At 74.8% G+C, this 56,396-nt stretch carries 56 protein-coding genes (1 of these 56 running past the window's edge); 23 read left to right on the top strand and 33 right to left on the bottom strand.

Annotated elements, in window-relative coordinates; all coding sequences use genetic code 11:
* The 4 genes from BMW62_RS20635 to BMW62_RS20620 all read right to left on the bottom strand — a co-directional run.
* On the bottom strand, positions 1-612 hold the 5' portion of the coding sequence (locus BMW62_RS20635; protein WP_091935154.1) for an ABC transporter ATP-binding protein. It extends 114 nt beyond the left edge of the window; only the first 612 of its 726 coding nucleotides appear in the window; its start codon is at positions 610-612; its stop codon lies beyond the left edge, outside the window.
* Positions 609-1,199 (bottom strand): PadR family transcriptional regulator, encoded by a 591-nt coding sequence (locus BMW62_RS20630; protein ID WP_091935152.1) that lies wholly within the window; start codon positions 1,197-1,199, stop codon positions 609-611. The genes BMW62_RS20635 and BMW62_RS20630 overlap by 4 nt, the downstream gene beginning before the upstream one ends.
* Before the next feature lie 156 nt (positions 1,200-1,355).
* Entirely contained in the window at positions 1,356-2,195 is an 840-nt protein-coding gene (locus tag BMW62_RS20625; protein WP_091935149.1) for an aldo/keto reductase, read from the bottom strand.
* Positions 2,196-2,268: 73 nt separating this feature from the next.
* The gene (locus BMW62_RS20620; RefSeq protein ID WP_091935146.1) at positions 2,269-3,507 is read right to left on the bottom strand and encodes an MFS transporter; all 1,239 of its coding nucleotides are present in this window, start codon (positions 3,505-3,507) and stop codon (positions 2,269-2,271) included.
* Positions 3,508-3,655: 148 nt separating this feature from the next.
* Between BMW62_RS20620 and moaA the strand changes: the two genes are divergently transcribed.
* Genes moaA through BMW62_RS20595 form a run of 5 tightly spaced genes read left to right on the top strand, consistent with a single transcriptional unit; the run spans position 3,656 to position 6,572 of the window.
* The gene (gene moaA / locus BMW62_RS20615) at positions 3,656-4,711 is read left to right on the top strand and encodes a GTP 3',8-cyclase MoaA (protein WP_091935143.1); all 1,056 of its coding nucleotides are present in this window, start codon (positions 3,656-3,658) and stop codon (positions 4,709-4,711) included.
* Position 4,712: 1 nt separating this feature from the next.
* Complete coding sequence (locus tag BMW62_RS20610) at positions 4,713-4,958, top strand: MoaD/ThiS family protein (protein WP_091935140.1); 246 nt, start codon at positions 4,713-4,715, stop codon at positions 4,956-4,958.
* Positions 4,959-5,001: 43 nt separating this feature from the next.
* Positions 5,002-5,196, top strand: coding sequence for a hypothetical protein (locus tag BMW62_RS20605; protein WP_091935137.1), 195 nt, complete (start codon positions 5,002-5,004; stop codon positions 5,194-5,196).
* 48 nt (positions 5,197-5,244) lie between these two features.
* Complete coding sequence (locus BMW62_RS20600) at positions 5,245-5,736, top strand: histidine kinase (RefSeq protein ID WP_091935135.1); 492 nt, start codon at positions 5,245-5,247, stop codon at positions 5,734-5,736.
* Entirely contained in the window at positions 5,733-6,572 is an 840-nt protein-coding gene (locus BMW62_RS20595; protein WP_091935132.1) for an SMP-30/gluconolactonase/LRE family protein, read from the top strand. The genes BMW62_RS20600 and BMW62_RS20595 overlap by 4 nt, the downstream gene beginning before the upstream one ends.
* A 9-nt stretch (positions 6,573-6,581) precedes the next feature.
* On the opposite strand, the gene BMW62_RS20590 is transcribed toward BMW62_RS20595, so the two are convergent.
* From BMW62_RS20590 to BMW62_RS20565, 6 genes are all read right to left on the bottom strand, one after another.
* Positions 6,582-6,992: a molybdenum cofactor biosynthesis protein MoaE gene (locus BMW62_RS20590; RefSeq protein ID WP_091935129.1), complete on the bottom strand. Its 411-nt coding sequence runs from the start codon at positions 6,990-6,992 to the stop codon at positions 6,582-6,584.
* Positions 6,989-7,567, bottom strand: coding sequence for a nucleotidyltransferase family protein (locus tag BMW62_RS20585; protein WP_091935127.1), 579 nt, complete (start codon positions 7,565-7,567; stop codon positions 6,989-6,991). The genes BMW62_RS20590 and BMW62_RS20585 overlap by 4 nt, the downstream gene beginning before the upstream one ends.
* A gap of 28 nt (positions 7,568-7,595) precedes the next feature.
* Complete coding sequence (locus BMW62_RS20580; RefSeq protein WP_170852496.1) at positions 7,596-8,642, bottom strand: ABC transporter ATP-binding protein; 1,047 nt, start codon at positions 8,640-8,642, stop codon at positions 7,596-7,598.
* Entirely contained in the window at positions 8,639-9,445 is an 807-nt protein-coding gene (locus BMW62_RS20575; protein ID WP_091935124.1) for an ABC transporter permease, read from the bottom strand. The genes BMW62_RS20580 and BMW62_RS20575 overlap by 4 nt, the downstream gene beginning before the upstream one ends.
* A complete protein-coding gene (gene modA / locus BMW62_RS20570) occupies positions 9,442-10,212 on the bottom strand; it encodes a molybdate ABC transporter substrate-binding protein (protein ID WP_244524192.1) in 771 nt (256 codons plus the stop codon). The genes BMW62_RS20575 and modA overlap by 4 nt, the downstream gene beginning before the upstream one ends.
* 101 nt (positions 10,213-10,313) lie before the next feature.
* Positions 10,314-10,706 carry a TOBE domain-containing protein gene (locus BMW62_RS20565; protein WP_091935118.1) on the bottom strand — a complete coding sequence of 131 codons (393 nt, stop codon included), beginning with the start codon at positions 10,704-10,706 and terminating at the stop codon, positions 10,314-10,316.
* Between the two features lie 89 nt (positions 10,707-10,795).
* Here BMW62_RS20565 and BMW62_RS20560 point away from each other — a divergent pair, with 89 nt between their 5' ends.
* The 5 genes from BMW62_RS20560 to BMW62_RS20540 all read left to right on the top strand — a co-directional run bounded on the left by BMW62_RS20560 (position 10,796) and on the right by BMW62_RS20540 (position 17,556).
* Positions 10,796-12,013: a DUF2786 domain-containing protein gene (locus BMW62_RS20560; protein WP_170852495.1), complete on the top strand. Its 1,218-nt coding sequence runs from the start codon at positions 10,796-10,798 to the stop codon at positions 12,011-12,013.
* 128 nt (positions 12,014-12,141) lie between these two features.
* Complete coding sequence (locus tag BMW62_RS20555; RefSeq protein WP_091935113.1) at positions 12,142-13,854, top strand: RecQ family ATP-dependent DNA helicase; 1,713 nt, start codon at positions 12,142-12,144, stop codon at positions 13,852-13,854.
* A gap of 117 nt (positions 13,855-13,971) precedes the next feature.
* A complete protein-coding gene (locus tag BMW62_RS20550; protein ID WP_091935110.1) occupies positions 13,972-15,627 on the top strand; it encodes a carbamoyltransferase family protein in 1,656 nt (551 codons plus the stop codon).
* 145 nt (positions 15,628-15,772) lie between these two features.
* Positions 15,773-16,216 carry a DUF4383 domain-containing protein gene (locus BMW62_RS20545; protein ID WP_091935107.1) on the top strand — a complete coding sequence of 148 codons (444 nt, stop codon included), beginning with the start codon at positions 15,773-15,775 and terminating at the stop codon, positions 16,214-16,216.
* Positions 16,217-16,344: 128 nt separating this feature from the next.
* Entirely contained in the window at positions 16,345-17,556 is a 1,212-nt protein-coding gene (locus tag BMW62_RS20540) for an acyl-CoA dehydrogenase family protein (protein WP_091935104.1), read from the top strand.
* Between the two features lie 128 nt (positions 17,557-17,684).
* On the opposite strand, the gene BMW62_RS20535 is transcribed toward BMW62_RS20540, so the two are convergent.
* Positions 17,685-17,885, bottom strand: a complete 201-nt coding sequence (locus tag BMW62_RS20535; RefSeq protein ID WP_091935101.1) for a hypothetical protein — start codon at positions 17,883-17,885, stop codon at positions 17,685-17,687.
* A gap of 165 nt (positions 17,886-18,050) precedes the next feature.
* Here BMW62_RS20535 and BMW62_RS20530 point away from each other — a divergent pair, with 165 nt between their 5' ends.
* Positions 18,051-18,584: a SigE family RNA polymerase sigma factor gene (locus tag BMW62_RS20530; RefSeq protein ID WP_091935098.1), complete on the top strand. Its 534-nt coding sequence runs from the start codon at positions 18,051-18,053 to the stop codon at positions 18,582-18,584.
* A gap of 1 nt (position 18,585) precedes the next feature.
* The gene (locus BMW62_RS20525) at positions 18,586-20,004 is read left to right on the top strand and encodes a hypothetical protein (RefSeq protein WP_091935095.1); all 1,419 of its coding nucleotides are present in this window, start codon (positions 18,586-18,588) and stop codon (positions 20,002-20,004) included.
* 89 nt (positions 20,005-20,093) lie between these two features.
* Here the strand turns inward: BMW62_RS20525 and BMW62_RS20520 are convergent, their stop codons facing one another.
* The gene (locus BMW62_RS20520; RefSeq protein WP_091935092.1) at positions 20,094-20,309 is read right to left on the bottom strand and encodes a hypothetical protein; all 216 of its coding nucleotides are present in this window, start codon (positions 20,307-20,309) and stop codon (positions 20,094-20,096) included.
* A 132-nt stretch (positions 20,310-20,441) separates the two neighbouring features.
* On the opposite strand from BMW62_RS20520, the gene BMW62_RS20515 reads away from it, so the two are divergent.
* Complete coding sequence (locus tag BMW62_RS20515) at positions 20,442-21,392, top strand: acyl-ACP desaturase (RefSeq protein ID WP_091935089.1); 951 nt, start codon at positions 20,442-20,444, stop codon at positions 21,390-21,392.
* Positions 21,393-21,402: 10 nt separating this feature from the next.
* On the opposite strand, the gene BMW62_RS23560 is transcribed toward BMW62_RS20515, so the two are convergent.
* Together BMW62_RS23560 and BMW62_RS20505 are read right to left on the bottom strand one after the other, a co-directional pair.
* Positions 21,403-21,921, bottom strand: a complete 519-nt coding sequence (locus tag BMW62_RS23560) for a GNAT family N-acetyltransferase (RefSeq protein ID WP_091935086.1) — start codon at positions 21,919-21,921, stop codon at positions 21,403-21,405.
* A 44-nt stretch (positions 21,922-21,965) separates the two neighbouring features.
* Positions 21,966-23,504, bottom strand: coding sequence for an LCP family protein (locus tag BMW62_RS20505; protein ID WP_091935083.1), 1,539 nt, complete (start codon positions 23,502-23,504; stop codon positions 21,966-21,968).
* Positions 23,505-23,666: 162 nt separating this feature from the next.
* Between BMW62_RS20505 and BMW62_RS20500 the strand changes: the two genes are divergently transcribed.
* Positions 23,667-24,455, top strand: coding sequence for an exodeoxyribonuclease III (locus BMW62_RS20500; RefSeq protein ID WP_091935080.1), 789 nt, complete (start codon positions 23,667-23,669; stop codon positions 24,453-24,455).
* Positions 24,456-24,814: 359 nt separating this feature from the next.
* On the top strand, positions 24,815-25,510 hold the full coding sequence (locus BMW62_RS20495; RefSeq protein WP_091935077.1) for an NADPH-dependent F420 reductase: 696 nt from the start codon (positions 24,815-24,817) through the stop codon (positions 25,508-25,510).
* A 14-nt stretch (positions 25,511-25,524) separates the two neighbouring features.
* On the opposite strand, the gene BMW62_RS20490 is transcribed toward BMW62_RS20495, so the two are convergent.
* The 4 genes from BMW62_RS20490 to BMW62_RS20475 form a co-directional block, all read right to left on the bottom strand.
* Positions 25,525-25,977: a nuclear transport factor 2 family protein gene (locus BMW62_RS20490; RefSeq protein ID WP_244524191.1), complete on the bottom strand. Its 453-nt coding sequence runs from the start codon at positions 25,975-25,977 to the stop codon at positions 25,525-25,527.
* 140 nt (positions 25,978-26,117) lie between these two features.
* Positions 26,118-27,107 carry a threonine ammonia-lyase gene (locus tag BMW62_RS20485; RefSeq protein ID WP_170852494.1) on the bottom strand — a complete coding sequence of 330 codons (990 nt, stop codon included), beginning with the start codon at positions 27,105-27,107 and terminating at the stop codon, positions 26,118-26,120.
* A 134-nt stretch (positions 27,108-27,241) separates the two neighbouring features.
* Complete coding sequence (locus BMW62_RS20480; protein ID WP_091935072.1) at positions 27,242-28,459, bottom strand: MFS transporter; 1,218 nt, start codon at positions 28,457-28,459, stop codon at positions 27,242-27,244.
* Positions 28,456-29,076, bottom strand: coding sequence for a cysteine hydrolase family protein (locus BMW62_RS20475; RefSeq protein WP_091935069.1), 621 nt, complete (start codon positions 29,074-29,076; stop codon positions 28,456-28,458). Before BMW62_RS20475 ends, BMW62_RS20480 begins: the two co-directional genes overlap by 4 nt.
* A 203-nt stretch (positions 29,077-29,279) precedes the next feature.
* Here BMW62_RS20475 and BMW62_RS20470 point away from each other — a divergent pair, with 203 nt between their 5' ends.
* The gene (locus BMW62_RS20470; RefSeq protein WP_211435215.1) at positions 29,280-29,831 is read left to right on the top strand and encodes an arsinothricin resistance N-acetyltransferase ArsN1 family A; all 552 of its coding nucleotides are present in this window, start codon (positions 29,280-29,282) and stop codon (positions 29,829-29,831) included.
* Here the strand turns inward: BMW62_RS20470 and BMW62_RS20465 are convergent.
* The gene (locus BMW62_RS20465; protein ID WP_091935066.1) at positions 29,824-30,954 is read right to left on the bottom strand and encodes a GlxA family transcriptional regulator; all 1,131 of its coding nucleotides are present in this window, start codon (positions 30,952-30,954) and stop codon (positions 29,824-29,826) included. The genes BMW62_RS20470 and BMW62_RS20465 overlap by 8 nt on opposite strands.
* On the opposite strand from BMW62_RS20465, the gene BMW62_RS23555 reads away from it, so the two are divergent.
* Positions 30,922-31,671, top strand: a complete 750-nt coding sequence (locus tag BMW62_RS23555; protein ID WP_280138686.1) for a TetR/AcrR family transcriptional regulator — start codon at positions 30,922-30,924, stop codon at positions 31,669-31,671. The genes BMW62_RS20465 and BMW62_RS23555 overlap by 33 nt on opposite strands.
* Positions 31,672-31,744: 73 nt before the next feature.
* Here the strand turns inward: BMW62_RS23555 and BMW62_RS20445 are convergent, their stop codons facing one another.
* Positions 31,745-32,248, bottom strand: a complete 504-nt coding sequence (locus BMW62_RS20445) for an acyl-CoA thioesterase (protein WP_091935060.1) — start codon at positions 32,246-32,248, stop codon at positions 31,745-31,747.
* Positions 32,249-32,478: 230 nt separating this feature from the next.
* Here BMW62_RS20445 and yaaA point away from each other — a divergent pair, with 230 nt between their 5' ends.
* Both yaaA and BMW62_RS20435 read left to right on the top strand, forming a co-directional pair.
* A complete protein-coding gene (gene yaaA / locus BMW62_RS20440) occupies positions 32,479-33,225 on the top strand; it encodes a peroxide stress protein YaaA (protein ID WP_091935057.1) in 747 nt (248 codons plus the stop codon).
* A 141-nt stretch (positions 33,226-33,366) separates the two neighbouring features.
* Entirely contained in the window at positions 33,367-35,967 is a 2,601-nt protein-coding gene (locus BMW62_RS20435; protein ID WP_091935053.1) for a SpoIIE family protein phosphatase, read from the top strand.
* Between the two features lie 12 nt (positions 35,968-35,979).
* Here BMW62_RS20435 and BMW62_RS20430 read toward each other — a convergent pair whose 3' ends face one another.
* Positions 35,980-37,707 carry a DEAD/DEAH box helicase gene (locus BMW62_RS20430; protein ID WP_091935160.1) on the bottom strand — a complete coding sequence of 576 codons (1,728 nt, stop codon included), beginning with the start codon at positions 37,705-37,707 and terminating at the stop codon, positions 35,980-35,982.
* Positions 37,708-37,770: 63 nt separating this feature from the next.
* Between BMW62_RS20430 and BMW62_RS20425 the strand changes: the two genes are divergently transcribed.
* Entirely contained in the window at positions 37,771-39,189 is a 1,419-nt protein-coding gene (locus BMW62_RS20425; RefSeq protein WP_091935050.1) for an amidase, read from the top strand.
* 195 nt (positions 39,190-39,384) lie between these two features.
* On the opposite strand, the gene BMW62_RS20420 is transcribed toward BMW62_RS20425, so the two are convergent.
* From BMW62_RS20420 to BMW62_RS20405, 4 genes are all read right to left on the bottom strand, one after another.
* Positions 39,385-40,743 carry a glucose-6-phosphate dehydrogenase gene (locus BMW62_RS20420; protein WP_091935047.1) on the bottom strand — a complete coding sequence of 453 codons (1,359 nt, stop codon included), beginning with the start codon at positions 40,741-40,743 and terminating at the stop codon, positions 39,385-39,387.
* Complete coding sequence (locus tag BMW62_RS20415; RefSeq protein ID WP_091935045.1) at positions 40,740-42,581, bottom strand: glycoside hydrolase family 15 protein; 1,842 nt, start codon at positions 42,579-42,581, stop codon at positions 40,740-40,742. Before BMW62_RS20415 ends, BMW62_RS20420 begins: the two co-directional genes overlap by 4 nt.
* 155 nt (positions 42,582-42,736) lie before the next feature.
* Positions 42,737-47,755 (bottom strand): NAD-glutamate dehydrogenase, encoded by a 5,019-nt coding sequence (locus BMW62_RS20410; RefSeq protein WP_091935042.1) that lies wholly within the window; start codon positions 47,753-47,755, stop codon positions 42,737-42,739.
* Between the two features lie 71 nt (positions 47,756-47,826).
* Positions 47,827-48,198: a phage holin family protein gene (locus tag BMW62_RS20405; RefSeq protein WP_091935039.1), complete on the bottom strand. Its 372-nt coding sequence runs from the start codon at positions 48,196-48,198 to the stop codon at positions 47,827-47,829.
* A gap of 114 nt (positions 48,199-48,312) precedes the next feature.
* Here BMW62_RS20405 and BMW62_RS20400 point away from each other — a divergent pair, with 114 nt between their 5' ends.
* From BMW62_RS20400 to BMW62_RS20390, 3 genes are all read left to right on the top strand, one after another.
* A complete protein-coding gene (locus BMW62_RS20400; protein ID WP_091935036.1) occupies positions 48,313-48,756 on the top strand; it encodes a hypothetical protein in 444 nt (147 codons plus the stop codon).
* A gap of 74 nt (positions 48,757-48,830) precedes the next feature.
* On the top strand, positions 48,831-50,024 hold the full coding sequence (locus tag BMW62_RS20395) for an ATP-binding protein (protein WP_091935033.1): 1,194 nt from the start codon (positions 48,831-48,833) through the stop codon (positions 50,022-50,024).
* A 129-nt stretch (positions 50,025-50,153) separates the two neighbouring features.
* Positions 50,154-50,609, top strand: coding sequence for an ATP-binding protein (locus tag BMW62_RS20390; protein ID WP_091935031.1), 456 nt, complete (start codon positions 50,154-50,156; stop codon positions 50,607-50,609).
* Positions 50,610-50,862: 253 nt separating this feature from the next.
* Here the strand turns inward: BMW62_RS20390 and BMW62_RS20385 are convergent, their stop codons facing one another.
* From BMW62_RS20385 to BMW62_RS20350, 8 genes are all read right to left on the bottom strand, one after another.
* Positions 50,863-51,357 (bottom strand): hypothetical protein, encoded by a 495-nt coding sequence (locus BMW62_RS20385; protein ID WP_091935028.1) that lies wholly within the window; start codon positions 51,355-51,357, stop codon positions 50,863-50,865.
* Positions 51,354-51,716: a response regulator gene (locus BMW62_RS20380; RefSeq protein WP_091935025.1), complete on the bottom strand. Its 363-nt coding sequence runs from the start codon at positions 51,714-51,716 to the stop codon at positions 51,354-51,356. The genes BMW62_RS20385 and BMW62_RS20380 overlap by 4 nt, the downstream gene beginning before the upstream one ends.
* Positions 51,717-52,256, bottom strand: a complete 540-nt coding sequence (locus tag BMW62_RS20375) for a chemotaxis protein CheX (protein ID WP_091935022.1) — start codon at positions 52,254-52,256, stop codon at positions 51,717-51,719.
* Positions 52,253-52,636, bottom strand: a complete 384-nt coding sequence (locus tag BMW62_RS20370; RefSeq protein ID WP_091935019.1) for a response regulator — start codon at positions 52,634-52,636, stop codon at positions 52,253-52,255. Before BMW62_RS20370 ends, BMW62_RS20375 begins: the two co-directional genes overlap by 4 nt.
* A 1-nt stretch (position 52,637) precedes the next feature.
* Positions 52,638-53,462 carry a CheR family methyltransferase gene (locus tag BMW62_RS20365; RefSeq protein WP_091935016.1) on the bottom strand — a complete coding sequence of 275 codons (825 nt, stop codon included), beginning with the start codon at positions 53,460-53,462 and terminating at the stop codon, positions 52,638-52,640.
* The gene (locus tag BMW62_RS20360) at positions 53,459-54,571 is read right to left on the bottom strand and encodes a protein-glutamate methylesterase/protein-glutamine glutaminase (protein WP_091935011.1); all 1,113 of its coding nucleotides are present in this window, start codon (positions 54,569-54,571) and stop codon (positions 53,459-53,461) included. The genes BMW62_RS20365 and BMW62_RS20360 overlap by 4 nt, the downstream gene beginning before the upstream one ends.
* Complete coding sequence (locus tag BMW62_RS20355) at positions 54,568-54,759, bottom strand: hypothetical protein (protein ID WP_091935008.1); 192 nt, start codon at positions 54,757-54,759, stop codon at positions 54,568-54,570. The genes BMW62_RS20360 and BMW62_RS20355 overlap by 4 nt, the downstream gene beginning before the upstream one ends.
* Positions 54,760-55,055: 296 nt before the next feature.
* Complete coding sequence (locus tag BMW62_RS20350; RefSeq protein ID WP_091935005.1) at positions 55,056-55,958, bottom strand: hypothetical protein; 903 nt, start codon at positions 55,956-55,958, stop codon at positions 55,056-55,058.
* Positions 55,959-56,396 lie beyond the last annotated feature (438 nt).

Genomic DNA, 56,396 nt, shown 5'->3' with positions numbered 1-56,396 from the left:
CTCGTGGGTGACCAGCACGCCCGCCGCCCCGGCCTCGCAGCGGGCCCGCAGCACCCGCAGCACCTCCTCGCCGGTCGTGGAATCCAGCGCGCCGGTGGGTTCGTCGGCGAGCAGCAGCCGGCGCGGCCCGACCAGCGCCCGGGCGATGGCCACCCGCTGCTGCTGCCCGCCGGACATCTCGTCGGGGAAGCGCCCGGCCAGAGCGCCGACGCCGACCTCGTCCAGGGCGGCCCGCGCCGTTCGCCGGGCCACGCCCCCGCGGACGCCGTCGAGCTCCAGCGGCAGCGCCACGTTCTCCACCGCGGTCAGCGAGGGCAGCAGGTTGAGGTCCTGGAAGACGTAGCCCACGCTGCGCCGCCGGACGGCCGCCACCTGGGCGGGGGAGAGGCCGGCGAGATCCCGGCCCTCGACGCACACCCGGCCGGCGGTCGGCGAGTCCAGCCCGCCGGCCAGCTGCAGGAGCGTGGACTTGCCGGAGCCCGAGGGGCCCATGACGGCGACGAGCTCACCGGGCGTGACGGACAGGTCCACCCCGCGCAGCGCCTGGACGACGACGTCGCCCTGGCGGTGCTCGCGGGTCACGCCCGACAGCTCGAGCAGCGGCGCGCTCATCGCCGACTCCGCTCGACCGTCGCGGCGCCGGCCGCCTCCGCCGCCGGCCCGGGGGCGGGGCGACGGGTCGCGGCGCGGGCCACGCGGGCCTCGCAGTGGTCCAGCCAGCGGCTCTCCGCCTCGGCGCGGAAGACGAGCGAGTCGAGCACCAGCGACCAGGCGAGGTCCTCGGCGCCGTCGCCCGCCCGGGCCTTGAGCCGGGTGAGCTGCTGGAGGCCGGTCATGGTCGCGGTCCGCTGGGTCTGGACGACGGCGAGCACGTCGACCCCCGGCGTGGTGACCGCGAGCGCCAGCTTGATCGCCAGCTCGTCCCGCGGCGCCCCCTTCGGGCTGACCGGCGAGCCGAACCAGCCGCTCACCTCCGTCCGGCCGGCGTCGGTGAGGCGGTAGGCGATCCGGCCGTCGGCGTCCGGGGTGCCGTCCTGGACGACCAGGCCGTCCCGCTCGAGCCGGTCGAGGGTCGAGTAGACCTGCCCGACGTTCAGCGGCCAGGTCGCCCCGGTCGCGGCGTCGAACTCGGCGCGCAGCTGGTACCCGTGGCTGGGCCCGCGCTGGAGGAGGGCCAGCAGACCGTGTCGGATGGACATGGATACGGAGTATGCATACGCGGTATGGCCCAGGCAAGACCCCCCGGTTCCGTGCCGGCCCCCGCCGACGATCCATAGGAGCATCCTGATCACCAGGGGTCCTGCTCACGGTCGACGGTGAGCCAGGACCTCGTGCGGTGAGCCAGGACGGGCGGCTCAGCCCGGGATGTAGTTGAAGCTGTCCGGGTCGGGGCCGGTGCGCTCGCCGCGGTCCAGGCCGGTCAGCGTGGACATCTCCTCGCGGCCGAGCTCGAAGTCGAACAGCGCGAAGTTCTCCGCCATGCGCTCGCGGGATGAGGACTTCGGGAAGACGACGTCGCCGCGCTGCACGTGCCAGCGCAGCACCACCTGAGCCGGGGTGCGGCCGAGGCGCTCGGCGATCGCGGTGATGGCCGGGTCGTCCAGCACCTTGCCCTGGGCGATCGGCGACCAGGCCTCGGTCACGATCTCGTGCTCGGCGTCGAACGCGCGCACGTCGTCCTGCGCGAGGTAGGGGTGCACCTCGATCTGGTTGACGGCCGGGATGATCTCGGTCGCGTCGAACAGCCGCTGCAGGTGGTGCGGCTTGAAGTTCGAGACGCCGATCGCGCGGCAGCGGCCGTCGCGGTAGATCTCCTCCAGGGCCTTCCAGGTCTCGACGTAGTCGACATCGATGCCCGGCAGCGGCCAGTGGATGAGGAACAGGTCGAGCTGGTCGAAGCCGAGCTCGGCCAGCGTCCGGTCGAAGGCGCGCAGCGCGTCGTCGCGGCGGTGGAAGCCGTTGTCGAGCTTGCTGGTCACGAAGATCTCACCACGGTCGATGCCGGAGCGGGCGACGGCCTCGCCGACGCCCTTCTCGTTGCCGTACATCTCCGCGGTGTCGATGTGCCGGTAGCCGACCTCCAGCGCGGTCGCCACGGTGTCGGCGGTCCCCTCGGGCGGGACCTGGTACACGCCGAACCCCAGCTGCGGGATCTGGACGCCGTTGTTGAGTGCGAGAGAAGGCACGGTGGCCACAGGCTGATCCTTCCGGTTCGAGGGAGGGCCGCGAGCCGCACGATCGGTCGTGCGCGATCGGCCCGCACCCCGCCTACCCGGTGGTGCGGTCGTCAACCAACCCCGCGGGCGCCGGCCGGTCGGCGACCAGCGCCGCGCCGCCGAGCCCGAGCAGCGCCACGAAGGCGGCCGCGACCGCGGGCACGGCGAACGCCGTCTCGGCGCCCCATGCGTCCACCGCGGCCCCCGCGACCGCCGAGCCGACGGTGACGCCGAGGGTGAGTCCGGAGATGGTCCAGGCCAGCGACTCGGTGAGCAGGCCGGGCGCCGTGCGCGACTCCACCAGCGAGGTGCCCGAGACCAGCACCGGCGCGATCGTCAGCCCCGCGAGGAAGCCGACGCCGACCAGCACGGCCAGCGACCCGACGCCCCACAGCAGCTGCGCGGCCAGGCCGAAGGCGACCGCCGTCGCCACGAACCGCGTGGCCAGCGTGCCGGGCAGCCGCGCGAGCCCGTAGACCAGGCCGGCCAGCAGGCTGCCCGCGGCGAAGACGGCGAGGGCCACCCCGGAGAGCGCCGGTGCGCCCTCGGCCTCCGCGAAGCCGACCACCACGACGTCGATCGCGCCGAACACGGTGCCCACCGCCAGGTAGGTGACCGTGACGACCAGCAGGGTCGGCGTCAGCACCGCCCACCACCGGGCGGTGGAGGGCCCGGCGACGGGGTGCGGCGGCGGATCGGTGTCGCGCAGCGCGGCCAGCCAGAGCCCGCCGACCGCACCCAGCACGACCCCGGTGAGGAAGCCGACGGGCGGGGCCACGAGGGTGGCCAGGATCGTCACCAGCGGCGGGCCGACGACGAAGACCACCTCGTCGGCCACGGCCTCGAAGGCGAACGCGGTCTGCCGGCCGGCGCGGTCGAGCACCGCGGCCCACCGCGCGCGGACCAGCGAGCCGATGTTGGGGCTGCTGCCCCCGACCGCCGCCGCGAGCACGAACCAGCTCCAGCGGGGCGCCCCGCCGACCACCGCGGCGACGAACGCGACCCCCGAGAGCGCGAAGACGACCATCGCCAGGCGGAGCACCGGCCCCTGGCCGCGTCGGTCCATGGCCCGGGCCCACTGGGGCCCGGCGATGCCGTAGCTGAGGGCGAGGGCGCCGGAGACGGCGCCGGCGAGGCCGTAGCTGCCGGTCTCCTGCGAGACGAGCAGCACCGCCCCCAGGCCGAGCATGGGTGCGGGGAGCCGCCCCACCCACCCGGCCAGGGAGAAGGCCACGGAGCCGGGGACGGCGAACAGGCGGCTGTAGGGGCTGAAGACGGTGCGGGCCGACACGGTTCTCTCGCGCTTCCTGGCCACAGGCGAGTGCGGGACGTCCTCCGCCGGTCTCTCGGGTGGCGAGGGCACGGTAGCAACGCCTCCCCGGCGGTGCCCGCGCATTTCCAGCCCGCCACATGTCGCCGGTCGCGGCTACATTCGGGCCATGACCGGCGCCGACCTCCCCGATCCCGCGGTCCGTCGCGCCGTCGGCGCGGTGGCCGCCGGGTCGGGCGGCCTGGTCGACCGGTACGGCCGCACCGCCACCGACCTGCGGGTGTCGCTGACCGACCGGTGCAACCTGCGCTGCACGTACTGCATGCCGCCCGAGGGCCTGCAGTGGCTGCCCAAGGTCGAGCAGCTCACCGACGACGAGGTCGCCCGCCTGGTGCGCATCGGGGTGGAGCAGCTGGGCATCCGCGAGGTGCGCTTCACCGGGGGCGAGCCGCTGCTGCGCCCGGGCCTGGCAGGCATCGTCGCCGCCGCGACGGCGCTGCGCCCGCGGCCCGAGGTCAGCCTCACCACCAACGCCATCGGGCTGTCCCGGATGGCGCCCGCGCTGGCCGAGGCGGGGCTGGACCGCATCAACGTCAGCCTGGACACGCTGGACCGCGAGCGCTTCAAGCAGCTCACCCACCGCGACCGGCTGGACGACGTCCTCGCCGGGCTGGCCGCCGCACGCGACGCCGGGCTCACGCCGGTGAAGGTCAACGCCGTCCTGCTGCACGGGATCAACGACGTCGACGCGGTGCCGCTGCTCGATTACTGCCTGGAGCAGGGCTACGAGCTGCGCTTCATCGAGCAGATGCCGCTCGACGCCCACCACGCCTGGACTCGCGGGCGCATGGTCACCGCCGAGGACATCCTGGAGCGGCTGACGGGGACGCACGCGCTCACCCCGGACAGCGATGAGCGGGGTTCCGCGCCGGCCGAGCGCTGGCTGGTCGACGGCGGCCCGGCCACGGTCGGGGTGATCGCCTCGGTCACCCGGTCGTTCTGCGGCAGCTGCGACCGCACCCGGGTCACCGCCGACGGGCAGATCCGCAACTGCCTGTTCGCCCGCGAGGAGTCCGACCTGCGCACGGCGCTGCGCGAGGGCGCCACCGACGCCGAGCTGGCCGACCGCTGGCGGATCGCCACCCTGGGGAAGCTGCCCGGCCACGGCATCGACGACCCGAGCTTCCTGCAGCCGAGCCGTCCCATGTCGGCGATCGGGGGTTGAGATGCCCGCCGTGATCGTCCGCTACTTCGCCGGCGCCCGCGCCGCGGCCGGCGTCGACACCGAGCCCTGCGAGGCCGACACCCTCGACGAGCTCGTCGTGCGGGTCTCCGGCGCCCACGGCGAGCGGCTGGAGCGGGTGCTCACCGCCTGCTCGTTCCTGGTCGACGGTGCCCAGCCCCGCGACCGGGCGGCCCCGCTGCCCGCCGGCGCGGTCGTCGACGTCCTCCCGCCCTTCGCCGGAGGGTGAACCGCGCTTTGCCACGGGGTGTCCGGCCCACCAGGATGGAGTCATGAGCATCTTCGACAAGGCGAAGGCGAAGGCCGAGGAGCTGTACGGCCGGGCCGAGGAGCTGTACGGGGAGTCGCACGGCGACGCCGCGGCGAAGGTCGACGGGGAGGCCCACCGGCTGGAGGCCGAGGCCGAGGAGGCCGAGCTGGAGCACGACGAGCGGACCGACGACGACGGGCTCGCCGGGGCCCGCTGACCCCCGCGCCGACGGTTGACCGGCCCGCCGGGTGGGAATCCGTCCGACATGGTTCCGTCGGGCGTTGCCGACGTGGCGCCGTGGGGCGACTGGCTCTCCGCGGCGGAGGGGGCGCTGCGCTTCCTCCACGGGTACGTCGGCTGGGACCTGTGGGTGGTCACCCACGTCGAGCACGACCGGCAGATCATCGTGCGCGCCTTCCCCGAGTCGCTGGTGCGGCCGGGCACCGAGCTCCCGTGGGCGCAGAGCTTCTGCCGCCAGATGATCGAGGGCAACGCACCGCGGGTGGCCACCGTGACCGCCGCCGTGCCGGCCTACGCCTCCCGGTCCTACGGCTCCATCCGGGACATCGCCGCCTACGTGGGCGTCCCCCTGGTGACGCGGGACCTCGAGCTGTTCGGCACCCTCTGCGGCATCGCCTTCCGCGCCAAGCCGCGCAGCGCCAGCCGCGAGCTGCCGGTCGTCGAGCACACTGCGCGGATGCTGAACACCCTGCTGGCCACCGATCTGCCCGCGCCCACGCGGACGGACCTCCGGTGAAGGCCCGGCGGCTGACCGACGCGGTGACGCACCACGGAGAGGGGCCCGTGTGGTCGCCGGCGTGGGGCGGCCTGCGCTGCGTGGACATGCTCGCCGGCGACGTCCTCGCGGTGGGTGAGGACGGCGCGGTGGTGCGCCGGCACGTCGGTGCGGTCGCGGCCGCGCTCCGCCCGCGTCGCGGGGGCGGCGCCGTCATCGCCCTGGAGCGCGGGTTCGCGTTGGAGGACCCCGACGGCGCGGCCAGCGCGCTGGAGCCGGTGTGGACCGACCCCGGCGTGCGCATGAACGACGGGGACTGCGACCCCGACGGCCGCTTCTGGTGCGGCTCCATGGCCTACGACCAGACGCCGGGCGCCGCGGCGCTGTACCGGCTGGACCCCGACGGCGGCGTGCACGAGGTCTTCGGCGGCGTCACCGTCTCCAACGGGCTGGCGTGGAGCCCCGACGGATCGCTGGCCTACTACGCCGACACGGCCACCCACCGCATCGACGTCCTCGACTACGACCGGGACGCCGGGCTGACCGGGCGCCGCCCGTTCGTGCGCTTCCCCGACGACGGCAACCCCGACGGCCTGACCGTCGACGCCGAGGGCGGCATCTGGGTCGCCCTCTACGGCAGCGGCGAGGTGCACCGCTACGACGCCGACGGCCGGCGGGACGCCGTGGTCGAGCTGCCCACGCCCCAGGTGACCGCCTGCACGCTCGGCGGGCCCGGCCTGGACCGGCTGTTCGTCACCACGTCGGCCGAGGGCGGGCTGGACGACGGCGTGGCGGGGTCGCTGTTCACCGTGGACGTCGGCGTGCGCGGGCTGCCGGCCCGCGCGTTCGCCGGCTGACGGGGCCGCCTACGGGCAGGCGACCCACTCCTCCTCGCCGTCGCCGAAGACCTGCCGCTTCCAGATGGGCAGCCGCTTCTTCACCTCGTCGACGAGCTCGGCGCAGGCGGTGAAGGCCTGGCCGCGGTGGGAGGCGCTGACCGCGCAGGCGAGCGCGACGTCGCCGATGCCGAGCAGGCCGATGCGGTGGCTGACCGCCACGGCGTGCACCTCGGGGCGGGCGGCGAACTCCTCGGCCAGCTCGGTGAGGACGTCGGGCGCGCTCGGGTGGCCGACGTACTCGAGCTCGGTCACCGAGCGACCGCCGTCGTGGTCGCGGACGACCCCGGCGAAGGACACGACCGCGCCGGCGGCCGCGACGGAGACGGCGTCCTCGTGCTCGGCGACGGACAGCGGCGCGTCCACGACCCTGGCGATCACGGCGTCGACGCTACCCCCGGCGGCGGGACGTCGAGGTCCACCGGATCGGCGAGGCCGGTGCAGTCGACCTCGACGACGTCGTGCGCGGCCAGGTAGCGGCGGGCGCCCTCGTCGCCGGTGGCCGACTCCGCGACGCCGGCCCAGTGGTCGCGCCCCAGCAGCACGGGGTGGCCGCGGACGCCCTCGTACGTGGCGGTCGCCAGCACGTCCGGGGCCGCGTGGGCGGCGACGGCGGCGAGCGCCCCGGGGGTCAGGCCCGGCATGTCGACCAGGGTGACCAGCGCGGCGTCCACCGTCCCCGGGAAGGCGCGCAGCCCGTCCAGGCCGGTGCGCAGCGAGGAGGCCATGCCCGATTCCCAGTCCGCGTTGGCCAGCACCGTCGCCCCCGTGAGGTCCGCGGTGCGCCAGACGTCGACCGCCCGGGCGCCCAGCACGACGAGGACGACGTCGCAGGCCGCGCGCGCCGTCCGCACCGCACGCTCGACCAGCAGGCTGCCCTCGTACTCGACCAGCGCCTTGGGCATCCCGTAGCGGCGGCCGCCCCCGGCGGCCAGGACGACGGCGGCTGTGGTCATGCCGCCACTCTCCCAGGCGCGTTCCCGGTCAGCGGGCGTAGACGGCGACCTCGGAGGCCTTCACGCCCGCCCACACCTCCGCGCCGGGGGCGAGCCCCATCTCGGCGAACGAGGTGGCGGTGACGTCGGCGACCAGCGGCACCTCGCCGTCGAGCTCGCAGCGCACCGTGGCGCCGTGCGGGGTCGCTCCCACCACGCGCTCCCGCCACAGGTTGCGGGTGCTGCCGTCGGGCCGCGTGGCGTACAGGGCCACCGACTCGGGGCGGATCGCCGCGAACACCGGTCCGCGGGCGTCCTCGGCCACCGCCACGGCCGCCCCGCCGTCGAGCCGGACCAGACGGCCCTCACCGGTGCCCGGCAGCAGCGACAGCCCCACCAGCCGGGCCACGTAGTCGGTGCGGGGGCGGCGGGCCACCTCGGCGGGGGTGCCGACCTGCACGACCTGCCCCTCCTCCAGGACGACGACGCGGTCGGCCAGCGCCATCGCGTCCACCGGATCGTGGGTGACGAGCACGGTGCTGCCGCGGAAACCGGCCAGGTGCCGGCGCAGCTCGGCGCGCACGGTCAGCCGGGTGCGCGCGTCCAGGGCGGACAGCGGCTCGTCGAGCAGCAGCAGCGCCGGGTCGCCGACCAGCGCCCGGGCCAGCGCCGCCCGCTGCGCCTGACCTCCGGAGAGCTCGGCGGGTCGCCGGTCGCCCAGCCCGTCGAGCCCCACGCGGGTCAGCCATCCCGCCGCGGTCGCCCGCGCCTCCGCCCGGCGCATGCCCCGGGTGCGCAGGCCGAAGGCGACGTTGTCGGCCACGCTCAGGTGCGGGAAGAGCAGGGCGTCCTGGAACACCATGCCCAGCGCCCGCCGGTGGGCCGGGCGCGACGCGCCTTCGTCGTCCCAGACCTCGCCGTCGACCACCACCCGCCCGCGGTCGGGGCCCAGCAGGCCGGCCAGCACCCGCACGAACGTCGACTTGCCCGCCCCGTTGGGGCCGAGGAGAGCCAGCACCTCGGCGTCGGCCACCTCGACGTCGAGCCGCAGGTGGAGGTCGCCCCGGCGGGTGTCGACGCTCGCGGTCAGGCTCACGCGGCGCCCGTCCGGCCCAGCCAGCGGTCGCGGAGCAGCAGCAGGGTGGCCAGCGAGACGGCCAGGAGCACCACCGAGAGCACGATCGCCGCGTCGGGGTCGCGCTGCAGCGCCAGGTAGACCGCCAGGGGCATCGTCTGCGTGGTGCCCGGGAAGTTGCCGGCGAAGGTGATGGTGGCGCCGAACTCGCCCAGCGCCCGGGCCCAGCAGAGCACCGCGCCCGCGGCGACGCCCGGCGCGACCAGGGGCAGGGTGACGCGGCGGAACGTCGTCCAGCGGCCGGCGCCGAGCGTGGCGGCGACGTCCTCGAAGCGGGCGTCGGCCGCCCGCAGCGCACCCTCGACGCTGATCACCAGGAACGGCATCGCCACGAACGTCTCGGCGATGACGACGGCGGTGGTGGTGAACGGGATGGTGATCCCGAAGGCGTCGTCCAGCCAGGAGCCGACGATCCCCTGTCGCCCCAGCACGAGGAACAGCGCGACACCGCCCACGACCGGCGGCAGCACCAGGGGCACGGTGACCAGCGCCCGGAGCACCGAGCGGCCACGGGCACGGGAGCGGGCGAGCACCCAGGCCAGCGGGACGCCGAGCACGAGCGAGAGCGCGGTGGCGAGCGTGGCCGACACCAGCGACAACCGCAGCGCCTCCCCCACCGCCGGGTCGGCGAGCTGGGTGGCCAGCTGCGACCACGGGGTGCGCACCAGCAGGCCGAGCACCGGCAGCACCAGGAAGGCGGCGCCGAGGGCGGCGGGGACGAGCAGCGGCGCCGGTACCCGCGTGCCCTCGCGGGCGCGGCTCACGGCTGCTGGAACCCGGCGTCGGCCAGCGCGGCCCGCCCCTCGTCGGAGAGGACCAGGTCGACGAAGGCGCGGGCCGCCTCCGGGGCGGGTGCGTCCGCCAGCACGCAGATCGGGTAGTGGTTCACCGCCTGCGCCGCCTCGGGGACGGTGACGCCCTCGACGGCGCCCCCGGCGGTGGCGACGTCGGAGGCGTAGACGAGCGCGGCGTCGACCTCGCCCAGCTCCACCTTCGTCAAGGCGGCCCGCACGTCCTCCTCGAGGGTGTCGGGCCGGGCCGCGACACCGGCGGCGGTGAACACCTGCCCGGCCGCGACCCCGCACGGCACCTCCGCGGCGCAGACGGCCAGGGCGAGCTCCTCGCGGGCGAAGTCGGCCAGGCCGGTGATCCCCGCCGGGTTCCCCCTGGGCACGGCGATCTCCAGCACGTTGGTGGCGAAGACCTGCGGCTCGCCGTCGGCGAGGCCGGCGTCGGTCACGACCGACATCTGCGCCTCGTCGGCCGAGGCGAAGACGTCCGCGGGAGCGCCCTGCGTGAGCTGCGTGGCCAGCGCCGAGCTGCCGGCGAAGCTGAACCGCACGTCCAGGCGGGGGTGCTCGTCCTCCAGCCGCCCGCCGAGCTCGGTGAAGACGTCGGTGAGCGAGGCGGCGGCGAACACGGTGAGGGTGCCGGTGAGCCCGCCGTCCCCCGGCGCCCCGGGGCCGCCGCTCGAGGCGGAGCCGCCGCAGCCGGCGAGGGCGAGCACCGTCGCCACGAGCAGGGCACGCACGCGCACGGAACCTCCCGGGTCGACCGCTCCTGCGGGAGACCACACCAGACCACTCCGCATCTGCGCAAGTGCTGGACTCCGCGGGTCCCGCAATTGCGGAGTCAGGGCACGTCGACGCTGACCTGGGTCGCCTTCACCGTCGCGACCGCCCGGACGCCCACCACGAGCCCCAGCTCGTCGGCCGCCTCGCGGGACATGAGGGAGACGACGCGGAAGGGCCCGGCCTGGATCTCCACCTGCGCCATGACGCCGTCGCGGACGACGTTGGTGACGATGCCGGCCAGCCGGTTCCGGGCCGACGACGGCGTGGTCCCGGGCTCGGGGGCCTCGCGCAGCTGCGTGGCCAGCCGTGCCAGGTCGGCACCCTCGACGATCGCCGGGCCCCCGCCGTCCCGGTGCGCCGGCAGGCGGCCGCCGTCCACCCAGCGCCGGACCGTGTCGTCGCTGACGCCGAGCAGCGCCGCCGCCTCGGCGATGCGGTAGGTGGCGGCCACGGCAAGACCCTAGCCGCGCCTGTGGACGACCGGCGTCCTCCACAGGCCGCCCGCTCGGGGCGTCTGCTCCGGCGGGCAGCATGCCGGACGTGATCGACGACGCCTGGCTCGCGGACCTCCTCCAGCACCGGGCCCCGGTCCTCACCGACGCCGGGGCCGCCGCCGAGGTGGCGGCCACGCTCAGCGCGCAGGGGTTCGCCCTCGACCGTGGCGGCCTGCTCTCGCGGACGCTGCAGGACGCGCTGGACGGGACCTGGGAGCGGGGCTGGCAACCGGCCGACGTCGCCCACGCCGCCCGTCGGCAGGTCGGCGCGGGATCGGTGCCACTGCTCGTGGCGCTGCTCGCCGAGCACGCTCGTCGCACCGATGCGGTGTCGCGGGCACCGGAGGGCTGGGCGGCGCAGCTGCGCGAGCTCGGGGCGCTGGACCCCGGTCACGCTCCCGGCACGGCGGTCACCTCCTGGCACCGGGCCGAGCGGCGGGCGCCGGCCGAGGCGTGGCGCATCGTGCTGCAGCTGACCGGGATGCTGCGCACCACGGCGCGCATCGAGGTCCTCGTGCCCCCGCCGTCGCGGTGGGGCCCCGCGCGGAGCCGCGCCGAGGGGCCGGTCGCGGGCGGCGACGACCGGGCGTTGCGGCGCATCCGCGGCCTGCTGGCGAAGGCGGAGGCAACCGGGTTCCCCGAGGAGGCCGAGGCGCTGACGGCCAAGGCGCAGGAGCTCATGACCCGGCACGCGGTGGATGCGGCCCTGCTCGACGGCGGCGCACCGGCCGGCGTCGACGTCGACACCCGCCGGGTGCACCTCGCCGACCCGTACGCGAGGGCCAAGACGCAACTGCTGGGCGCCGTCGCGGAGGCCAACGACGTGCGGCTGGTCTGGTACCAGGGCCTGGGCATCGCCACCCTGGTCGGCATCCGGAGCGATCTGGACGCGGTGGAGCTGCTGTTCACCTCGCTGCTGCTCCAGGTCGCCCAGGCGCTCGCCGCCGCGGAACGGCAGGAGGGCCGCGGCTCGGCCTCGCGGTCGTTCCGCCGCGCGTTCCTGCTGGGCTACGCCCACCGCATCGGCGAGCGGCTGGCCTCGGCGCGCCGGCGGGTGACCGAGGAGGCGGCGGCGGAACGGGGCACGGACCTGCTCCCGGTGCTGCGGTCGCGGCAGGAGGCCGTGGAGGCCCGCACGCAGGAGCTCTTCCCGAAGGTCCGGTCCAGCCGCAGCCGGTCCTCCGTCGACGCGGGCGGCTGGTACGCCGGCCGGGCAGCCGCCGAGCGCGCCGACGTCGCCCCGCGGCGCTCACCTCTCCGCTGACGCACGTCACGCGCCGCGACCGCGTCGCCGCTTCCTCGCAGCCGCGTTCCCCGGAGCGGCCGCAGGGGGGAACGTGGCGTGGGCCAGCGCACCGTTTGCCGCGCACCCCCGCCGGGGAGAGGCAGCCGGTGCCTCCCTCCCCCGAGCGGGACAACCCCGCCGGCGCCAGCGCGTCCGTCCGCACCCGCCGCATCCGTGAGTTCGCCCGCGAGGCGCTCGGCTACGAGGATTTCCGCCCGGGGCAGGAACGGGCCATGCAAGCCGTCGTCGGCGGCCGCGACACCCTGGCCGTCCTCCCGTCGGGCGCCGGGAAGACCGCGATCTACCAGGTCGCTGGTCAGCTCCTCGACGGCCCGGTGCTCGTCGTCTCTCCGCTCATCGCCCTGCAGCGCGACCAGGTCGAGCGGCTCACCGGGCTGGCGGACCGCGCCGGCCGCGCCGCGCAGCTGAACTCCACGCTCTCCGCCGGCGACCAGCAGGAGGCCCTCGACGGTCTCGGTGACGGAACGGTCCGCTTCCTCTTCCTCGCCCCCGAGCAGCTGGCCAAGCCCGAGGTCGTCGACGTGATCGCGAAGGCCCGGCCCGCTCTGTTCGTCGTCGACGAGGCCCACTGCGTCTCCGCCTGGGGCCACGACTTCCGCCCCGACTACCTGCGCCTCGGCACCGTCATCGAGCAGCTGGGTCACCCCGCGGTGCTGGCGCTCACCGCCACGGCCGCCCCTCCGGTGCGCGCGGAGATCCTCGAACAGCTCGGCATGCGGGAGCCCGAGGTCGTCGTCGCCGGCTTCGACCGGCCGGAGATCCGCCTGGAGGTCGACCACCACGCCGACGCCCGGGGCAAGCAGGAGGGCGTCCTCGACCGGGTGCTCACCGAGATCGGCGAGGGGCGCGGCCCCGGCATCGTCTACAGCGCGACCCGCAAGGGCGCCGAGGAGATCGCCACCGCCCTCGCCGACAGGGGGCTGCGCACCCACGCGTACCACGCTGGGCTGAAGAAGTCCGACCGCGAGGAGACCCAGCGGGCCTGGATGGACGACGAGCTGGACGTCGTCGTCGCCACCACCGCGTTCGGCATGGGCATCGACAAGCCCGGTACCCGCTTCGTCGTCCATGCCGAGCCGGCCGACTCCGTGGACAGCTACTACCAGGAGATCGGCCGGGCCGGCCGCGACGGCGACCCGGCCCTCGCCGTCCTGGTCTACCGGCAGGAGGACCTGGGGCTGCGCCGGTTCTTCGCCGCCGGCGCCCCCGCCGAGGAGGAGCTGCAGCAGGTGGCGGGCCTGGTACAGGCCGCCGCCGCGGCGGGCATCGACGACGGCGTCGACGTCAAGGCGCTGCGGGAGGAGACCGGCCGGGCCGCCACCCCGCTGGTGCGCGACCTCAACCTGCTGGAGCAGGTCTCGGCGGTCGTCCTCGACGAGGACGGCGCCGCCCACCCGGCCGAGGGCGCCCCACCGCCCGGGGAGGCGGCCGAGCAGGCGCGGGAGCTCGCCGAGCACCACGAGAAGGTCGACCAGTCGCGCGTGGAGATGATGCGCGGCTACGCCGAGACCACCGAGTGCCGCCGCCAGTTCCTGCTCGGCTACTTCGGCGAGCAGCTCGACGAGCCGTGCGGCAACTGCGACAACTGCTCGGTCGGAACCACCCACGAGCACGTCGCCACCGAGCCCGAGGACACGCCCTTCCCCGCGGAGACGCCGGTCGAGCACACCGAGTGGGGCCCCGGCGTGGTCATGCGGGTCGAGGACGACCGGCTCACCGTGCTGTTCGACGAGGTCGGCTACAAGACCCTCGGCCTGGCCGCCGTCGTCGAGCACGACCTGCTCCACCCCCGCAGCTGAACGCACCGCCCGCCTCGACCTGCGGGACCGGCCCATCGCACCCATGATCATCAGCAGGACAGCGGGTCGACGCGCCTGGAGCAGACAGGGCACGGACCCGGGAGAAGGAGTGCACGCGTGAAGGTCCTCGGCATCAACGCGATCTACCACGACCCCGCTGCGGCGCTGGTCGTCGACGGCCGGATCGTGGCCGCCGCGGAGGAAGAGCGGTTCAGCCGCCGGAAGCACGGCAAGCGCCCCCTGCCGTGGAGCGCCTGGGAGCTGCCCGAGCTCTCGGCCGCCTGGTGCCTGGAGCACGCCGGCATCCGACCCGAGGAGCTCGACGCCGTCGCCTACTCCTTCGACCCCGCGCTCATGGGCACGCCCGAGGACTCCGGCCTGTTCGACGACGGCGACAGCATGCGCAAGAAGTACGCCGAGATGGCGCCGGACTTCCTCGCCCACGCCCTGCCCGGCCTGGACCCGGCGAAGGTCCGGTACGTGAAGCACCACGTCGCGCACGCCGCCTCCGCCGGGAAGGCCGCCCCGCAGCGGGACAACGCGGTACTGGTCCTGGACGGCCGCGGCGAGGCGCACAGCCACCTCGCCGGCCGCTACGTCGACGGGCAACTCGAGGTGCTCGCCGGCCAGGCGCTCCCCCACTCCCTCGGCCTGATGTACGAGGAGCTCACCGACCACCTCGGCTTCCTGCGCAGCTCCGACGAGTTCAAGGTCATGGCGATGGCCTCCTACGGCAAGCCCCGCTTCCTCGGCGAGCTGTCCGAGCTGATCCGCGCCACCGACGACGGCGGTTTCCGCACCGAACGGATCGATTTCGAAGAGTTCGCGCCCCGCCTGCGCAAGGGCGACGACTGGACCGAGGCGCACGCCGACCTCGCCGCCAGCGTGCAGACCCGCCTGGAGGAGGTGCTGGTCGACCTCGCCCGCTGGGTGCACGAGCAGACCGGCTCGACGACGCTCACCATGGCCGGCGGCACCGCGCTCAACTGCGTCGCCAACACCCGTGTCCTGGCCGAGAGCCCGTTCGAGCAGGTGTGGGTGCAGCCGGCCGCCGGCGACGCCGGCACGGCGCTGGGCGCGGCCCTGCACGTCGCCACCGAGCTCGGCGAGCGCACCGAGCCGATGGCCGGCGCCGACCTGGGCCGCGCCTGGAGCGACGACGGGATCGAGCGGGTGCTGCAGACGGCCGCGATCGTCTACGAGCGCCCGGACGACGTCGCCGAGGCCGTCGCCGAGGTGCTCGCCGACAACGGCATCGTCGCCTGGTTCCAGGGCCGCAGCGAGTACGGCCCCCGCGCGCTGGGCCACCGCTCGCTGCTCGCGCACCCCGGCTTCGAGGCCAACCTGGAGCGGATGAACGACGTCAAGGGCCGCGAGCAGTTCCGCCCCGTCGCCCCGATGGTGCTGCTGGAGCGCGCGCCGGAGATCTTCAGCCGGGGGCCGATCCCCTCGCCGTACATGCTGTTCGTCCACGACGTCGCCGAGGAGTGGCGCGACCGCATCCCCACGGTCACCCACGTCGACGGCACGGCCCGGATCCAGACCATCGACCCGGCGACCGAACCGCTGGTGCACCGCATGATCTCGGCGTTCGAACGCCGCACCGGCCTGCCGGTGGTGGTCAACACCAGCCTGAACACCGCCGGCCGCCCGATGGTCGACGACCCGCGGGACGCCCTGGAGTGCTTCGGCTCCGCCCCGGTCGACCTGCTCGCCATCGGTCCGTTCGTCGTCCGCCGGTCGAAGGCCACCCCCCGCCCCGGCCGCGGCTGAACCGGCGGCCACGCCCGGGTCTCGGTTCGGCAACACCGTCCCCCGCACGGGCGACGGGTCGTTACTCGTGCTCAGGCAGGGGTACGCGTGCCTGGCAGTTCCCTGTCAAGAACCTGGCAGGTCGGATGACCTATGGGAGGACGCGATGTCTGCAACCCGCGGCAACACCGGCGCAGACCGGGGCATGACCTGGCCGCAGATGCTGGGCCTGGCCATCGGGGCCGTCTACCTGCTGGTGGGGATCGTCGGATTCTTCATCACCGGGTTCGACAACTGGTTCGCGCACGACACCGACGAGTACATCGTCGGCTTCGAGATCAACCCGTTGCACAACGTCGTGCACATCGTCATCGGTGCCGCCGGCCTCGCGCTGTCGCGCACGCTGACCGGTGCCCGCACGTACGGCTGGCTGCTGGCCATCGGGTACGGCGCCGCCTTCGTCTACGGGCTGTTCGCCGTCAACGAGGAGTGGGACTTCCTGAGCCTCAACTGGGCCGACAACTGGCTGCACCTGGTCAGCGCCCTGGCCGGCCTGGTCATCGCCCTGGGCCCGGTGCGCAACGCCGTCGAGGGTCGCACCCGCGCCTGAACGGGCACCCCGTCCCGCGGAGCCGGGTCGCGTCGTCCCCAGGGACGGCGGGGCCCGGCTCCTCGGCTTTCCGAGCACCGGGGCACCCCGATGCGACGACCGTCACGTCCGGCGCTACGTTGCCGGACATGGACTTCGCTCTCTCCGCCAAGGCCGAGGACGTCTGCGCACGCGCGTGGGACTTCATGCGGGAGCACGTGTTCCCCGCCGAGCCCGTCTACGAGGCCTGGCGCGCCGAGCGCGGCTACGACAACCACGAGCACCCGCCGGTCCTCGAGGAGCTCAAGGCCGAGGCGCGCAAGCGCGGCCTGTGGAACCTCTTCCACCACGAGGTGGGTGGCCTGACCAACCTCGAGTACGCCTCGGTCGCCGAGATCACCGGCTGGTCGCCGACCATCGCCCCCGAGTCGATGAACGTGGGCGCGCCGGACACCGGCAACATGGAGACGCTCATGCTCTTCGGCACGCCGGAGCACAAGGAGCGCTGGCTCGACCCGCTGCTCGAGGGCGAGATCCGCTCCGGCTTCGCGATGACCGAGCCCGACGTCGCCAGCTCCGACGCCCGCAACATCCAGACCTCGATCGTCCGCGACGGCGACGAGTACGTGATCAACGGCCGCAAGTGGTGGACCTCCGGCGCCGCCGACCCGCGCTGCCAGATCTTCATCGTCATGGGCAAGACCGACCCCGACGGCCCGCCGCACCGCCAGCAGTCGATGGTGCTCGTCCCCCGCGACACCCCGGGGCTGGAGATCATCCGGCACCTGCCGGTGTTCGGGTACCAGGACCAGCACGGCCACTCGGAGCTGCGCTTCACCGACGTCCGCGTGCCGGTCAGCAACATCCTCTCCGGCGAGGGCGACGGTTTCATGATCGCCCAGGCCCGGCTGGGCCCCGGCCGCATCCACCACTGCATGCGCGCCATCGGCATGGCCGAGCGGGCGCTGGCGCTCATGGTGGAGCGGACCAAGAACCGGGTGGCGTTCGGCCGGCCGCTGGCCGAGCAGGGCACCGTGCGCGAGGCGATCGCCCTGTCCCGCATCGAGATCGACCAGGCGCGCCTCTACGTGCTGAAGACCGCCGACCTGATCGACAGGTACGGCGCGAAGGGGGCCCGCACCGAGATCTCGGCCATCAAGGTGGCCGCGCCGAAGGTCGCCCTCGACGTCATCGACCGCGCGATCCAGGTGCACGGCGGCGCCGGCGTCAGCAACGACACGGTGCTCGCCCGCTTCTACGCCAGCGCCCGCACGCTGCGCATCGTCGACGGCCCCGACGCGGTGCACATCCGCGGCGTGGCCAAGGAGGAGCTGGCCCGGGAGCGCCCCTTCTCCGGCTGAGCGATGTGGCGGCCTCTCCGCCGCCGTCCGCCGACCTCACCGTCGCGTCGCCGTCCTCGTGCTGTACCGCGAGGACGGCGACCGTGCGGCGAGGTCGGCCCCTCTGCGCCTGCCCGCGGGAGCCGCCGTCACGGGGTCAGCGTGCTCCCGAACCCCCCGCCGGCCAGCTTCGCCATGAGCTGGGTGCGGTCCAGCCCCATCTCCGCCAGGGCGTCGCCGTCCCGGTCGGTGTCGACCTGGTCGCCGAACCGCCCCTCCACCTTCTCGGCCGTGTCGTTGTCGCCCTCGGTGCGCAGCATCCGCACCAGCTCCTGCTTGTCCAGCTTCACCGGTCCTCCGTCCACCGCCCGTCGGGCGTCGTGGCGAGTGTGGTGCCGGTCACCGCAGGTCCGCAACGGTGGCCTGCTGAACCCTCCAGATCACGATCCGGTCACGGCGGCGTTCATCCGGCCCGTCCTCGGACGTCGTGGACAGTGACGACGGAGGGAGGCCCGGTGGGACGAACGGACGAATCCGCCTTCGAGGAGTTCGTCGCGGCACGATCCGGTGAGCTGCTCCGGACCGCCGTGCTGCTGACACGCGACCGCGGCCACGCGGAGGATCTGCTGCAGACCGCGCTCGTGAAGGCGTACCGCCGCTGGGGCCGGATCTCCGGCGACCCCTTCCCGTACGTGCGCCGGGTGCTGGTCACCAGCGCGGCGAGCTGGTGGCGGTTGCGCAGCACCCAGGAGATCGTGTCGCTGCCCGCGCACGACCCCGCCGCCCCTGATGCGACCGACGCCTTCGCCGAGCGGGAGCGGATGGCCCAGGCGCTGGGCACCCTTCCGCCGCGCATGCGGGCGGTGCTCGTCCTCCGCTACACGGAGGACCTCAGCGAGGCGGCCACCGCCGACCTGCTCGGCTGCTCGGTCCACACCGTGCGCAGCCAGACCGTCCGGGGCCTCGCCCGGCTGCGCACCGTCCTCGGCGCCACCCCCGCCACCGTCTTCGTTCCCCACCCGTCCCACCACCCCGGCGAGGAGTGCTGACGTGACGATCTCCGACGGCGAGCTGGAGGCCGGCCTGCGCGACCTGCGCTACCGTGCCGACGTCCTCGCGCCTCCCCCTGCCGACCTGGCCGAGCGCACCCGCGAGCGGTACCGCGCCCAGCGGCGCTCCCGGGCCGCCATGGCCGCCGGCGGCCTCGTGACCCTGGCGGTCCTCGTCGGGGTGCCCGTCGCGACCTCCGGCCTGCTGGCCGGCGACCGGGGCGGCGAGGTCGCGGTGCCGAGCATCGCGACCCGGGCTCCGGCGCCCGCCCTCTACGACCTGCCGACGCGCGGCTCGCTCGCCGGGGACGAGGAGTGGCTGGCCGGGGTCCGGGAGCTCGACTGGATGTCCCCGGAGCTCGCGGCCATGCTGCCGCCGGGCGTCGAGCTGCCCGATCCACCGGTCGAGACCCGCCGGATCGCCTGGGCGGGCGAGGTGGCCGGCAGCCGGGTGGCGCTCGTCCTCGGCCGGACCGAGCAGGATGTCCTCGGCCCCACCGGACAGGAGGGCGTGATCCAGGCCTGGTTCACCGGTCCCCGCGACGCCGCGCCGGGCGAGATGGTGCCGGTCGGCTTTCCCGGGCCGGCCCCCCATCTGGAGGCCGCGGAGCTGTTCGCCGCCCCGTACGGGGCGCCCGAGCAGCGCATGGTGGTGGTCGTCGGCGCGCCCGGGGACGAGGCCCGGGTGCTGACCGGCCGGACGGTGACGGCCGCGGCCGACGTCGTCGAACAGTGGGAAGCGGTGCCGATGGAGGACGGCGCCGGCGCGCTGGCGCTCGGTGACTCCTCCGACTGGTCGACCGGCATCCCCGTGGAGCTGTCCCGGCCCGGCCAGAGCCGGCCCCTCAACCGGACCAACACCACCGGGGACGACCTGGTCCGGGCATGGAACGAGCCGGTGGAGGTCGCCGACCCCCGCAGGCTGCGCGGGGTCGTCCACGAGGACGTGCTGCAGCAGGCGGCGAGGCAGCTGGCCGGGCGGTACGGGCTGCCGCTGCGCGACCTCCGCCCGACCCTGCTCGCGGCCGGCCCCGTGGGCGGCGGCTCGGAGAACCGGACCCTCCTGGTCGGCCTGACCTTCCCCTCCGGCGCGACGGGGGCCGCGCTCGTCGACTACTGGACGGACCGGTTCGACATGCCGCAGGAGAGTTCGTTCGGCGTCACGCTGGCCCCGGCCGGCACCCCGCTCCTGGAGCAGGTGTTCGCGGTGCCCACCTCGGAGTCGATCACGATCAGCGGCCCGGCGTCCGGCGTCCTGGCCGAGGTCTACCTCGCGGACGGCACCCTGCACGCCACGGTGCCGTTGGTGGACGGCGCCGGGGTGGGCCCGCTGCGATCGCCCGCGGCCGACCGGGTGCGGATCCTGGACGACCGCGGCGCGGTCGTCGCCGAGGCTCCGCTGTCGGAGCCCAACGGATGAGCGAGCCGGCGTCGGTCACCGCCATGCGGCAGCTCGCCGAGGGGGCCCGGCGGCGACGGTGGGCCGCCCCGCGGCTGTCCGGGCCCCGGTCAGCCCCGGCCGGCGCGACGGACCAGGAACGCCCCCACGGCCGCGAGCACCACGGCCACGGCGAGCTGCGCGATCGCCACGCCGCCCTGGTCGCTGGCGAACCAGGTCGGGGTCGAGACCAGCAGGACCACGGCGACGCCGAGCACCAGCAGCCCGACGAGCCGCTCCCGGCGGGCGTTGCGCGAGCCGGGGGCGCCGGAGGCGGGTTCGGTCATGCCCACCACCCTGCCGGATGGTCGGTGCAGGGGTAGCGGCAGGCCGGACGGGGAACCCCCGTACGAGCCCGATCCGAGACCACGTCGGCGTACGGTGCGACGACGCAGCTCGGAGCCGACCCGGAGGTCCTCATGCCGCAGACATCGCCGCAGGCAGCCGTGCTGACCGAGCTCGAGCCGGTGGTCGCCGAGAACCTCGACCGGCACATCCGGATGGCGAAGGAGTGGCACCCGCACGACTACGTCCCCTGGGACGAGGGGCGGAACTTCGCCTTCCTCGGCGGGGAGGACTGGTCCCCGGAGCAGTCCCGCCTCGACGCGACGGCCAAGGCCGCCATGTTCGTGAACCTGCTGACCGAGGACAACCTGCCCAGCTACCACCGCGAGATCGCCACGCGCTTCGGCCGGGACGGCGCCTGGGGGCAGTGGGTGGGCCGCTGGACGGCGGAGGAGGGGCGGCACGGCGTCGCGCTGCGCGACTACCTCGTCGTCACCCGCGGCGTCGACCCGGTCGAGCTCGAGCGAGCCCGGATGGACTACATGACCACCGGCTACGACTCCGGCGACAAGAGCCCCCTCGAGGCCGTCGCCTACGTGTCGTTCCAGGAGCTGGCCACGCGGGTCTCGCACCGCAACACCGGCCGGGCCACCGGCGACCCGATCGCCGACAAGCTGCTGGCCCGCATCGCCACCGACGAGAACCTGCACATGATCTTCTACCGGAACCTGGTGACGGCGGCGTTCGACATCGACCCGGACGAGATGATGAAGGCCGTGGCCAAGGAGGTCATGACCTTCGAGATGCCGGGCGCGAACATGGCGAACTTCCGGCGGAACTCGACGATCATCGCGAAGGCCGGCATCTACGACCTGCGCCTCCACCACGACGAGGTGGTCAGCCCGATCCTGCGCACCTGGAAGGTCTTCGAGCGCGACGACCTCGGCCCCGACGGCGAGCAGGCCCGCGAGCAACTGGCCGGGTTCCTGACCGGCCTCGACGCCGAGGCCACCAGGTTCGTGGAGAGCCGCGAGCGGATGCGGGCGCGCATGGCGGCCCGGGGCGAGGTCCCCGTCCAGGTCTGACCGGGGCCGTTCAGAGGCGGCAGGCCATGACGATCTCGTCGCAGTCGTCGCCGGGTGCGACGCGGATAGCGCCGGGCAGCCGGCCGACCTCGACGTAGCCCAGGCCCCGGTAGAACCGGTCGACGCCGGTGCCCCCGCGGGCGGTCAGGTGGAGGAACTCCCAGCCCCGGTCGCGGGCGATCCGGTGCACGCCGTCCATCAGCACCCGGCCCAGGCCCTGCCCCTGCCGCGAGGGGTGCACCTGCACCCGCAGCACGGTGCCCCAGTGGCGGCGCAGCGGGCTCAGCGAGCCGACGACGCTGGCGAACCCCGCCGTCTCCCCGTCCACCTCGAGCAGGGCGAGCACGTCCCGGCCGGAGTGGACGCCCTCGAGCAGCTTGTCCAGCAGCGGCACGACGTCGTCCTCGGTGACCGGGGGCACGAAGCCGACCGCCCCGCCGGCGTTGGTGACGTCGGTCCAGCAGCGCAGCAGCTCGGCGCGGAGCCCGTCGTCGACGGTGGAGACGGGGCGGACGACGGCGGCGGGCACACCGGCATTCTCCGCCCCGCCCCGACCCGCCCTCGACGCGGCCCTCAGCCCTGCTTGCTCGGCGGCTCGCCCGCGGCGCGGGCCTCCGCCGCGCGCACCGGGTCGTAGGCGCAGGCGTCGACGACGTCGGTGACCGGCCCCTCCGACGGCTCGGGGGCCTCCGTGACCTCCGCGCCGTCCCCCGACGGCTGGGTCCCGGCCGCGGGCACGGGCGTGCGCGGGTCGATCGCCTCGTCGACCAGCTCCCGGATCCGGTCGTAGTCCGGGTAGGCGGGGTCGATCACCGAGGTGTCGAGGACGACGCTGCGGATCTCGGCGTCCTTCACGCGGAACGCGAGGTCGACGAAGTCGTCGAGCCGCGTGCGCGGGATGTCGGTGCTGACGATGTCCTCGGTGGTCGCCGCCAGCCGCTGGTAGCGCTGCAGGAGGGTGACCGGGTCGGCGGCGTCGACGATCGCGGAGATCGTGCACCGCTGCCGGGCCATGCGGTCGTAGTCGGTGAGCCCGAACCGGCCCCGGGCGAACTGCAGCGCGGTGAAGCCGTCCATGCGGACGTCCCGGCCCGGCGCGATGTAGTCGTCGGGCAGCTCGCCGGTGCCCGGGTCCCCGTTGATCGGCACGTAGTAGTTCACGTCCACCGTGACGCCACCCAGCGCGTCGACCAGCCGGCTGAAGCCCTCGAGGTTCACGAGCACGAAGTAGTCGATGCGCAGGCCCAGGGCCTCGCCGACGCCGAGCTTGAGGAAGTCGGCGCCCGGGTCGTCGGTCGGGCCCAGGACGTCGGGGTACCAGGCCGGGCCGTTGCGGTAGACGGCGTTGAGCAGGCTCTCGCTCTCGCTGCCGGCGTCGAACCCGTCGGGGTAGACCTCGCCGAGCGGGCTGTCCTCGGGGAAGGGCAGGTCCTGCAGGTTGCGGGGCAGGCTGAACAGGACGGTGTCACCGGTCTCGACGTCGGTGCTGGCCACGATGACGGTGTCGGTGCGCACGCCCTCGCGCCCCTCCCCGCCATCGCCCCCGAGCAGGAGCACGTTCACCCGCTCCCGCCCACCGAACAGCTCGGCGGTGTCCTCGCCCTCCTCGTCGACGGTCGCCGACTGCCGGTCGTCGTCGAAGACGCCGGCGATGAGGTCGCGCGACGTGGTGGCCAGGTGGCCGGCGAGGACCGACGGGACGGCGACCGCCGCCACGAGGACCGCCACGACGAGGCCGCCGGCGACGTGCCGCCCGCGCGAGGTGCCCGGTGGCACCAGCATCCGGTAGCCGACGACGACGACGGCGATCCAGAGCAGGGCCAGCACGCCGACCCCGACCGTCGTCCAGAGCAGGACGTCGGTGTCGACGAGGGTCCGGGCGGCGAACCGACGGCCCGCGGTGGCCAGCCACACCCCACCCGCGACCAGCAGGAGGAACACGGTGAGGACGGCCGCCCCGAGCCGCCGCCGGCCGGCCGCCAGGAGACCGGTACCTGGCACGAGCGCCCCGAGGACGGTCCAGCCGAGGGCGGCGCGGAAGCTGCGGCGCGGGGCCCGTGCCGGCGGGTGTGCGCCCGGTCGCGGGGAGAGGGGTGTCGTCCCGTCCGTCATCCCGCGGCTCCTGCGGCGCACCAGCTCACCGGGCCATGCTCCCACCGTTCGACCAGGTGGGGGCGCCGACGGTGCCCACCCGCGCAGGACCGCCCGATCCGGCGACACCGGGGCCGCAGGCGCGGGACCGTCTCGTCGGTGGCCCTCCGTAAGCTCCGCGGCGTGCGACTGGCCACCTGGAACGTCAACTCGATCCGTACCCGCGCCGACCGCGTCGCCGCCTTCCTGGAGCGCCACGACGTCGACGTGCTGGCCATGCAGGAGACCAAGTGCCGGGACGACCAGTTCCCGGAGGCCCGGTTCACCGCGCTGGGCTACGAGGTCGCGCACGTCGGCTACTCGCAGTGGAACGGGGTGTCGATCCTGTCCCGGGTGGGGTTGGAGGACGTCACCGTCGGCTTCCCCGGCCAGCCGTGCTGGGGCGAGGACACCTCCTGCGAGGCACGGGCGCTGGCCGCCACCTGCGCCGGGGTGCGGGTGTGGAGCCTCTACGTGCCCAACGGGCGCACGCTGGCCGATCCGCACTACACCTACAAACTGGAGTGGCTGGCCGCGCTGCGCGGCACCGCGGCGGGCTGGCTGGCCGACGACCCCGCCGCCCAGGTGGCGCTCGTCGGCGACTGGAACATCGCCCCGCAGGACGACGACGTCTGGGACATGTCGGTGTTCAGCACCTCCACGCACGTCTCCGCGCCGGAGCGCGCGGCCTTCCAGGCGGTGGTCGACGCCGGGTACGCCGACCTGGTGCGCCCCCACGCCCCCGGCCCGGGCGTCTACACGTACTGGGACTACACCCAGCTGCGCTTCCCCCGTCGCGAGGGCATGCGGATCGACTTCCTGCTGGGCTCCCCCGCCCTGGCGGCCCGGGTCGACGGCGCGTTCATCGACCGCGAGGAGCGCAAGGGCAAGGGCGCCAGCGACCACGCCCCGGTGGTCGTCGACCTGAGCTGACGGGCCAGCGTGTCCGGAGCGCGGGTCTTGGTGGCAGGTGGGGCGTCGAGGCGAGGCGGGGAGCCGCGTCCGCGCATGTAGTTCCGTGGTCGGGTCGGCGGGCTTTCCGTCGCCGCGTCGCTCAGCCGGCCGGTGTCGGCGGCGGGTCGGCACCGCCAGCACACCGATCCCCCGGCACCGGCGCGCGGCGTTCCTCGGGGCGGACCGGCAGAGATCAGTCGGTCAGTGGCTGCACCGGCCCTCGCGTCCGCCGGCCCGGAAGCCGAGTCTCATCGGTGTCGGACCGTCGCGGTCCGACGGACACGGGGGGCGGCGCTCCGGAGCGTCCCTGGTCCCTCGCCTCGGAGAGGAACTCGACCATGAGGCGCCCTACGCTCTCGGAACCGGATGACCGCCAGTCCAGGGGTGCCGCGCGCTCGGTGGCCGTCGTCGGCAGCGGCCGGATGGGCTCGGGCTTGGTGTCCCTGCTCGCGCCACACACGGATGTCGTCTGGGCGAGCCGTGACCCCGCGCGGCTCGCCCAGCGTCTCGACGCGCTCGAGATGGGTGGCCGGGTCCGCCCGGAGGCCGAGCCGGAGGCACTGGAGGCCGACGTCGTGGTGCTGGCGCTCTGGCACGACGACGCGGTCGCATTCGCCACTCGGCACGCCCGGCGGTTGGCCGGCACGGTGGTCGTTGACATCGCGAACCCGTTCACCCCCGACTTCCTCGGCTTCTCGTTGCCGGAGACGACCTCCGCCGCCGAGCGGCTGGCGGCCGCGGCGCCGGCCGCACACGTCGTCGGGGCGTTCAAGAACACCTTCTGGGTGGTGCTCGAGGAGCCCACGATCTTTCCGGAGGGCCCGTCGGACGTGCTCGTGACCGGCGACGACGCGGCGAGCAAGGAACTGGTCCTCGCCACGCTCGCCCCCCTCCCGTTCCGGTTCCTGGATGCCGGCCCCCTGGCCAACAGCCGGACCGTCGAGCGCATGACCTTGCTCGGGCGGGAGCTGGCCCAGCGGACGGGCAGCTATCCGCGCACCGGCTGGCGGCTGCTCGGCGTCGACGGACGGTGAGCGGGCCCGGCCGCTCAACGCAGGGCGAGTGGCGACCGGTCTCCCGGTTCCCGCCGCCCGTGGATCCGGCGGGCATCCGCGGGGATGGCGACGTCGTTGATGCTGGCCTCACGCCGCCGCATGAGGCCGTCGGCGGCGAACTCCCACTGCTCGTTGCCGTAGGACCGCCAGCATCTCCCGGCCGCGTCGCTCCACTCGTACTGGAACCGGACGGCGATGCGGTCATCGGTGACGGCCCAGAGCTCCTTGCGCAGCGCGTACTCGCGTTCGCGGTCCCACTTGCGGGTCAGGAACTCCACCACGGCGTCCCTGCCCTGCAGGAACTCGTCCCGGTTCCGCCACACGGTGTCCTCCGTGTAGGCCAGCGCGACGCGGGCCGGGTCGCAACTGTTCCAGGCGTCCTCGGCCGCCTGCACCTTCTCCAGGGCGGTGTCCCGGGTGAACGGCGGGAAGGGGGGACGCGGCACGGGGATCTCCTGAGGTCGTGGCGCCGGGGACCGGTGCGCTCGGCCTCCACCCTGCGGCAGCCGGCGCCGGAGGACGAGCCCGTCGCCGGTCACCGGGCGCCGGGTTGCTGCCATGCTCGCCACGGCGCCCGGCGCGGAAGTCACCCGCTCTCGGCCACCAGCCGGAGGAAGCGCGGGAGGCCGACGTTGCGTCCGGTGAGCACCACGCCCACGCGGGCCCCCGCCAGCCCGGCGGCCGGGTCGAGGACCGCGGCGAGCGCGGCGGCCCCGGACGGTTCCACCATCTGCTGGTGCTCGGCGGCGAGCCACCGCAGCCCACGGATGATCTGCTCGTCGGAGACCGGCAGCACGCGGTGCACCACCTGGCACACCAGCCCGAACGTCCGGGTGGCCGGGTCGACGGCGCCGGACAGCCCCTCGGCGACCGACTCGGCCGGCTGGACCGGTACGGGTCGTCCGGCCGCATGCCAGCGCAGCCAGGTGGGGCTCCGTTCCGTCGCGGCCGCCCAGACCTGGACGCCGGGCCGGTGCTCCGCGAGGACGGCCCCGAGTCCCGCGGCCAGGCCTCCCCCGCCGATCGGCACCACGAGGACGTCGACGTCGGGCAGTTCCTCGTCGAGCTCCAGCCCCAGGGTGCCGGCCCCGGCGATCATGTCCGGATCGTCGTACGCCGACGAGAACGTCCACCCGTACGCCGCCGCGGAGGCCAGTGCCGCCCGCCGCGCCGACTCGATGTCGGCGAAGGTCTCCATGCGCGCGCCGAGATCGGCCAGCCGGTCCAGCTTCGCCCGATCGGTGGCCGCGGGCAGGTAGATGTGCGCCTGCGTGCCCAGTCGGCCGGCAGCGTAGGCGAGCCCGATGCCGTGGTTCCCGGCCGTCGGCGCCACGACGCCGCGCGACCGCGCGGTCGCGGTCAGCCGGGTGAGCTTGGTCAGCGACCCGCGCGGCTTGAAGCTGCCGGTCACCTGCTGCTGCTCGTGCTTGAGCCAGACCGATGCCCCGCTCACCCGGCCGGCGGACGCGGAGAGCTCTACCGGCGTCCGGTGCAGGTGCGGCGCGATCAGGGGGCGGGCGGCGCGGGCCGCGCCGACCACATCGCCGACCTCGAGGCGGTCCCGCGGCCCGGTCACGTCGTCCCCACCGTCACGGCCCGCCGCTCGCCCGCCCCGGGAAGTTCGGGGAGACTCGGTGGCGAACGTCGTACCCGTGGGGGCCAGCAGCGCGGGCCTGCTCGCGGCTCGTGGTCCCGCCGGGAGCCGATCGGTCACCGCGTCAGCGCCTCGCCGGCCGGCGGTGCGGTCGCGGGAGCCGGACGGGCCGCCGCCGCCCAGGTCCCCGCTGCCAGCAGCACCAGGACGACCGCCACCACCGCGGCGCCCACCCGGCTCAGCGCGGCCAGGCCGTAGCCCTCCAGGACCACGCCACCGACCCACGCGCCGGCGGCGATGCCCCAGTAGACGACGGCGGTGTTCAGGCTCAGCACCGTCTGCGCGGCCGACGGCACGAAGCGGACCAGCCGGCTCATCTGAGCCGGGACGATCCCCCAGCCGGCCCATCCCCACAGCGCGAGGGCGCCCACGGCCACCGGTACCCGCCACGGAGCCGGGAGCTGCGGGAGGAGGGCTAGGCAGGTGAGGGCGAGGAGGAGTGCGCCCAGCATCGCCAGCACCGTGGCGGTCCCGCCATGGCGGTCGGCGGCGCGCCCGCCGGACCGGTTGCCCAGGTAGGCGAACCCGCCGTACACGAGCAGCAGGGCGCTGATCGCCGTCGCGTCGAGGCCGGCGAAGACGCTGAGGACCTCCGCGAGGAACGTGAACGGCACGAACATGGCCAGCTGCCAGGAGAACACGGCCAGCAGGTTGAGCGGCACGGCCGACCGCACCCAGCCGGCCGGACGTCCGGTCGGAGCCGCGGCGGCCGGGGCGACCGGCAGCCGCGGCAGGAGTCGCGCCAGCCCGACCGTCGCGGCGGCACCCAGCACGGCCACGGCGACGAACGTGCTCCGCCACGAGCCGAGGCCGCCGAGGAGGCTGCCCAGCGGCACGCCGAGGACCATCGCGACCGTCATGCCGGACAGCACGGCCGCCACGGCTCGGCCCCGCTCCTCCGGCGGCGACAGCGCCACCGCCACGCCCATGGCCGTCGGGGAGTACAACCCCGCGAAGACCGCTGCCGCGATCCGGGCGCCGAGGAGGACGCCCATGTCCGGGGCCACCGCGGCGACCAGGTGCGCCACCGTGAAACCCGCCATGCCGACGACGAGCACGGTGCGCCGATCGAAGCGGGCGGCCAGCGGCCCGAGCACCAGGGCCGCGGTGCCGTAGACCAGCGCGAACAGGGACAGCAGCCGGCCGGCGTCGGCCAGCGGGACGTCGAGGTCCCCGGCGATCGTCGGCAGGATCCCGGCCACGACGAAGCCACTGGTCCCCAGCGCGAAGCTGCCGAGCGCGAGCATCCGCAGCCGGGCGTCGGCGCGGCTCACGGCGCCACCATCTCCAGCGCGGCGGCGGCGGACGCCAGCAGGCCGGTGGGCGCCGGGCGGGAACCGCCGTCCAGCGCGGCCACCCAGCCGTCGGTGCTCAGCACGCCCGCGAACCGCGACTGCAGCACCAGCAGGGTGTGCCGGTGCAGCTCCTCGGCGGTCACGCTCCCGACGGCGTTGCGGAGCGCGATGGTCCCGGTGGCGTCGTCGAGGACCTCCACCGCGTATCCCCGGTGCGCCGCCGACCGGGCCGTCGAGTCGATGCAGTTGTGGGTGAGGAACCCGACCAGCGTCACGGTGTCCACCCCCTCGCTGCGCAGCCAGTCGTCCAGGGACGTGCCGCTGAAGGCGCTCGGCAGGGTCTTCTGCACCCGGAGGTCCGCGCGGACGCCGTCGAGCACGGGGTGCAGCCGCCAGCCGGCCGTGCCCCGGGCGAAGGCCGGCGCGCCCGGTTTCTCCGTCTGCTGGACGACGACGACCGGGATGCCACGGGCGGTGGCGGCGTCCACGGCCCGCCGCACGTTGGCCAGGGCGGCGGTGCGCGGCGGCCATGCGACCGGCAGCGTTCCCTCGTCGTACTCCCCCTGGACGTCGATCACCAGCAGTGCACGGCTCACGTCGCGCTCCTCTCCTCCTGGCCACCCCCGACGGGCCGGTGATGGTCGCGAGGAAGCCTCCGGCCGGGGCGGTGGCGACGGTGAGGGGCAGAAGCGACGAGCCGGGAACGATTCCTGCCAGCCGGTGCTCCGTGGCGGGAACCGGGCGAGCCGTGGCGCCCCCGGGGGTGGTTCCGGCGACGCCGCGAGCCGACGCTCTGCCCGTGACCACCACCTCCCCAGGCGGAACCACCCCGCACCCCGGCATCCGCCCGGCGACCGAGCAGGACGCGGCGGCCGTCGCAGGCATCCACGACGCCGGCATCCTCAGCGGCGTCGCCACCCTGGACACCACGCCGCGCACGGTCCCCGGCACCCGGGCGCGGATCCGAGCGACCGGCGCGCCCCACCTGTTCCTGGTCGCCGAGGAGTGCGCGCGCGTGGTGGGCTGGGCGGCGACCTTCGCCTACTCGCCGCGCGCCGCGTACCGGGGCGTGGCCGAGTTCTCGGTCTACGTGGATCCGCGCAGCGCCGGGCGGGGTCACGGTCGCCGGCTGCTCGCGGAACTGACCCGGGGGTCGGAGGCGGCCGGTCTCCACAAGCTCGTCGGCCGGGTCCTCGCCGGCAACACCGGGAGCCGGGCCCTGTGCTCGGCGTGCGGCTTCCGCGAGGTGGGCGTCCACCGGCGGCACGGGCAGGTCGACGGGACGTGGCACGACGTCGTCGTCCTGGAGCGGCTCCTGGGCGCCGCGGCAGACGTGGCGCTGGTCAGGTAGCCGCCGTCCGGGGAGAGGCTTCCCCGGCGGACACCCGGGCCCGGAAGCCGGCCCGGTACTGGGTCGGCGAGCAGCCCAGGGCCCGCCGGAAGTGGGTCCGCAGCGCGATCGGGGAGCCGAATCCGGTCGCGTCGGTGATCCGGTCGATCGTCAGATCGGTGCGCTCGAGGAGCTGCTGGGCGAGGAGGACGCGTTGGTGGAGCAGCCACTGGTGCGGCGTGCGCCCGACCTCCGCCCGGAACCGCCGGGCGAAGGTGCGCGGGCTCATGTACGCGGTGGCCGCCCACTGGTCGACCTCGATCGGGCTGCTGAGGTTCTCCAGCGCCCAGCGCAGGGCCCGCGGCATCCGGTCGTCCGGCTCGTCACCGGACACGGGCACCTCCAGGACCTGCGCGTCGCCGCCCGAACGCGGGGGCGGCATGACCATCCGGCGCGCCACGTCACCCGCAGCCGCGGCCCCGCGCAGCCTCCGCAGCAGGTGCAGGCACAGGTCGACCGAGGCCATGTTCCCTGCCGCGGTGAGCACCGTGCCCTCGTCCACGAAGAGCGCCTCGTGGTCGACGCGGATGTCCGGATGGCGCTGCGAGAGCTCGGCCGTGTGCATCCAGTGGGTCGTCGCGCGACGTCCCCGCAGCAGGCCGGCCTCGGCCAGCACGAAGACGCCGCGGCAGGACCCGGCGACGGTCGCTCCCCGGGCGTGCGCGGCACGCAAGCCGTCGAGAACGGAGCGCGGGGCCGGGCCGGTGTCCGGCCGCCACCAGGGCACGACCACCAGATCCGCACGGGCGATGACGTCCTCCACCCCTCCGGCGGCGACCAGCATGCCCAGGGCCTCGTGCGCACCGTCGTCACCGGCCACGACCTCCACCCGGTGCACCGGGTGGCCCGCGCCGGTGCGGTCGGCAGCGAACACCTCCAGCGGCACGGCGAGGTCGAGGAGCCGCGCACCGGTGAACGCCACGATCGCCACGGTCGACCCCCCGGGCAGCGGGCCGCCGGCTCCCGGTGCCGACGGGACGGCGCACCGCGATCCGTACGTGTCGCGGTCGTCGGCATCCCGGTCGATCCACCGGACTCCTGGCACCACGTCGTGCTGGACCCGTTCCCGCACAGACCCGGTCATGTGCCGCCCTCCCGCTCTGGCGCTACGCTGTGTCGCGTTATCAGGATCTGCTTTCTACACCGTTTGGCGGTCAGGCGGTCTACTAACGATGCACAGTGTCGCGTATCTCAGAGAGGGGTCCGGGTGTCGACGGTCGGGAGACCACGGGATGCGCAGCGGCGAGCTGCGGTGCTCGCGGCCACCAGGGAACTGCTCGCCGAGGGTGGTTATCCAGCGCTGAGCATCGGCGCCGTCGCCTCTCGTGCGGGCGTGGCACGGACGACCGTGTACCGGTCCTGGCCGTCGAAGGCGGCCCTGGTGATCGACGCCGTCTCGGGGGTGATGGATCTGGGCCCCGCTGTGGACACCGGGCGGTGGGCCGACGACCTCCGCGAGACCGTGCTCCAGACGACCCGCTCGCTGAGCCAGTCCGTGGCCGGGCAGACCATCCCCGGCCTCGCCGCCGACCTGACCCGCGACCCCGAACTAGCCGCCGAGTTCCGCGCCCGCTTCGCACAACCGCGCAAGCGCGCCGTCGTCCGCCTGCTCCAGCGCGGGATCGCGGAGGGTGCGGTACGGGCCGACGTCGATCTGGACCTGGTGGAGGACCTCCTCGTGGCACCCATCGTGCACCGCCTGGTCATCACCGGAGCGCCGGTGACCGAAGCGCTGGCCCTGGAGGTGCTGGACCTCGTGCTCGGGGGCATCAGCACGTCCCGCACACCGGACACCGGCTGACGGTCGGCCCGCCAGGTCCCGGCGCCCACCTCGTCGAGCGGGGCGGGCGGCCGGCACACGGCCGCCGTGTCCCCTATGCCGGTCCGCCGGCCGCGGGTGCTCCGACGCCCGGCACCATGAGGGCGGTCAGAGCTGCACGGGTGCTCGGCGTCCACGGCGCCGGCCGACCCGTGTCCGGATCCACCTTGATGACCACCCGCGAGCCCCTCGCGTGCTCGACGCCGTCCGTGGTGAAGCGCACCGCGTACACCGCGCTGGTGACGCCCACCCTGATCACGGCGAGCTCGACGTCCAGGAGCCCCACCCCCCGGAAGGGTGCGGCGTAGGTCAGCTGCTGCTCCCGCACGGCCCAGTGCTGGTCCGGGTTCCGGTGGGGATCGAGTTCCCACCGCCGCCCCAGGGACTCGAAGTAGGCGGAGATGGCGCGATCGGTGAGCGCGAAGTACCGCGCGTTGTGCAGCATCCCCATCGCGTCCAGATCGTCGAAGTACACGGGCGCTCGCCAGAGGAACGCTGCACGTTCCACCGTTGCGCAGTGCTCTACCTCGTGCTCGGTCTGCTCTACCAGTTCCGTCATGGCTTCCCTCTTCCCGTCGGACTGCTGGGGGCGGGGCCGGGTGGCCGCCGTCGCCCGGCCAGCGTGCTGGGCATGACGCTGTCGGCACGAGTGGCAGAAATGCCGCGAACGGCAGGGATCCGGCCATCCCGGAGCCCCACCGCCCGCTCACGGTGGCGCGAGATCGAGCGGGCCCCGCTGACCCCGGGCGGTCGTCGACCCCAGCTGACGGATGCCTAGGCTGGCGCCCCGTGCTCGTCCTGCTGCCTCCGTCGGAGACCAAGGCCCCCGGGGGCGAGGGCCCGCCGCTCGACCTCGGGGCGCTCACCGCACCGGAGCTCACACCGGTGCGGAGCGGGCTCGCCGAGGCGCTGATCGCGCTCGCCGGCGACGTCCCGGCGTCCCGTGCCGCCCTGGGGCTCTCCCCGAAGCAGGACGACGAGATCGCCCGCAACGCCGCGCTCTTCACCGCCGGCACGCTCCCGGCGCTCGAGCGCTACACCGGCGTGCTCTACGACGCCCTCGCCGTGCGCTCGCTCACCCGGGCGCAGCGGGCCCGGGCCGACCGCCGGCTGGCCGTGGGGTCCGCGCTCTTCGGACTGGTCGCCGGCGGGGACCGCATCCCGGCGTACCGCCTCTCGGCCGGCTCCGCGCTGCCCGGCCTGCCCACCCTCCGCGCCCTGTGGAAGCCGGCGCTCGGGCCGGTGCTCGCCGGCGTCGACGAGCTGGTCGTCGATCTGCGCAGCGGCTCCTACGCCGCGCTCGCACCCGTGCCCGGCGCGGTCACCGTGACCGTGCTGAGCGAACGGCCCGACGGCACGCGTGCCGTGGTCAGCCACTTCAACAAGGCGCACAAGGGACGGCTGGCCCGCCTGCTCGCCACCACCACGGCCGAGCCGGGTGACGTCGTGCGGCTCAGGAGCCTGCTGAGGCGGGCGGGGTTGCACGTGGAACACGCCGGCGGAACGGCGTTGACGCTGGTCGTGCCTGCGCACTGAGGCCCATCTCTCGCCCTCCGCCCCTGCGGTTGGTTGCACGCAACCGGCCTGCCGTGACATAACTGCGGGGGACCCGGCGCGCCCGAACCACGCGGCGCACGGGCACCTCGTATCCGGCGGCCGCCGGGCAGGAAGGCTTCGGTGGACGGGACGGACCGCACGGTCGACGCGGGACCGGGCCTCGGCGCGCGCTCCGCGGCCGAGCTGCGCCTGGACCCCACCCGGGTGGCAGCCGCCCGCCGCATCCTCCCGACCGGGGACCGCGCCGGGCTCGACCGGCTCGCGCAGCTCGCCGCCCGGCTGCTGGGGACGAGCGGCAGCCAGGTCTCGCTGCTCGTCGACGAGCAGCACGTCGCCGCCGGGACCGGCGCCGCCGCCGTCGGCACCACCGGGCCGCTCTCGGACTCGCTCTGCACCGTCACGGCGGCGCTGCCCGCCGGGGAGGCGCTCGTCGTCCCCGACGCGCGGGCCGACGAGCGCGTGCGCGACCTCCCGCCGGTGCGGTCCGGCACCGTGGGCTCCTACCTCGGCACCGTGCTCACCGATCCCACGGGCGCCCCCGTCGGCGCGCTGTGCGTCTTCGACCCCGAGCCGCGGCCGTGGGCGAGCTCGGAGATCGCGACGCTGCGCCAGCTCGCCGGCTCGGTCATGACCGAGCTGCAACTGGCGGCGCTGCTGCGCCGGTCCGAGGGCGACCGCATCCGGTGGGAGCTGGCCACCGAGGCCGGCGGCGTGGGCACCTGGGACTGGGACCAGGAGACCGGTGAGCTGACCTGGGACGAACAGCTCATCGCGATGTTCGGCTACGGCAGCGAGGACTTCGGGCGGACGATCGACGCCTTCGACGCCCGCCTGCACCCCGAGGACGCCGAGTGGGTCGCCGAGGCGCTCCAGCAGGCCGTGGGGACCGGCGGCGAGTACGACGCCACCTACCGCATCGTGCGCCCGGACGGCGAGACCCGCTGGATCCACGCCCACGGCCGGGCACTGGTCGACGGGGGTGGGCGCACGACCCGCATCCTGGGCACCGCCTACGACGTGACCGGCGAGCGGGAGGAGGCCACCCGCGTCACCCGCGTCCTCGAGGCCATGCCCGCCGGCTTCTACAGCCTCGACCGCGACTGGTGCTTCACCTACGTCAACGCCGTGGCCGAGAAGCTGCTGCAGACCACCCGCGACGAGCTGCTGGGGCGGGAGCTCTGGGAGGCCTTCCCCGCCGCGCTGCACAGCGTCTTCGAGGACCGCTACCGCGAGGCCGTTCGCACCGGCGAGCCGGTCGCCTTCGACGCCTTCTACCCCGCGCCGCTGGACGGCTGGTTCGAGCTGCGGGCCTGGCCCAGCCCCGACGGCCTGTCGGTGTACTTCCTCGAGGTGACCGAGCGGCGCCGGGTGCAGGAGGAGGCCGAGCGGGTGGCCCAGCGGCTGGCGCTGCTGGCCAGCGTCAGCGCCGACCTCGCCGGCCCGCTGGACCAGCACCGCGCGATGGAGCACCTGCCCCAGCTCGTCGTGCCGGCGCTCGCCGACTTCTGCATCGTCACGGTCGTCGACGAGGACGGCCGCGCCCGCGACGTCGGGTACTGGCACGCCGATCCCGAGCTGCGCCCGGTGCTGGAGCGCTACACCGAGGTGCGGCTGGACGCGATGCCGCCGGACTCCCCCGCCGCCGTCGCGCTGCGCACCGGGGAGCAGCGGCGCAGCCTGGGCCCGGCGGTGCTGGACCTGCTCGCCCCGGGGGAGTCCCGCGACCTGCTGGCCCGCCTCGATCCGCGTGAGGCCGTCGTGCTGCCGATGCGCGGGCGCAACCGCACGCTGGGCCTGCTGACCGTCTACTACTCCCAGGTGACCCCGACCCGGGCCGAGAACCTGGCCACCGCGCAGGAGGTGGCCGACCGCGCCGGCCTGGCCCTGGACAACGGCCGCCTCTACAACGCCCAGCAACAGCTCGCCGAGGGGCTGCAGCGCAGCCTGCTCACCGAGCCGCCCGAGCCCGACCACGCCGAGATCGCGGTGCGCTACCTCCCCGCCGCGGAGGCGGCCCGGGTCGGCGGCGACTGGTACGACGCCTTCCTGCAGCCGGGCGGCGCGACGATGCTGGTCATCGGCGACGTCGTGGGGCACGACACCGAGGCAGCGGCGGCCATGGGCCAGCTGAGGGGTTTGCTGCGCGGGGTCGCCACCTACAGCGACGCCGGCCCGGGTGAGGTCCTGCGCGGGCTGGACGCCTCGATGACGACCCTGCAGATCCCCACCATGGCCACCGCCGCGGTCGCCCGGCTCGAGCAGACGCCCGACGAGGTGGAGCAGGGCGTCACGCGCATGCGCTGGGCCAACGCCGGCCACCTGCCGCCGCTGGTCCTCACCGAGGAGGGGCAGGTGGCGGAGCTGGGCGAGTGGACCGGCGACCTGCTGCTGGGAGTCGACCCCGGCACGCAGCGGCGCGAGTCGGTCGCCACGCTGCGGCGCGGCTCGACGGTCCTGCTCTACACCGACGGCCTCGTCGAGCGCCGCGACTCCGACCTCGACGAGGGCATCCAGCGGCTGCGGGCGGCGGTGGAGGAGCTCGCCGACCTGCCGCTGGAGGCCCTGCTCGACGAACTGCTGCACCGGCTGGTGGACGGCCACCCGGAGGACGACGTCGCGCTGGTCGCCGTCCGGCTGCACCCGCAGGACCGGCCCCGGCCGGCCGCGGCCGGGCCGGCCCGCGTGCCCCCCACCGTGCCGAGGGACCCGGCCCAGGACTGAGCCGCGCGCCGGTCAGCGACCGCGGTCGCGCCGCACCTGCGCCTTGCGCCCCTTGATCATCGTGGCCCGCAGCGCCTGCACGACCTCGTCGGCGGCGGCCTCGGGCACCTCGACGAGCGCGAACCGCTGGTGGATCTCGATCGACCCGACGTCGCGCCCGGTCAGCCCGGTCTCCCCCGTGATGGCACCGACCAGGTCGCCCGGGCGGATACCGGCGTCCCGGCCGACCCCGACGAACAGCCGTGCGGCCGGGCCGCCGCCGGGACGCCCCGCCGGCCGGCCTGGTCGCTCGTCCCGCCGCCCGCCGTCGCGCCCGCCGCCGGCCCGCCCGCCGTCCCGCTCGGGGCGGAAGGAGACCTGCGGGATCTCCTCGTCGTCGTCCACCGGGCCCGTCGCCTCGTGCGCCAGCTTGACCGCGGCGAGGGCGACCTCGACGAGGTCGAACTCGTCGGTGAGGGTCTCGACGACGACGCGGAAGCGGTCCAGGTCGTCGGTGAGCAGGCTCTCCCGCAGCGCGGCCCGCGTGAGGTCGAGCCGGCGGGCGCGGAGGTCGGCGACCGTGGGCACCTTCTCGACGGTGATCGGCGCACCCGCGACCCGCTCGATGGTCTTGAGCATCCGGTGCTCCCGCGGCTCGGCGAGGGTGATCGCCACCCCCTCGCGGCCGGCCCGGCCCACCCGGCCGATGCGGTGCACGTAGGACTCCGGCGCCGAGGGGACGTCGTAGTTGACGACGTGGGTGAGCTGCTCGACGTCCAGCCCGCGCGCCGCGACGTCGGTGGCCACCAGCAGCTCCGCCGTCCCCCCGCGCAGCCGCCCCATCACCCGGTCGCGCTGCTCCTGGCTCATGCCGCCGTGCAGCGCCTCGGCGCGGTAGCCGCGGCCGTTGAGGGTCTCGGTGAGGGAGTCGACCTCCTCCCGGGTGCGGCAGAAGACGATCGCCGCGGCCGGCGCCTCGACGTCGAGGATGCGGCCGAGCGCGGCCGGCTTGGCCCCGCGGGGCACCACGTAGGCGGTCTGCCGGATGCGGGGCGCGGTCCCGGGCGCCGCCCGCTCGCGGGCGATGGTGATCCGCACCGGGTCGGAGAGGTGGCGGCGGGCCAGCGCGTCGAGGCGGCGCGGCATGGTGGCCGAGAACAGCACCGTCTGCCGCTCCTCCGGCGTCGCGTCGAGGATTGCCTCCAGGTCCTCGGCGAAGCCCATGTCGAGCATCTCGTCGGCCTCGTCGAGCACGACGGTGGCGATCTCGTCGAGGCGCAACGCCCCGCGGTTGAGCAGGTCGAGGGCGCGCCCGGGGGTGGCGACGACGACGTCCACGCCCGACTCCAGCGAGCGCAGCTGCCGCACGATCGGAGCGCCGCCGTAGACCGGCAGCACGCGGGCGCCGAGGTCCTTGCCGTAGCGGTGCAGCGCCTCCGACACCTGGACGGCGAGCTCGCGGGTGGGCACCAGCACCAGCGCGACCGGGGCGCGGTCGGTGCGGTGGGCCGGCATCCGCTGCAGCACCGGCAGCGAGAAGGCGGCGGTCTTGCCGGTGCCGGTCGCGGCCTGGCCGAGCAGGTCGCGGCCCCCGGCCAGCGGCGGGATCGCCTGCTGCTGGATGGGCGTCGGCTCCTCGTAGCCGAGCGCGGACAGCGCCTGCAGCAGCTCCGGGCGCAGGCCCAGGCCCTCGAAGGTGGACCCCTCGAAGGTGGGGCCCTCGGAGGTGGGGTCGCCGGCAGGGTCGAGTTCGTCGGTCATCGCCGCCCATCGTTCCCCCTGGTCGGCGACGACGCGCGGCCGGGTTTCTGGCAGGCTGCCCGGGTGACCGCCGACGACGACCTCTGCACCCGCCCCGCGACCGAGCTGGCCGCGCTGGTCCGCGACCGCGAGGTGTCGGCGCGCGAGCTGCTGGAGGCCCACCTCCGCCGCATCGAGCGGCTGGACCCGCAGGTCAACGCCGTCGTCACCGTGGACGCCGAGGGCGCCCGCGCCGCCGCCGACGCCGCCGACGCCGCCCAGGCCGCGGGCCGGTCGCTCGGCCCCCTGCACGGGCTCCCGGTCGCGCACAAGGACACCCACGCCACCGGCGGCATGCGCACGACGTGGGGCTCGCCGCTGCACGCCGACACCGTGCCGGCCGCCGACGAGCTGGTGGTGGCGCGCCTGGTCGGCGCCGGGGCGGTCCGGGTCGGGAAGACCAACGTGCCCGAGTTCGCGGCCGGCTCGCACACCTTCAACCCGGTGTTCGGCGTGACGCACAACCCCTACCGGCACGGCCGCTCGGCGGGCGGGTCGAGCGGTGGGGCGGCGGCCGCGCTGGCGGCGGGGTTCGTGCCGATCGCCGACGGCAGCGACATGGGCGGCTCGCTGCGCAACCCCGCGGCGTTCTGCAACGTCGTCGGGCTGCGGCCCACCCCGGGGCGGGTGCCGACGTGGCCCGCGCCGATGGCGTGGTCGCAGCTGTCGGTGCAGGGCCCGATGGGTCGCACGGTCGCGGACGTGGCGCTGCAGCTGTCGGTGCTCGCCGGGCCCGACCCGCGCGTGCCGATCGCGCTCGCGGACGACCCGGCCGGGTTCGCCGCCCCCCTGCCCGAGCGCCTCGACGGCCTCCGCGTGGCCTGGGCACCGGACCTGGGCGGGCAGGTGACCGTGGACCCGGCGATCACCGCCGTCCTGGCGCCGTCGGTCGCCGTGTTCGAGTCCCTGGGCGCGTCGGTGGAGGAGGCCTGCCCCGACCTCACGGGCGCGGACGAGGTCTTCGGCACGCTGCGGGCCTGGCTGTTCGACTCGAACTTCTCCGAGCTGGCGCGGCGGCACCCGGACCAGGTCAAGGAGTCGATCCGCTGGAACGCCGAGCTGGGCGCGAAGCTCACCGGCTCCGACCTGGCGCGCGCCGAGCGGCTGCACACGGCGCTGTACGAGCGGGTGGTCGCCTTCTTCGAGCGGTACGACGTGCTGCTCGCGCCGACGACGCAGGTGCTCCCCTTCCCGGTGGAGCTGGAGTACCCGACCGAGATCGCCGGCGTCCACCAGGAGAACTACCTGGAGTGGATGCGTTCCTGCACGGTCATCTCGGCGACCGGGTGCCCGGCGCTGTCGGTGCCGGGCGGCTTCACCCCCGACGGGTTGCCGGTGGGCCTGCAGGTCATCGGGGCGCCCCAGGCCGATCGCCGGGTGCTGGAGGTGGGGCACGCCTTCGAGCGGGCGACCCTGTTCGGCGAGCGCCGCCCGGCTCTCTGAACCGCTCTACCGCTCTCTAGCGTCGGCACTAGAACGCCCGAGACGCGGCAAGACCTCGGGCCGCGCGCCGAGTGCGACGACGTCGTGGCGATCAGCGGCTGATGGCCACGACATCGTCGCACTCGCGCGGAGCGCGGGGCCAGGACGACGGCGCGGCGGCCGACGAGGCGGCGCACCCCGGTCAGCCCGCCTCGGTCAGCCGGCCTCGGGGCCATCGGAGCCGGCCGGGTACTCCTGCAGCGGCACCTCGCCCGCGGTCCACGCGGCGAGGATCGGCTCGACGATCCGCCAGGACTCCTCGGCCTCGACGTCGCTGATCGACAGCGCGGAATTGCCGGCCAGCATCTCCCCGATGAGCAGTCCGTAGGCGGACAGCCGGCGCGGCGGCAGGTCGATGTCCAGCGTCCGGCGCTCGAGGTCGAACGGATCGCCGGCACCGTTGAGGTTGAGCTCGAGCCCGATGCCGTCGGGCTCCAGGCGCAGCCGCAGCACGTCGGGCTGAGGCTGCTCCTCCTGCCCGAAGGGAAGGTGGGGCACCGGCTTGAACCGCAGGACGATCTCGTGCCGGTCGGCGCCCAGCGCCTTGCCCGACCGCAGCCGGAACGGGACGCCCGCCCACCGCCAGTTGTCGATCGTGACCGTGTATTCGGCGTAGGTCTCGGTGCCCCGGTCGGGGTCGACGCCGTCCTCGCCCGCGTAATCGGGTAGCTCGTGGCCGCCGACGTGACCTGCGGTGTACCGTGCGCGCACCGTGTCGCGTGCCATGTCCGACGGCGGCCGGACGGCCCGGAGGACGTCGGATCTGCGGCCGGCGAGGCTGTGGGCGTCCAGGGCGGCCGGCGGCTCCATCGCCGTCACCGCGAGCACCTGCAGCAGGTGGTTCTGCAGCATGTCGCGCAACGCACCCGCACGGTCGTAGTAGCCGGCCCGGCCCTCCAGCCCCAGTGTCTCGTCGAAGACGATGTCCACCCGCTCGACGTGCTGGGCGTTCCACACCGGCTCGAACAACCGGTTGGCGAACCGCAGGCCGAGGATGTTGAGCACCGTCTGCATGGCCAGGAAGTGGTCGGTGCGGAAGGCCCGCTCCTCGGGGACCAGCCGGTGCAGCACCTCGTTGAGCCGCCGGGCGTCGGCCCGGTCGACGCCGAAGGGCTTCTCGACGGCGACGGCGGCCCCCTCGGGCAGGCCGACCTCGACCAGCGCCTCCAGCGTGGGCAGGAAGACGGTGTTGGGCAGCGCGAGGTAGACCACCGGCATCCCTTCGGCCCGGTCCAGCACCCGGCGCAGGTCGTCGGTCCCGGTCACGTCCCCGGGTTCGTACCCCAGCCGGGCCACGAGGCGTTCCCGGCTCTCCTCCGGCACTCGCCCCGCGTGCTCGGCCAGCTGGTCGCGCGCCCACGACCGGTACTCCTCGTCGCCCCAGTCCCGCCGACCCACCGCGAGGACCCCCGCGTCGTCGAGCTGCCCGACGTCCTCGAGCTCGGCCAGCCCCGGGAGCAGCAGCCGACCGGCGAGGTCACCCCTGCCTCCGAGAACCACCAACGACCGGTTCATGCCCGCTCCTCCGCTCGTGCCAGGTTCCAGCCGCTGGCGATCACACCCACGTGGCTGAACGCCTGCGGGAAGTTGCCCAGGAAGGCCCCGGTCGACGGGTCGACCTCCTCGGCGAGCAGGCCGAGCCCGGTCGCCCGGCCGCAGAGCGAGTCGTACAGCGCGTGCGCCTCGTCGAGGCGCCCCTGCCCGGCCAGGTTGTCGACCAGCCAGAAGCTGCAGAGCAGGAAGGCGCCCTCGGTGCCCTGCAGGCCGTCGGGCGACTCCTCGTGCAGGTAGCGGTAGAGCAGCCCGTCCCCGGCGTCGAGGTGGCGGCGCACCGCCTCGGTGGTGGCGACCATGCGGGGGTCGTCGGCCGGGACGATCCGGCGCAGCGGCAGGCTCAGCAGCGAGCCGTCCAGGCCACCGCGGTCGCCGCCGCCGGGCGGGGTCAGGTGCTCGGTGAACGTGCCGCGGTCGGGGTCCCACGCCTGCTCCAGCAGGGTGCGGTGGATCCGGTCGGCCTCGGCCCGCCAGCGCTCCCGGGGGTGCGGGAGCCCCAGCAGGTCGGCGATCCGCAGCGCCCGGTCGACGGCGACGTGGCACATCGCGACCGAGTAGGTGAACGGCCGCCCGGCGTCGCGGATCTCCCAGATGCCGTTGTCCGGCGTCCCCCACTGGGCGATGGCCTGCTCGGCGAGCGTCCGCAGCGAGATCCACAGCGGCCCGCTCACCTCGCCGCCGCCGCGCACCCACTGGTAGGCGACGTCGAGGAGCTCGCCGTAGACGTCGTTCTGCACCTGCCGGGCCGCGCCGTTGCCCCAGCGGACCGGGGAGGACCCGCGGTAGCCCGACAGCGTGGCGTCCAGCCACTCGGTCGCCGGCGGCTCGCCGTCGAGGGCGTACATGATGTCGACCCCGCCGCGCCGCTCGACGTTGCGCAGCGTCCAGGCCAGGAAGGCGTGCGACTCCTCCCCCATGCCGATGCGGTTGAGCGCGTAGCCGGTGAAGGCGGCGTCGCGCACCCAGGTGTAGCGGTAGTCCCAGTTGCGCTCCCCGCCGATGCCCTCGGGGAGCGAGGAGGTGGCGGCGGCCATCACCGCCCCGGTCGGCACGTGGTCGAGCAGCTTCAGGGTCAGAGCCGAGCGCCGCACGAGGTCCGGCTGCGGGCCCGAGTAGGTCAGGCAGCCCGCCCAGGCCCGCCACGACGCGACGGTCTGGTCGACCAGCCGCTGCGGGTCGCGGCGGGCGCGGGTGTGGGTCTGCCCCGACCACTGGAGGGTGACGGTCAGCCGCTCGCCGGCCGCGAGCCGCGCCCGGCCGGTGATCGCGCCGTCGCCGCTGAGCGTCAGCGGGTGCGAGCACCACAGCATCAGGTCCAGGTCGGGGCGGGCCGGCCAGCGGATCCGCCAGGCCTCGAGCTCCGAGCGCACCTGCACGCCGTCCTTCGGCGCAAGCCGCACCTCCACCTCGACCGAGCCCGACAGCACCCGGGCGGTGCGCAGGATCTCGCCGCGCCCGGCGGGCACCGGTTCGGAGAGGTCGGCGCCCGACCGCAGCGGCAGGCAGTCGGTGAGCTCCAGGACGCCGTCGGCGGTGTGCAGCTCGGTGACGAGCACGCCGGTGTCGGGCAGGTAGCGCTGCGCCGCCTCCCGTAGCCCGACGGGGGTGACGGCGAAGGTGCCGCCCCGCCGGGCGTCGAGCAGCCCCGCGACGAACGGCTCGCCGTCGAACGTCGGCAGGCACAGCCACGGGATCGAGCCGTCCCGGGCGACGAGCGCGCAGGTGACGCCGTCCCCGATGAGTCCGTGGTCCTCGATCGGCAGGTAGCCGTCGGTGCGGCTGAGCGGGCGGAGCGGCACGGGCGGTCCTCGCGACGGGGGCAGCGGTCCGTCGCACCCTGCCCGCGGACGGGCCGGCCAACCCCTCCCGCGGATGACGGTCCCGTGACTCGGGCTCTCTACGGCTCTCTAGGACCTCGGCCAGACGGCCCGAGACGCCACGAGAGCGGCCCCGGTCAGGTCCCCTCGGGCCGCGGGAGGCGCCGGGCCTGGCGGCGCTTGCGCAGCCCCCGGAGGGTCCGGACGGCGACCAGCAGCTCGGCGAGCTCGTGGCGTTCGCCAGCGGTGATGTCGGCCAGCTGGGCGGCCGCCCGGCGTTGCGCGGCGTCCCAGCCCTCCGCCCACCGGCCGACCAGCTCGTCGGGCTCCTCGGCGTCCCCGGTGCGCAGGGTCAGCACGTCCTCGGTCAGCGAGGACTGCTCCATGGCGAGGTCGTCGCGCAGCGAGGCCCGGGCCATGGAGGGCCAGCGCCGGTCGCGGGGCAGCGCGATCACCTGCTCGCGCAGGGCCACCAGCCCCAGCCGCTCGGCCAGCCCCTGCATGACCCGGCCGGCCAGGGTCACCGGCGCCCCGGTCCGCTCGGCGACCACCGCCAGGTCCAGCGCGGCCGGCAGCAACGGCGCCGACGCCACGCGGGCGGCCAGCTCCGCGGGCAGGCCGGCCTCCTGCAGCCGGGCGGCCCGCGAGGCGAAGGCTTCCGCCTCGCCACCGAGCAGCCAGCCCGGGACCCCTGCCTCCACCGCCGTGACGGCGGGCGCGAACCGGTCGACCACCTCCGCCAGCGGAGGCGGGTTCTCGGCGGTGAGGTCGGGCTGGCGCAGCAGCCAGCGCGCCGCCCGCTCGGCCAGCCGCGTGGCCTCCGTGCGCGCCTCGGCCTGCACGGCGGCCGACACCTGGTTGTCCAGCGGGCGGACGGCGTCCCACATCCGGTCGACGCCGAACACCGCCCGGGCCACCGCGTGCGCCCGGACGACCGACGGCAGCGGCACCCCGGTCTCTTCCCCGAGCCGGAACAGCCCGGTGACGCCGGCGATGTCGACCGCGCGGTTGGTCAGCACCGTCCCGATGATCTCGCGGCGCAGCGGGTGGCTGGTGACCGCCGCGGGGAACCGGCTGCGCAACGGGCCGGGGAAGTAGTCGACCAGCAGCTCCTCCAGCGCCGGGTCGTCCGGCAGCGGGGAGGCCAGCACCGCGTCACCGGTCTGCAGCTTGGCGTAGGCCAGCAGCACCGACAGCTCCGGGCTGGTCAGCGCGTGCCCGTCGCGGCGCCGCTCGGTGAGCGCGCGGTCGTCGGGCAGCGCCTCGACCGCGCGGTTGAGCCGCCCTGAGCGCTCCAGCGACCGGATGAACCGCTCGTGGGAATCCATCAGGCTGCGCGCCGCTGCGGCCTCACCGGCGAGGGTCGCGTTCTGCGCGTGGTTGTGGGTCAGGACGGCGGCGGCGACGTCGTCGGCCATCTCGCCGAGCAGCGCCGCGCGCCCCTCCGCGTCGATCCGCCCCTCGTCGACCACGCGGTTCAGCGCGATCTTGATGTTGACCTCGTGGTCGGAGGTGTCCACGCCCGCCGAGTTGTCGATGGCGTCGGTGTTCACCCGCCCACCGGCCAGCGCGTACTCGACCCGGCCGCGCTGGGTCAGGCCGAGGTTGCCGCCCTCGCCCACGACCCGCGCCCGCAGCTGCCGGCCGTCGACCCGCACGGCGTCGTTGGCCTTGTCGCCGACCTCCAGGTGGCTCTCGCCGGCGGCCTTGACGTAGGTGCCGATACCGCCGTTGAACAGCAGGTCGACCGGCGCGAGCAGCACGGCGCGGATCAGCTCCACCGGGCTCAGCGTCGTGACCCCTGCGGGCAGCCCGAGGGCGGCCCGCACCTGCTCCGACACCGGCACGGTCTTGGCCGTCCGCGGCCAGACGCCGCCGCCCTCGCTGATCAGCGACGCGTCGTAGTCGGCCCACGAGGAGCGGGGCAGCTCGAACAGCCGCCGGCGCTCGGCGAACGACGTCGCGGCGTCGGGGGTGGGGTCGACGAACACGTGCCGGTGGTCGAACGCGGCCACCAGCCGGATGTGCTCGCTGAGCAGCATGCCGTTGCCGAAGACGTCACCGGACATGTCCCCGACGCCGACGACGGTGAAATCGTCGCGCTGGACGTCGAGGTCGAGTTCGCGGAAGTAGCGGGTCACCGACTCCCAGGCGCCGCGGGCGGTGATGCCCATCGCCTTGTGGTCGTAGCCCACCGAGCCGCCCGAGGCGAACGCGTCGCCCAGCCAGTACCCACGCTCGAGCGCTACCGAGTTGGCCAGGTCGGAGAAGGTCGCCGTCCCCTTGTCGGCGGCGACGACCAGGTAGCTGTCGTCGCCGTCGTGCCGCACCACCTTCGGCGGCGGGACCACGCTGCCCTCGACGAGGTTGTCGGTGAGCGACAGCAGCGCGCCGACGAACAGCCGGTAGCAGGCCTGCCCCTCGGCGAGCACCTCCTCGCGGGAGGCGGCGTCCGCCGGCGGGCGCTTCACGACGAAGCCGCCCTTGGCGCCGGTGGGGACGATGACGGTGTTCTTGACCATCTGCGCCTTCACCAGGCCCAGCACCTCGGTGCGCAGGTCCTCCCGGCGGTCGGACCAGCGCAGCCCGCCGCGCGCCACCTTGCCGAACCGCAGGTGCACACCCATCACCCGGGGCGAGCTGACCCACACCTCGTGCGCCGGGCGCGGCTCGGGCAGGTCGGGCACGTCGGCCGGGGCGATCTTGAGCGCCAGCGGGGTGGGCCGCTCCGGCGTCGAGGCGTAGTACGTCGTCCGCTGGGTGGCGGTGACCGCGGCCAGCAGGGAGCTCAGGACGCGGTCGGCGTCGAGGGAGGCGACCTCGCCGATCGAGCGCTCCAGCGCCGCGACCAGGTCGGCCTGCCGGGCGTCCCGCCCGGTGACCCGGCCCGGCGAGAAGCGGGTCTCGAACAGCGCGACCAGCCGCGCCACCACGCCGGGGTGGGCGGCCAGGGTCTGCTCGACGTAGGCCTGGCTGAACGGCAGCCCGGCCTGGCGCAACCACTGCACGTAGGCGCGCACGACGGTGACCTGGCGCCAGTTGAGCCCGGCGAGCATGACCAGCGCACCCAGGCCGTCGTCCTCGGCCTCGCCCCGCCACACCGCGCTCACGGCCTCGGTGAACCGCTCCGGCAGCGAGCGCAGCAGCGGGAGCTCGACCGGCGGGACGGCGACGCCGAAGTCGTAGATCCAGGTGGGCGGCGCCCCGATGCGGTCGATCTCGTACGGGCGCTCGTCGACGACGTCGACGCCCATGTTCTGCAGCATCGGCAGGATCTGCGAGAGCAGCAGCCGCTCGCCGACCCGGTACACGGTGAGCCGGCGCTCCCCCGGCGCCGCACCCGTGGGCGTCCACAGCCGCAGCGCCAGGTCGCCGGACGCCAGCCCGTCCAGGCGGACCAGGTCCTCCACGGCGCGCTGGGCGGTGAAGTCCTCCTGGTAGGCGGCGGGGAAGGCGTCGGCGATCCGGGCGAACACCTTCTCGGCGTCCGCGCCGAAGCGGGCGGCGAGCGCGTCGGAGAGCTCGTCGGTCCAGCTGCGGGCCGCGGCGGCGAGCTCGGCCTGCAGCGCCTCGACGTCGACGTCCAGCAGCGGCGTCGCACCCTGCCGGCTCACCGGCAGCCGGACCACGAAGTGCAGCCGGGCCAGCACCGACTCCGTCGAGCGCGCGGTGAACTCGATGCTCGTGCCGCCGAGCCGCTTGAGGAGCAGCTGCTGCATGCGAGTGCGGACCTCGGTGGTGTAGCGGTCGCGCGGCAGGTAGACCAGCGCCGACCAGAACCGGCCGGTGGGGTCCTGCCGCAGGAACAGCCGGGTCTGCCGTCGCTCCTGCAGGTGCAGCACCGCCATCGCCACCGGCAGCAGCTCGTCGGCCCCGACCTGCATCAGCTCGTCGCGGGGATAGGTCTCCAGGACGTCGAGCAGCTGCTTGCCGGTGTGGCTGTCGGCGGGGACGCCGGAGCGGCGGACCACCTCGACGACGCGGCGGCGCACGAGCGGGACGTCGAGCACGCTCGTGCCGTAGGCGGTGGTCGGGAACAGCCCGACGAACCGGCGCCGCCGGGTCACGCCGGCGCCGTGCGGCAGCGTGACGGCCACCAGGTCCAGCCATGCCCGGCGGTGCACCGACGAACGGGTGTCGGCCTTCGTGACGGTGAGCCGGTGGCGCCCGGTGACCCCCGCGGCCTCGGGCGGAGCGGTCGCCGAGCGGGCGATGTCGGTGTCGCTGCGGAGCACCCCGAGGCCCGTCCCGGGCACCGGACGGGCGACGGTCACCTCCCGGTCCGGGGCGATCTCGACGTCGCGGGCGCCGAGGAGCACGAAGTTGCCGTCGGCCAGCCAGCGCAGCAGGGCGGCGGCCTCGGCCGGGTCGTCGGCCGGGTCGTCGGCCGGGTCGGGCGGGGCCCCGTCCCGGCCGGCGAGCTCGTCGAGTTCGGCGGCGAGGTCGACCATGCGGGCGCGCATCCGGTCGCCGTCCTCGTGGACGGCGCGCACGTCGTCGAGGACGGTGCGCAGGCCGGTCACCAGGTCGGCAGCCGCCTCGCCGTCCAGCGGTCCGTCGAGCACGACGGCCATCCACGATTCGGCGACGGCGCCCTCCCCGCAGGCAGCGACGTCCAGGCTGTCGCACAGCCCGGTGATCGCGCCGCGGAGATCGCGGCGGACGACCAGCAGCGGGTGGACGACGTGCTCGAGCCGGAACCCCTGCCGGACGACCTCGGCGGTGACCGAGTCGACCAGGTACGGCATGTCGTCGGTGACCAGCCGGATCACCGCCCGGCCGGTCCGGTGCCCTCGCGGGACGCGCTGGACGTCGACGGCTGCGGCGCCGGGCGGCCGCACCTGCGCGAGGGAGAGGTGCCCCAGGGCGAGCGCGGCGAGGTCGGCGGGGGTGGTGCCGAGCACCTCCTCGGCGGGTTCGCTCCAGTAGTAGCGCAGGAAGAAAGCCGGGAGGGTGTCGGGGGTGCACCCCGGTGGGAGCCCCGACCCCCCGCGCTCGGCCTCGGCGACGGCCAGACCGGCCGCCTTCCGCAGCAGCTGCTTCTTCTCGTCGCGGCCGGCCTCGAGGGCGGCGAGCTCGGTGAGGGAGCCGCTCGAGGGACCGCCGTCCCGGTCGCGCACCGGGGTCTCCGGGGCGACGCCGGTGTCACTGGCCATGTCAGGCCACGCTACTGCCCCGTGAGACCGCCGTCACGGCGACGCGGTGAGCGCGCCGCCGTGCGGTGGGTTCAGCGGTCGAGGAGCTGGTCGGCGGCCCAGCCGACGACGGCGAGGATGAGCCCGCCGATCACGGCGGTCCCGAACCCGTCGATGGTGAGCCGGTCGGTGATCGCCGCCGTGAGCCCGAGGAGCGCCGCGTTGATCACGAGCAGGAAGAGCCCGAGGGTGAGCAGCACGAACGGGAGGGACAGCAGCCGCAGGACCGGTCCGACCAGGGCGTTGACGACGCCGAAGATCAGCCCGATCCACAGGTAGCTGCCGTACTCCCCCAGCGGCCCGTCGGGGTTGGGCAGCACCTCCAGGCCCGGGAGCACGTCGAAGTAGGTCAGCCCGTAGAAGGCCGCCGCGAAGACGACGACCTTGAGCAGGAACTTGATCACGTCCCGACGCTAGCGGCGACGCCGGGCCGATCGTGGGATCTCACGGCGTCTGCCGTCGTCTAGCGGCGGGGCTAGAGATTGGCAGACGGCGGTCGATGGTCGCAGACTGCCGTCGTGACGAGGGTCGGGGAGCCGCTGGACATCCGCCCGCCGGGCTGGGCCCGCGTGCTCGGGCCCGTCCTCCTCCTCGTCTGGGTGGCGGTGTCCTTCTCCGGGGAGTCCGACGGAGCCTTCGTGCCGGGGCTGCTCATCGCGGTCCTCGCCGGCGCGGTCGTCGTCCGGCTGTTCCTCTCCAGCGCCATCGGCACGGCCGACGGGCGGCTCACGGTGCGCAACGTCCGGTCGACCCGGACCTTCACCCGGGACGAGATCGACGGTGTGGAGGTCGACCGGGTCCGCGGCCGTGGATGGGCGGTGTGGATCCGGCTGGCCGACGGCGAGCGCCACCGGTTGGACGTGACGGAAGCACCGTTCCTCGGACCGTTCCAGGGGACGCTCGATCGGCAGGCCGCCGAGGTGCACGCGTGGCTGACCGGCCGGCCGCACGCGCACCTCTGACCCCGCGCGACACGCCATCGGGAGTTCTACGGATGTCTACGGCGCGCGCTAGACATGCCCATACGGTGCGAGGCATGGATCCCGTGCGGAACCCCTACGCCCCGGGCGCCGGCCAGCGCCCGCCCGAGCTGGCCGGCCGTGACGACGAGCTGCAGGCGTTCGACGTCGTCCTCGAGCGGATCGCCCGCGGCCGCCCGGAGCGGTCCCTGGTGCTCACCGGGCTGCGCGGCGTCGGCAAGACCGTGCTGCTCAACCAGCTGCGCTCGGCCGCCATCTCGCGGGGCTGGGGCACCGGCAAGATCGAGGCCCGGCCCGAGCAGTCGCTGCGCCGGCCGATCTCCTCCGCGCTGCACATGGCGCTGCGCGAGCTGGGGCCACGGCACGGCGACCAGGAATCGGTCGCCGAGGTGCTGGGCGTGGTCAAGGCCTTCGCCCAGCGGGTGAACGCGGCCGAGGCCAAGGTGCGCGACCGCTGGCAGCCGGGCATCGACGTCCCCGCCGCGACCGGGCGCGCCGACTCCGGCGACATGGAGATCGACCTGGTGGAGCTGCTCAGCGACGCCGCCGGGGTGGCCGCCGACATCGGCAGCGGGATCGCCCTGTTCATCGACGAGATGCAGGACGTCCAGGCCGACGACGTCTCGGCGATCTGCGCCGCCTGCCACGAGCTCTCCCAGCAGGGCGCCCCGCTCATCGTCGTGGGCGCCGGGCTCCCCCACCTGCCCGCCGTCCTGTCGGCGTCCAAGAGCTACTCGGAGCGGCTGTTCCGCTACCTGCGCATCGACCGGCTCGAGCGCACGGCCGCCGATCGCGCGCTGCTCGCCCCCGCCGAGCGGGAGGACGTCACCTTCGAGCCGGCCGCCCTCGACGCCCTCTACGCGGCCGCCGACGGCTACCCGTACTTCGTGCAGGCCTACGGCAAGGTCACCTGGGACGTCGCGGCCTCCTCCCCCATCACCGCCGCGGACGTCGCGATGGCGACTCCGGTCGCCGAGGCCGAGCTCGCCGTGGGTTTCTTCGGGTCGCGCTACGACCGGGCCACGCCCGCCGAGCGGGAGTACATGCACGCGATGGCCGAGCTGGGCGGGTCCGGCGGTGCGGCGGTGGCGACGTCGGAGGTCGCGGTCTCGCTGGGCCGCAAGCCCGCGTCCCTCTCCCCCGCACGCGACTCGCTGATCAAGAAGGGCCTCGTCTACTCCGCCGAGCGCGGCCAGATCGCCTTCACGGTGCCGCACTTCGGCCGCTACCTGCTGCGCCACCCGGACTGACCACCCGCTCGGCCGCGCCGTGTGGCGCGTGACACCGCCCACAGATTCCCGCCGACCCGCGCCAGGGGATTGACACGAGACGGTCCGGGGAACCTCGGGACGGTCGATGACCCGAGTCGAGGGGGAGGCATGGGGCGACTCGCGTGGCCGGTCCGCCCGCTACCGGACGGGCGCGGCGAGGTGTGGCGCTGGCAGCTCGGGTCCCTCGCGGAGCTCCCGGCCGCCCGGGCAGCTCTGCGGTCGCTGGTGGGCGACGTCGAGCACCTGCCCGCCGACGAGGCCTCGGGCGAGCAGCTCGTGCTGGCCTTCGACGAGCTCGCCTCCAACGCCCTCCGCCACGGCGAGCGCCCCGTCGTCGCCACCGTCGTCGCCGGCAGCGGGGGCTGGCTGCTCGACGTGAGCGACCGGGCCCCGCAGGCCATGCCCGCGCCCACGGTCGACCGGGACCCGGCGAAGGGCGGCATGGGGCTGCAGCTGGTGGCCCGCCTGTCGGTGGCCCACGGCTGGTACGTCGACGAGGACCGCAAGCACGTCTGGGCCTGCCTGCCGACCGGGGACGACGACCGCGCGACCGCGCTCGCGTAGGCCGGTTCCACGTGCAACACGCACGAGACCCCCGCCGCCCGAGGGCGACGGGGGTCTCGATGCGTGATGGAGCACTGATCTCCTGCGCGTGGCACCGGGGAGACGCGCGCAGCGCTCACGCCGAGTGGGGCCCGGAGGGTCCCGCGCAGGCGTGAATCAGCGGCTCAGCGGCGGTCGGGAACGGCACCTGGCCGCGGTGCGGTCCGGAGGACCGCAGTGACACGGCCGCGGTGTCGTCCGGAGGACGACAGTGTTACGGCACGACGAAGGAGATGGCTCCCTTGCCGTAGGTGGGCACCTCGATGGCGAGGTCCACCCGGTTGAAGGCGGCGAGCATGCCCTCGATGTCACCGGGGATGTCCTCGCCGGCCGCGTACAGCTTGTGCAGCTTGGAGTGGGGCGCGCCCGGGGTGTTGAACAGCGCGGAGAGCACGTTCACCACCTCGTGCAGCGCCTCGACCTGCATGCCGGACAGCTCGCCGTCCTCCTCGACGGCGTCCTGGCACCCCCCGGGGGGCAGGAGCGCCAGCGCGCCGCCGGTGTAGGCCGACGCACCGAGGTCCATGAGGCACAGCGCGTTCACCGCCATGTGCGGGTCGACGTAGACGGCGACGGACACCGGCTTCTCCGGCGTCGGGGTCACCGGCGCGCCGGGGGAGACGTTGACCGGCTTGCCGACCAGGCCGGTCAGCATGTCGCGGACGTCCTTGGCGGCGGGCAGCTGCACACCCGTGGTGGGGGCGGTCATGCGATCACCCCGTCCAGGTGCTCCTTGAAGGTGTCCTCGGTGAACGGCTTGGCGATGAGGAAGAGCGCGCCGGCGTTGGCCGCCTTCTCCCGCATCTCCGCGGAGCCCTCGGAGGTGACGAAGCCGAAGGGCACGGCAGAGCCGGAGGCCCGCAGCGCCTGCAGGCACTCGATGCCGGTCATGTTCGGCATGTTCCAGTCGGACAGGACCAGGTCGGGCTGTTCGGAGGAGACCTTGGCCAGCGCGTCGGCGCCGTCCTCGGCCTCGACGATGTCGTGGTCGTCGTAGCCGGCCTGGCGCAGCGTGCGGATGACGATCTGCCGCATGACGCGGCTGTCGTCGGCGATCAGGATCTTCACTCAGGACACCTCGTTCTTGCGGGTAGGGGTGGAACCGGGCAGGGGCGGGAGAGCGCCCTGCACCGAGATGGCGACGGGCTCGCCGCGCCACAGCACATCGAGGCGGCACACGTCCGCCTGGTTGCGGACCAGCGGTGCGTTGCCCACCTGCGGCAGGCTGAGCGCCGAGGGACCCGGCAGCGCTGCCTTCACGTTGCCGCCGACCACGTTGGCGATCTCGCCGAAGGCGTCGGCGACGTCCTCGTCGTCGAGCACCTCGGGAGCGTGCTCCCGGAGCAGCGCCCGGGAGAGCTCCTCGGCGGTGGCGCGACCGGTGGTCAGGACGACGCTGCCGGTCCACGGGCCGACGACGTCGACCCAGCTGGAGAGGATGTCGGCGGGCAGGTCACCCGGCAGCGGGACGAGGACCTCGTCCTCGCCGACGAGGGCGACCCACGCCTCCGCGGCGATCGACTCGACGGTCGCCTCGTCGATCAGGTCGGTGATGACCGGGCGCGTGTCGCTGGCACGACGCCGCTCGCCGGTGTCCGTCGTCGTCACAGGGCAACCTCCTGCGGGAGCAGGCCGAGCAGCGCGAGCTTGTCGCGGATCGCATCGGCGGTGAACGGCTTGATCACGTACTCGTGCGCGCCGGCGGCGAGGGCGCGGACGATCTGGGTGTGCTCGCTCTCCGAGGTGACCATCATCATGGTCATCGCGCGCCACGCCGGGTTGGCCCGGACGACGGAGACGAACTGCAGCCCGTCCATCACCGGCATGTTCCAGTCGATGGTGGCCAGGTCGGGGAGCCAGCCCTCGTCCAGCACGTCGAGCGCGGCGCGACCGTGCTCGGCGTCCCGCACCTCGTAGCCGAAGCCGGTCAGGATCCCGGTGACGATCCTTCGCATGGCCCGGGAGTCATCGATCACCAAGGCACGCATGTCAGGCCCCCTTCAGTGGGCGGTAGGCGGAGCTGCGGCCGATGACGACCCGCTCCCAGGAGTCGTCGACGCCGAGGGTGGTCTCGGCGGCGCCGAGGAACAGCCACCCGTCGGGCCGCATGAGGTCCCGCACACGGCGGAGGATCGACTGCTTGGTCGGCAGGTCGAAGTAGATGAGCACGTTGCGGAGGTAGACGACGTCGAACGGGCCCATCCGCGGCAGCGGGGCCGACAGGTTGCACTCGCTGGCGTTGACCATGCGCCGCAGGTTGGCCGACACCTCCCACTCGTTGCCCGCGCGGGTGAAGTGCCGGACCAGCATCGGCGCCGGCAGACCCCGGTTGACCTCGAGCTGGCTGAACCGGCCGGCGCGGGTGCGCTGCACCATCTCGCGCGAGAGGTCGGTCGCGGTGATCGACACCCGGGAGGCCGCGTTGGGCAGGGCGTCGTCGAGGAGCATCGCGATCGTGTACGGCTCCTGTCCGCTGGAGCTGGCCGCCGACCAGATCTGCAGCCGCTCGTTGGCGCCGCGGGCCGCCAGCAGCGACGGCAGCACCGTCGAGGTCAGCGCGGTGAACGGGTCGCCGTCGCGGAACCACGACGTCTCGTTGGTGGTGAGCGCCTCGACGATCTTCCGCGTGCTGTCGGCGTCCGGGCGGACGCGCACGCTCTCGACGAACTTGGTGACGTCGGTCAGCCCCATCTGCCGGGCGATCGGCAGGAGACGGGCCTCCACCAGGTACTCCTTGCCCGGCTGGAGGACGATGGCGCTCTCCTTGCGGACGAGGTCACGGACCCAGTCGAAACTGGTCGCGGTCAGACTCATCGACGACCTCCCACGGCCATAGCTGTTCCGGTGTTCAGGGGTGCGGCACCGGCGAGGTGGCGCTGGATCGCCTCGGCGATCCGGTCGAGCGGCAGCACCTCGTCGGCGTAGCCGGCCTGGGCGACGGCCCCGGGCATGCCCCAGACGACCGAGGTCGCCTGGTCCTGCACGACGACGGTGCCGCCGGCGTTGCGGATCTCGCCGCAGCCGTTCCGCCCGTCGGCGCCCATGCCGGTGAGCACGACCCCGAGGACGGCGCCGTCGTAGGCGGCCACCGCGGAGCGGAAGAGGGGGTCGACCGCGGGCCGGCAGAAGTTCTCCGGCGGGCTCTGGTTGAGCGCCGTGGTGAAGCCGGCGCGGCCGTTGGCGCGGACGACCAGGTGGTGGTCGCCGGGGGCCAGGTGCACGGTGCCGGGGGCCAGCGGGGTGCCGTCGACCGCCTCGACGACACGCAGCGGGGAGAGCCGGTCGAGCCGCTGGGCGAACTGCCGGGTGAAGACCGGGGGCATGTGCTGGGCCAGCAGCACCGGGACCGGGAGGTTCACCGGGAGCGCGGGCAGCACGCGCGCGAGCGCCTCCGGCCCCCCGGTGGAGGACCCGATGACCAGCACGGCGGGCTTCTTGCCGGGGCCCGTGCGCGGCGCGGCCGGGCGCGGCGGCGGGACCACCGGGGCGGCGGCCGCACGCACGGACGTCACCGGACGGCCGGTGAGCGCCTTGATCTTCGGGATCAGCTGCTCACGGACGCTCTCCATCGACTGCGCCACGCTGCCGACGTTGGCCGGCTTGGTGACGTAGTCGTTCGCCCCGGCCGACAGCGCGTCCAGGGTCGCGGTGGCGCCGCGCTCGGTGAGCGTGCTGAACATGATGATCGGCACGCGGCTGCGCGTCCCGCGGATCGCCCGGACCGCCTCGATGCCGTTCATCTCCGGCATCTCGATGTCCATCGTGACCAGGTCGGGCTTGAGCTGCTCGAGCTTGCCGAGGGCCACCTTGCCGTTGACGGCGGTGCCGACGACCTCGATCCCCGGGTCCGCGGAGAGCACGTCGGTGACGATCTTGCGGACGACGACCGAGTCGTCGACCACCATCACCCGGATCGGGTTCACACGTCCTCCTGGCCCCTGCCCGCGCCGACCGGCGGGCTCGTTGTCTGTATCGGCATCTCCGCCTCCGGCTTGAGCCGTTCGGCGGAGCGGACCCGCCGTCCCCGGAATGCTCGGGCGATCGACGACGGATTCCGCGGCACGGCGGCAGAAAGCGACAGGAACACCGGCCCCGTGACCATGATCGACATTTCGCAGAATGGTCGGGAGGTCTGTCTCGGGTGCGGGCGCGCCGCGCTTTCTGGGACGCCCCAGCGCCGCACGAGCGCGCGGAATCGCGGCCGGGGCGGGCTGGTGCTGCCTGGGATTCTCGGCGGCGGACGGGCCGAATACAGCCGACACGCAGAAGGTGTGGCGCTATCTTTTCGCCGTCAATTCGAGTCGACAACGGGGCGTGCGACGACCACCGCGGCAATTGTCGACAAGTGCCCCGGAAATGGTCGCCGACCGGGACGGGCGGGGTCCGGCGCGGGCCGCCGCAGGCCGGTCAGGAGAGAGCGGCGACCCGGCGGCCGGGCGCACGGAGCACGGCGGAGCTCTCGGTGGCGAGCAGGTCGTCGAGCACGACCGCCTGGACGCACCCGGCCACGGCGTTCCAGACGCCGGCCGCGCCGTCGTGCAGGTCGAAGCCGCCGTCGAGGAAGGCCTGGACGGCCAGCAGCTGCGCCGCGGCCAGCGCCCGGGTGCGCCCGGAGACGTGCGCGCCCCAGGAGGCCTCGTGCATCGCGGTGGCCCAGGGCCGGTGCGCGGCACGCCCCTCGTCGACGGCCACCCGCCAGCGCGACCGGCCGGCGTCGTCCAGGTCGCGGACGGCGGCGAGGAAGCCGGTCAGCTCCTCGGTGTGCTCCAGCCCCCAGCCGGCGGGCCCGGCCAGCGGGCCGGCGTCCAGCGCCCGGTCGAAGGCCGCGGTCAGCTCGCGACGCACCAGCGGCGGGAGCACGCCGGCGGCCCAGAACCCGACGGCGGCGTCGGCCAGCACGTCGGCGGTGTGCTCCCAGGTGTCGGCGTCGAGCCGGCCCGCGAGCGGGTGCTCGTGGCCGAGGACGTCCTCGCGGAGCAGCCGCTCCAGCGTCGGGGCGTCGCCGATGGTGCCGAGTTCGAGCTGGCGGACCAGCAGGGCGGTGCGGTCTCCGGCGCCCTCGGTGGCGTCGGCCGCGGTGCGCACGTGCGGCACGGCGGCCGCCATCTCCCGCGCCCGGCGGGACCGGACCGCCCGCACGCCGCGCTGCTCGCGGTCCAGCCCCCGGGCGGGGTGGACGCCGGCGAGGCGGGTGAGCGCCGGCTCGTCGGCCCCCAGGCCGGCGAGCAGGACCTCGGCAACCTGCCGGCCGGCGGGCAGGCGGACCAGGTCGAAGCCGAGGGTGGCGGCACTCACCAGGGAGTAGGGCACGGCGCGCCTCCAGGGCTCCGGGGAACGGGACGGACCCATGCTGGCTGCCCGGGCGGAGCAGCACCATGCGCCCGTCACCCCATCGCAGGAGCGCCTGTACGCCTACAGCGCGTGTCGCACCGTGCGCGGTCAGCGATTGATCACCCTGCGTTACCAATCGCTACTCGGAGGTGCTGGCTGGCTCGGTCGTCCCGTCGTCCTCGTCACCGGTCGCCTGCTGGGTGCCGCGATCCGCACCGGGGAGCCACCGTCCTCGCGGTGCAGCGCGAGGACGGCGATCGCGCGGTGAGGACGGCGGAACTGCCCGGAACGCACGAGCGGCGGGGAGGTGGTCCTCCCCGCCGCTCGTCGTCACAGCTCGCCCGGTCGTGCCGAGTGGGCCCGAAGGGTCCGCGCAGGCGCGACGGACACGCTCCGCCCACCTGGGGACGGCACCTG

This window comes from Blastococcus sp. DSM 46786 (genome assembly GCF_900109665.1).
Taxonomy (GTDB): domain Bacteria; phylum Actinomycetota; class Actinomycetes; order Mycobacteriales; family Geodermatophilaceae; genus Blastococcus; species Blastococcus carthaginiensis.
The sequence above is the reverse complement of the archived record's forward strand: the minus strand, read 5'-3'. Positions and strand labels throughout refer to the sequence as shown.

Bases quoted from the DNA above. Each gene is read 5' to 3' on its own strand.
- BMW62_RS20630 (WP_091935152.1), bottom strand. From the start codon at position 1,199: ATGTCCATCCGACACGGTCTGCTGGCCCTCCTCCAGCGCGGGCCCAGC.
- moaA (WP_091935143.1), top strand. From the start codon at position 3,656: ATGACCGGCGCCGACCTCCCCGATCCCGCGGTCCGTCGCGCCGTCGGC.
- BMW62_RS20610 (WP_091935140.1), top strand. From the start codon at position 4,713: ATGCCCGCCGTGATCGTCCGCTACTTCGCCGGCGCCCGCGCCGCGGCC.
- BMW62_RS20605 (WP_091935137.1), top strand. From the start codon at position 5,002: ATGAGCATCTTCGACAAGGCGAAGGCGAAGGCCGAGGAGCTGTACGGC.
- BMW62_RS20600 (WP_091935135.1), top strand. From the start codon at position 5,245: ATGGTTCCGTCGGGCGTTGCCGACGTGGCGCCGTGGGGCGACTGGCTC.
- BMW62_RS20585 (WP_091935127.1), bottom strand. From the start codon at position 7,567: ATGACCACAGCCGCCGTCGTCCTGGCCGCCGGGGGCGGCCGCCGCTAC.
- BMW62_RS20545 (WP_091935107.1), top strand. From the start codon at position 15,773: ATGTCTGCAACCCGCGGCAACACCGGCGCAGACCGGGGCATGACCTGG.
- BMW62_RS20540 (WP_091935104.1), top strand. From the start codon at position 16,345: ATGGACTTCGCTCTCTCCGCCAAGGCCGAGGACGTCTGCGCACGCGCG.
- BMW62_RS20520 (WP_091935092.1), bottom strand. From the start codon at position 20,309: ATGACCGAACCCGCCTCCGGCGCCCCCGGCTCGCGCAACGCCCGCCGG.
- BMW62_RS20515 (WP_091935089.1), top strand. From the start codon at position 20,442: ATGCCGCAGACATCGCCGCAGGCAGCCGTGCTGACCGAGCTCGAGCCG.
- BMW62_RS20505 (WP_091935083.1), bottom strand. From the start codon at position 23,504: ATGACGGACGGGACGACACCCCTCTCCCCGCGACCGGGCGCACACCCG.
- BMW62_RS20495 (WP_091935077.1), top strand. From the start codon at position 24,815: ATGAGGCGCCCTACGCTCTCGGAACCGGATGACCGCCAGTCCAGGGGT.
- BMW62_RS20465 (WP_091935066.1), bottom strand. From the start codon at position 30,954: ATGACCGGGTCTGTGCGGGAACGGGTCCAGCACGACGTGGTGCCAGGA.
- BMW62_RS20445 (WP_091935060.1), bottom strand. From the start codon at position 32,248: ATGACGGAACTGGTAGAGCAGACCGAGCACGAGGTAGAGCACTGCGCA.
- BMW62_RS20430 (WP_091935160.1), bottom strand. From the start codon at position 37,707: ATGACCGACGAACTCGACCCTGCCGGCGACCCCACCTCCGAGGGCCCC.
- BMW62_RS20420 (WP_091935047.1), bottom strand. From the start codon at position 40,743: ATGAACCGGTCGTTGGTGGTTCTCGGAGGCAGGGGTGACCTCGCCGGT.
- BMW62_RS20410 (WP_091935042.1), bottom strand. From the start codon at position 47,755: ATGGCCAGTGACACCGGCGTCGCCCCGGAGACCCCGGTGCGCGACCGG.
- BMW62_RS20395 (WP_091935033.1), top strand. From the start codon at position 48,831: ATGGATCCCGTGCGGAACCCCTACGCCCCGGGCGCCGGCCAGCGCCCG.
- BMW62_RS20390 (WP_091935031.1), top strand. From the start codon at position 50,154: ATGGGGCGACTCGCGTGGCCGGTCCGCCCGCTACCGGACGGGCGCGGC.
- BMW62_RS20385 (WP_091935028.1), bottom strand. From the start codon at position 51,357: ATGACCGCCCCCACCACGGGTGTGCAGCTGCCCGCCGCCAAGGACGTC.
- BMW62_RS20370 (WP_091935019.1), bottom strand. From the start codon at position 52,636: ATGCGTGCCTTGGTGATCGATGACTCCCGGGCCATGCGAAGGATCGTC.
- BMW62_RS20365 (WP_091935016.1), bottom strand. From the start codon at position 53,462: ATGAGTCTGACCGCGACCAGTTTCGACTGGGTCCGTGACCTCGTCCGC.
- BMW62_RS20355 (WP_091935008.1), bottom strand. From the start codon at position 54,759: ATGTCGATCATGGTCACGGGGCCGGTGTTCCTGTCGCTTTCTGCCGCC.